The 56,510-nt window shown below is 70.1% G+C and carries 52 protein-coding genes, 2 tRNA genes, 1 other RNA gene and 1 pseudogene (1 of these 56 running past the window's edge); 23 read left to right on the forward strand and 33 right to left on the reverse strand.

Going from position 1 to position 56,510, the window contains the following annotated elements:
- A pseudogene (locus tag AB0I53_RS10645) lies at positions 1-199 on the forward strand (hypothetical protein); the annotation flags it as partial.
- A gap of 85 nt (positions 200-284) precedes the next feature.
- Here AB0I53_RS10645 and AB0I53_RS10650 read toward each other — a convergent pair.
- The 3 genes from AB0I53_RS10650 to AB0I53_RS10660 all read right to left on the reverse strand — a co-directional run bounded on the left by AB0I53_RS10650 (position 285) and on the right by AB0I53_RS10660 (position 2,831).
- Entirely contained in the window at positions 285-1,511 is a 1,227-nt protein-coding gene (locus AB0I53_RS10650; RefSeq protein ID WP_358599736.1) for a DUF6596 domain-containing protein, read from the reverse strand.
- The gene (locus AB0I53_RS10655; protein ID WP_132479026.1) at positions 1,508-1,870 is read right to left on the reverse strand and encodes a YciI family protein; all 363 of its coding nucleotides are present in this window, start codon (positions 1,868-1,870) and stop codon (positions 1,508-1,510) included. The genes AB0I53_RS10650 and AB0I53_RS10655 overlap by 4 nt, the downstream gene beginning before the upstream one ends.
- Positions 1,871-1,997: 127 nt before the next feature.
- Complete coding sequence (locus AB0I53_RS10660; RefSeq protein WP_358599739.1) at positions 1,998-2,831, reverse strand: alpha/beta hydrolase; 834 nt, start codon at positions 2,829-2,831, stop codon at positions 1,998-2,000.
- Positions 2,832-2,930: 99 nt separating this feature from the next.
- Here AB0I53_RS10660 and AB0I53_RS10665 point away from each other — a divergent pair, with 99 nt between their 5' ends.
- Positions 2,931-3,317: a helix-turn-helix domain-containing protein gene (locus tag AB0I53_RS10665; protein ID WP_358599742.1), complete on the forward strand. Its 387-nt coding sequence runs from the start codon at positions 2,931-2,933 to the stop codon at positions 3,315-3,317.
- Between the two features lie 40 nt (positions 3,318-3,357).
- On the opposite strand, the gene AB0I53_RS10670 is transcribed toward AB0I53_RS10665, so the two are convergent.
- Positions 3,358-5,055, reverse strand: coding sequence for an adenine deaminase C-terminal domain-containing protein (locus AB0I53_RS10670; protein WP_358599745.1), 1,698 nt, complete (start codon positions 5,053-5,055; stop codon positions 3,358-3,360).
- A 97-nt stretch (positions 5,056-5,152) separates the two neighbouring features.
- Positions 5,153-6,472: an NCS2 family permease gene (locus AB0I53_RS10675; RefSeq protein ID WP_358599748.1), complete on the reverse strand. Its 1,320-nt coding sequence runs from the start codon at positions 6,470-6,472 to the stop codon at positions 5,153-5,155.
- A gap of 94 nt (positions 6,473-6,566) precedes the next feature.
- Between AB0I53_RS10675 and AB0I53_RS10680 the strand changes: the two genes are divergently transcribed.
- Both AB0I53_RS10680 and AB0I53_RS10685 read left to right on the forward strand, forming a co-directional pair.
- On the forward strand, positions 6,567-7,544 hold the full coding sequence (locus AB0I53_RS10680; protein ID WP_358599751.1) for a LacI family DNA-binding transcriptional regulator: 978 nt from the start codon (positions 6,567-6,569) through the stop codon (positions 7,542-7,544).
- Between the two features lie 105 nt (positions 7,545-7,649).
- Positions 7,650-8,804 (forward strand): aminotransferase class V-fold PLP-dependent enzyme, encoded by a 1,155-nt coding sequence (locus AB0I53_RS10685; RefSeq protein ID WP_358599754.1) that lies wholly within the window; start codon positions 7,650-7,652, stop codon positions 8,802-8,804.
- A gap of 107 nt (positions 8,805-8,911) precedes the next feature.
- On the opposite strand, the gene AB0I53_RS10690 is transcribed toward AB0I53_RS10685, so the two are convergent.
- The 5 genes from AB0I53_RS10690 to AB0I53_RS10710 all read right to left on the reverse strand — a co-directional run bounded on the left by AB0I53_RS10690 (position 8,912) and on the right by AB0I53_RS10710 (position 13,329).
- Positions 8,912-9,523: a class I SAM-dependent methyltransferase gene (locus AB0I53_RS10690; protein WP_358599757.1), complete on the reverse strand. Its 612-nt coding sequence runs from the start codon at positions 9,521-9,523 to the stop codon at positions 8,912-8,914.
- A gap of 37 nt (positions 9,524-9,560) precedes the next feature.
- Positions 9,561-10,217, reverse strand: a complete 657-nt coding sequence (locus AB0I53_RS10695; protein ID WP_358599760.1) for a maleylpyruvate isomerase N-terminal domain-containing protein — start codon at positions 10,215-10,217, stop codon at positions 9,561-9,563.
- 103 nt (positions 10,218-10,320) lie between these two features.
- Positions 10,321-12,120, reverse strand: a complete 1,800-nt coding sequence (locus AB0I53_RS10700) for an FUSC family protein (protein ID WP_358599763.1) — start codon at positions 12,118-12,120, stop codon at positions 10,321-10,323.
- Between the two features lie 548 nt (positions 12,121-12,668).
- A complete protein-coding gene (locus AB0I53_RS10705; protein WP_358599765.1) occupies positions 12,669-13,019 on the reverse strand; it encodes a hypothetical protein in 351 nt (116 codons plus the stop codon).
- 28 nt (positions 13,020-13,047) lie between these two features.
- Positions 13,048-13,329, reverse strand: coding sequence for a hypothetical protein (locus AB0I53_RS10710; RefSeq protein ID WP_358599768.1), 282 nt, complete (start codon positions 13,327-13,329; stop codon positions 13,048-13,050).
- A gap of 272 nt (positions 13,330-13,601) precedes the next feature.
- Between AB0I53_RS10710 and leuA the strand changes: the two genes are divergently transcribed.
- Entirely contained in the window at positions 13,602-15,395 is a 1,794-nt protein-coding gene (gene leuA, locus AB0I53_RS10715) for a 2-isopropylmalate synthase (RefSeq protein ID WP_358599771.1), read from the forward strand.
- 86 nt (positions 15,396-15,481) lie between these two features.
- On the opposite strand, the gene AB0I53_RS10720 is transcribed toward leuA, so the two are convergent.
- Complete coding sequence (locus AB0I53_RS10720; RefSeq protein ID WP_358600104.1) at positions 15,482-16,171, reverse strand: DedA family protein; 690 nt, start codon at positions 16,169-16,171, stop codon at positions 15,482-15,484.
- A 215-nt stretch (positions 16,172-16,386) separates the two neighbouring features.
- Here AB0I53_RS10720 and AB0I53_RS10725 point away from each other — a divergent pair, with 215 nt between their 5' ends.
- From AB0I53_RS10725 to AB0I53_RS10735, 3 genes are all read left to right on the forward strand, one after another.
- Positions 16,387-17,550, forward strand: a complete 1,164-nt coding sequence (locus AB0I53_RS10725) for a mandelate racemase/muconate lactonizing enzyme family protein (protein WP_358599774.1) — start codon at positions 16,387-16,389, stop codon at positions 17,548-17,550.
- A 523-nt stretch (positions 17,551-18,073) separates the two neighbouring features.
- Positions 18,074-18,352, forward strand: coding sequence for a hypothetical protein (locus tag AB0I53_RS10730; RefSeq protein WP_358599777.1), 279 nt, complete (start codon positions 18,074-18,076; stop codon positions 18,350-18,352).
- Entirely contained in the window at positions 18,328-19,968 is a 1,641-nt protein-coding gene (locus AB0I53_RS10735; RefSeq protein WP_358599780.1) for a hypothetical protein, read from the forward strand. The genes AB0I53_RS10730 and AB0I53_RS10735 overlap by 25 nt, the downstream gene beginning before the upstream one ends.
- Positions 19,969-20,019: 51 nt before the next feature.
- On the opposite strand, the gene AB0I53_RS10740 is transcribed toward AB0I53_RS10735, so the two are convergent.
- Positions 20,020-20,919, reverse strand: a complete 900-nt coding sequence (locus tag AB0I53_RS10740; RefSeq protein WP_358599782.1) for a LysR family transcriptional regulator — start codon at positions 20,917-20,919, stop codon at positions 20,020-20,022.
- 71 nt (positions 20,920-20,990) lie between these two features.
- Between AB0I53_RS10740 and AB0I53_RS10745 the strand changes: the two genes are divergently transcribed.
- Positions 20,991-21,926 carry an EamA family transporter gene (locus AB0I53_RS10745; protein WP_358599785.1) on the forward strand — a complete coding sequence of 312 codons (936 nt, stop codon included), beginning with the start codon at positions 20,991-20,993 and terminating at the stop codon, positions 21,924-21,926.
- A gap of 98 nt (positions 21,927-22,024) precedes the next feature.
- Here the strand turns inward: AB0I53_RS10745 and AB0I53_RS10750 are convergent, their stop codons facing one another.
- From AB0I53_RS10750 to AB0I53_RS10785, 8 genes are all read right to left on the reverse strand, one after another.
- A complete protein-coding gene (locus AB0I53_RS10750; protein WP_358599788.1) occupies positions 22,025-22,204 on the reverse strand; it encodes a hypothetical protein in 180 nt (59 codons plus the stop codon).
- A 201-nt stretch (positions 22,205-22,405) separates the two neighbouring features.
- Positions 22,406-23,521 carry an ABC transporter ATP-binding protein gene (locus tag AB0I53_RS10755; RefSeq protein ID WP_358599791.1) on the reverse strand — a complete coding sequence of 372 codons (1,116 nt, stop codon included), beginning with the start codon at positions 23,519-23,521 and terminating at the stop codon, positions 22,406-22,408.
- A 103-nt stretch (positions 23,522-23,624) separates the two neighbouring features.
- On the reverse strand, positions 23,625-24,623 hold the full coding sequence (locus AB0I53_RS10760) for an ABC transporter ATP-binding protein (protein WP_358599793.1): 999 nt from the start codon (positions 24,621-24,623) through the stop codon (positions 23,625-23,627).
- A gap of 14 nt (positions 24,624-24,637) precedes the next feature.
- On the reverse strand, positions 24,638-25,570 hold the full coding sequence (locus tag AB0I53_RS10765; protein WP_358599796.1) for an ABC transporter permease: 933 nt from the start codon (positions 25,568-25,570) through the stop codon (positions 24,638-24,640).
- A gap of 4 nt (positions 25,571-25,574) precedes the next feature.
- Positions 25,575-26,585 carry an ABC transporter permease gene (locus AB0I53_RS10770; protein ID WP_358599799.1) on the reverse strand — a complete coding sequence of 337 codons (1,011 nt, stop codon included), beginning with the start codon at positions 26,583-26,585 and terminating at the stop codon, positions 25,575-25,577.
- 100 nt (positions 26,586-26,685) lie between these two features.
- Positions 26,686-28,377 (reverse strand): ABC transporter substrate-binding protein, encoded by a 1,692-nt coding sequence (locus AB0I53_RS10775; protein WP_358599801.1) that lies wholly within the window; start codon positions 28,375-28,377, stop codon positions 26,686-26,688.
- Between the two features lie 387 nt (positions 28,378-28,764).
- Entirely contained in the window at positions 28,765-29,361 is a 597-nt protein-coding gene (recR, locus tag AB0I53_RS10780; protein WP_132479088.1) for a recombination mediator RecR, read from the reverse strand.
- Between the two features lie 89 nt (positions 29,362-29,450).
- Complete coding sequence (locus AB0I53_RS10785) at positions 29,451-29,771, reverse strand: YbaB/EbfC family nucleoid-associated protein (protein ID WP_358600107.1); 321 nt, start codon at positions 29,769-29,771, stop codon at positions 29,451-29,453.
- Positions 29,772-29,929: 158 nt separating this feature from the next.
- Here AB0I53_RS10785 and AB0I53_RS10790 point away from each other — a divergent pair, with 158 nt between their 5' ends.
- Entirely contained in the window at positions 29,930-31,735 is a 1,806-nt protein-coding gene (locus tag AB0I53_RS10790) for an alpha/beta fold hydrolase (protein WP_358599804.1), read from the forward strand.
- A gap of 20 nt (positions 31,736-31,755) precedes the next feature.
- Here AB0I53_RS10790 and AB0I53_RS10795 read toward each other — a convergent pair whose 3' ends face one another.
- The gene (locus AB0I53_RS10795) at positions 31,756-34,050 is read right to left on the reverse strand and encodes a DNA polymerase III subunit gamma and tau (protein WP_358599807.1); all 2,295 of its coding nucleotides are present in this window, start codon (positions 34,048-34,050) and stop codon (positions 31,756-31,758) included.
- A gap of 66 nt (positions 34,051-34,116) precedes the next feature.
- Positions 34,117-34,211, reverse strand: an RNA gene (gene ffs / locus AB0I53_RS10800) — signal recognition particle sRNA small type.
- 359 nt (positions 34,212-34,570) lie between these two features.
- On the opposite strand from ffs, the gene AB0I53_RS10805 reads away from it, so the two are divergent.
- From AB0I53_RS10805 to AB0I53_RS10815, 3 genes are all read left to right on the forward strand, one after another.
- The gene (locus tag AB0I53_RS10805) at positions 34,571-35,107 is read left to right on the forward strand and encodes a DUF2716 domain-containing protein (protein ID WP_358599810.1); all 537 of its coding nucleotides are present in this window, start codon (positions 34,571-34,573) and stop codon (positions 35,105-35,107) included.
- A 189-nt stretch (positions 35,108-35,296) separates the two neighbouring features.
- Positions 35,297-35,382, forward strand: a tRNA-Ser gene (locus AB0I53_RS10810).
- A gap of 104 nt (positions 35,383-35,486) precedes the next feature.
- Positions 35,487-36,854, forward strand: a complete 1,368-nt coding sequence (locus AB0I53_RS10815) for an FAD-binding oxidoreductase (RefSeq protein ID WP_358599813.1) — start codon at positions 35,487-35,489, stop codon at positions 36,852-36,854.
- Positions 36,855-36,944: 90 nt separating this feature from the next.
- Here AB0I53_RS10815 and AB0I53_RS10820 read toward each other — a convergent pair whose 3' ends face one another.
- The gene (locus AB0I53_RS10820; RefSeq protein WP_358599816.1) at positions 36,945-38,738 is read right to left on the reverse strand and encodes an endonuclease/exonuclease/phosphatase family protein; all 1,794 of its coding nucleotides are present in this window, start codon (positions 38,736-38,738) and stop codon (positions 36,945-36,947) included.
- Positions 38,739-38,852: 114 nt separating this feature from the next.
- Here AB0I53_RS10820 and AB0I53_RS10825 point away from each other — a divergent pair, with 114 nt between their 5' ends.
- Positions 38,853-39,176, forward strand: coding sequence for a hypothetical protein (locus AB0I53_RS10825; protein WP_358599819.1), 324 nt, complete (start codon positions 38,853-38,855; stop codon positions 39,174-39,176).
- A gap of 168 nt (positions 39,177-39,344) precedes the next feature.
- On the opposite strand, the gene AB0I53_RS10830 is transcribed toward AB0I53_RS10825, so the two are convergent.
- The 4 genes from AB0I53_RS10830 to AB0I53_RS10845 all read right to left on the reverse strand — a co-directional run bounded on the left by AB0I53_RS10830 (position 39,345) and on the right by AB0I53_RS10845 (position 41,134).
- A tRNA-Ser gene (locus AB0I53_RS10830) sits at positions 39,345-39,430 on the reverse strand.
- A 44-nt stretch (positions 39,431-39,474) separates the two neighbouring features.
- Entirely contained in the window at positions 39,475-40,035 is a 561-nt protein-coding gene (locus AB0I53_RS10835; protein ID WP_358599822.1) for a sigma-70 family RNA polymerase sigma factor, read from the reverse strand.
- A gap of 137 nt (positions 40,036-40,172) precedes the next feature.
- Positions 40,173-40,649, reverse strand: coding sequence for a nucleoside deaminase (locus tag AB0I53_RS10840; protein ID WP_358599825.1), 477 nt, complete (start codon positions 40,647-40,649; stop codon positions 40,173-40,175).
- Positions 40,646-41,134, reverse strand: a complete 489-nt coding sequence (locus AB0I53_RS10845; RefSeq protein WP_358599828.1) for a tRNA adenosine deaminase-associated protein — start codon at positions 41,132-41,134, stop codon at positions 40,646-40,648. The genes AB0I53_RS10840 and AB0I53_RS10845 overlap by 4 nt, the downstream gene beginning before the upstream one ends.
- Before the next feature lie 122 nt (positions 41,135-41,256).
- Between AB0I53_RS10845 and AB0I53_RS10850 the strand changes: the two genes are divergently transcribed.
- Positions 41,257-42,222, forward strand: coding sequence for a prephenate dehydrogenase (locus tag AB0I53_RS10850; RefSeq protein ID WP_358599831.1), 966 nt, complete (start codon positions 41,257-41,259; stop codon positions 42,220-42,222).
- 415 nt (positions 42,223-42,637) lie between these two features.
- On the opposite strand, the gene AB0I53_RS10855 is transcribed toward AB0I53_RS10850, so the two are convergent.
- Positions 42,638-42,832, reverse strand: a complete 195-nt coding sequence (locus tag AB0I53_RS10855; RefSeq protein WP_358599834.1) for an antitoxin — start codon at positions 42,830-42,832, stop codon at positions 42,638-42,640.
- A gap of 265 nt (positions 42,833-43,097) precedes the next feature.
- On the opposite strand from AB0I53_RS10855, the gene AB0I53_RS10860 reads away from it, so the two are divergent.
- From AB0I53_RS10860 to AB0I53_RS10870, 3 genes are all read left to right on the forward strand, one after another.
- The gene (locus tag AB0I53_RS10860) at positions 43,098-43,790 is read left to right on the forward strand and encodes a TetR/AcrR family transcriptional regulator (RefSeq protein ID WP_358599837.1); all 693 of its coding nucleotides are present in this window, start codon (positions 43,098-43,100) and stop codon (positions 43,788-43,790) included.
- 34 nt (positions 43,791-43,824) lie between these two features.
- Positions 43,825-45,006: a cytochrome P450 gene (locus AB0I53_RS10865; protein WP_358599840.1), complete on the forward strand. Its 1,182-nt coding sequence runs from the start codon at positions 43,825-43,827 to the stop codon at positions 45,004-45,006.
- 88 nt (positions 45,007-45,094) lie between these two features.
- Positions 45,095-45,550, forward strand: coding sequence for a YbaK/EbsC family protein (locus AB0I53_RS10870; protein ID WP_358599843.1), 456 nt, complete (start codon positions 45,095-45,097; stop codon positions 45,548-45,550).
- A 98-nt stretch (positions 45,551-45,648) separates the two neighbouring features.
- Here the strand turns inward: AB0I53_RS10870 and AB0I53_RS10875 are convergent, their stop codons facing one another.
- Both AB0I53_RS10875 and AB0I53_RS10880 read right to left on the reverse strand, forming a co-directional pair.
- Positions 45,649-46,434, reverse strand: a complete 786-nt coding sequence (locus tag AB0I53_RS10875; protein ID WP_358599846.1) for an SDR family oxidoreductase — start codon at positions 46,432-46,434, stop codon at positions 45,649-45,651.
- Between the two features lie 151 nt (positions 46,435-46,585).
- A complete protein-coding gene (locus AB0I53_RS10880) occupies positions 46,586-47,560 on the reverse strand; it encodes a helix-turn-helix domain-containing protein (protein WP_358599848.1) in 975 nt (324 codons plus the stop codon).
- A gap of 70 nt (positions 47,561-47,630) precedes the next feature.
- Between AB0I53_RS10880 and AB0I53_RS10885 the strand changes: the two genes are divergently transcribed.
- Complete coding sequence (locus tag AB0I53_RS10885; RefSeq protein WP_358599850.1) at positions 47,631-48,896, forward strand: MFS transporter; 1,266 nt, start codon at positions 47,631-47,633, stop codon at positions 48,894-48,896.
- Here the strand turns inward: AB0I53_RS10885 and AB0I53_RS10890 are convergent.
- On the reverse strand, positions 48,865-49,479 hold the full coding sequence (locus AB0I53_RS10890) for an SRPBCC family protein (protein WP_358599853.1): 615 nt from the start codon (positions 49,477-49,479) through the stop codon (positions 48,865-48,867). The two genes, AB0I53_RS10885 and AB0I53_RS10890, sit on opposite strands and share 32 nt — an antisense overlap.
- Positions 49,480-49,604: 125 nt before the next feature.
- On the opposite strand from AB0I53_RS10890, the gene AB0I53_RS10895 reads away from it, so the two are divergent.
- Entirely contained in the window at positions 49,605-50,693 is a 1,089-nt protein-coding gene (locus tag AB0I53_RS10895) for a hypothetical protein (protein WP_358599856.1), read from the forward strand.
- 10 nt (positions 50,694-50,703) lie between these two features.
- On the opposite strand, the gene fxsT is transcribed toward AB0I53_RS10895, so the two are convergent.
- The gene (gene fxsT / locus AB0I53_RS10900; RefSeq protein ID WP_358599859.1) at positions 50,704-53,385 is read right to left on the reverse strand and encodes an FxSxx-COOH system tetratricopeptide repeat protein; all 2,682 of its coding nucleotides are present in this window, start codon (positions 53,383-53,385) and stop codon (positions 50,704-50,706) included.
- Between the two features lie 285 nt (positions 53,386-53,670).
- Between fxsT and AB0I53_RS10905 the strand changes: the two genes are divergently transcribed.
- From AB0I53_RS10905 to AB0I53_RS10915, 3 genes are all read left to right on the forward strand, one after another.
- Positions 53,671-54,285, forward strand: coding sequence for a DUF1707 domain-containing protein (locus tag AB0I53_RS10905; protein ID WP_358599862.1), 615 nt, complete (start codon positions 53,671-53,673; stop codon positions 54,283-54,285).
- A gap of 103 nt (positions 54,286-54,388) precedes the next feature.
- Positions 54,389-55,345, forward strand: coding sequence for a hypothetical protein (locus tag AB0I53_RS10910; protein ID WP_358599864.1), 957 nt, complete (start codon positions 54,389-54,391; stop codon positions 55,343-55,345).
- Positions 55,306-55,728, forward strand: coding sequence for a hypothetical protein (locus tag AB0I53_RS10915; protein WP_358599867.1), 423 nt, complete (start codon positions 55,306-55,308; stop codon positions 55,726-55,728). The genes AB0I53_RS10910 and AB0I53_RS10915 overlap by 40 nt, the downstream gene beginning before the upstream one ends.
- Before the next feature lie 121 nt (positions 55,729-55,849).
- On the opposite strand, the gene AB0I53_RS10920 is transcribed toward AB0I53_RS10915, so the two are convergent.
- Positions 55,850-56,510 carry the 3' portion of a hypothetical protein gene (locus AB0I53_RS10920; protein WP_358599870.1) on the reverse strand. 473 nt of this gene lie beyond the right edge of the window, so 661 of the gene's 1,134 nt are visible here — the last part of the coding sequence; the start codon falls outside the window, past its right edge — the gene reads right to left on this strand; it ends in the stop codon at positions 55,850-55,852.

A 56,510-nucleotide genomic window follows, 5' to 3' on the forward strand; every position in this document is an offset into this window, starting at 1 on the left:
CGACGCCTGGGACACTTTGCACCCTGCTACCGCCGATGACGGCGAGGACGAGGCCGACCTCAGCTCTGGCAGGCGGGAGGCTGACTCCATGAGCGTGTTCGAAGCCACCGGCAAGATGCCCTACGACTTCTCCCCAGCCCGCCTGCGCTGTATGGAACTGGCCGAAGAACTATCCGCCCAAGACTCACCCGCTACCTAAAACACGGCCTTAGCCGACCAGGGCGAATCGGGGCGGTGCCGGTTGGCCCGTGTGTACTTTTTGTCGCTATAGCAGCAAAAAGTACTCACGGGTCCAGGCGGTGGGCGCGAGAGGTGAGGTGTCGGCGTTCGGGTGCGCTCGTGGTTCGGCGGGCCGCTTCGCGGAACGCCTCTGCGGCCGTGGCGTGCTCGCCGAGGAGTTCCAGTAGGTGGGCTCGGGTGGCGAAAAGGCGGTGGTGGCGGGCGATCCGCTTGTCGGACTCCAGCGTCGTCAGGAGTTCGAGTCCAGCCGACGGGCCGTGGACCATTGCGACAGCGACTGCGCGGTTGAGCGTCACCATCGGGTTCGGCCCGGTTTGTTCGAGGAGTTCGTACAGGGCCAGGATTTGCGGCCAGTCCGTGCTTTCCGTGTCCTCGGCCTCGTCGTGAACCGCGGCGATGGCCGCTTGGAGCTGGTACGGGCCGACCTGACCTCGCGGCAGGGTTCGGCTGATCAGCTCGATGCCTTCCGCGATGAGCCGGTGATTCCAGCGGCCTCGATCCTGTTCCGCCAGCGGCACCAGCTCGCCGTGCGCGCCGGTGCGCGCGGGACGGCGTGCGTCGGTGAGCAGCATCAAGGCGAGAAGCCCCGCCGTTTCCGTGTCGTCCGGAACCAGGCGGTGCAGCAGCCCGGTCAGGCGGATTGCCTCGGTCGACAGCTCCGGCGCCGTCAGATCGGCTCCGTTCGTGCTGGTGTAGCCCTCGTTGAAGATCAGGTACAGCACGTGCCGGACCTCGCCCAGCCGCTCGGTGTGGCCGGCTCCCTCCGGCATCGCGAGGGCCGCGCCGGTGATGCCCTGCTTGGCGCGGCTGATGCGCTGCGCCAAGGTCGCCTCTGGCACCAGGAATGCGGCTGCGATCTGCGCTGTGGTGAGACCCCCGACCGCGCGCAACGTCAACGCGATCCGGCTCGCCGAGGACAGCGCGGGATTGCAGCACATGAACAGCAGGGCCAGGGAATCGTCCTGGTCGGCTTCCGGTGTGCTGTCGGCGGCGTTGCTGAGCAGCGCGGACTGAGGCGTGGCCAGGGTGTCCTCGCGGCGCCGACGTGCTGCGTCGCTGCGGATCTGGTCGACCAGCTTTCGCGAGGCGACGGTGACCAGCCAGCCCCGCGGATTCTCCGGCACGCCCTTGTCCGGCCACTGCAGGGCCGCCGCGATCAGTGCCTCCTGCACGGCGTCCTCGCACGAGTCGAAGACGCCGTACCGGCGGACAAGTGCGCCGAGGACCTGCGGCGCGAGTTCGCGCAGCAGGTCCTCAACACCGTGGCTCACATGTCCCCCGCGGCCTCGTGCAGCACCGGCCACAGCTCGACCGGCTCCGCGTCGGCGAACGGCATGTCGGCGGCGATCTCCTGCGCCCGCTCCAGGGATTCGCAATCGAGCAGGTAGAAGCTGGCGAGGTACTCCTTGGTCTCCAGGTACGGGCCGTCGGTGACCACCGGGGCGCCGTCCTTGCGGCGGATGAGCTGGGCGTTGGCCGCGTCGGCGAGGCCGTAGGCGCCGATCAGCTCGCCGGTCTCGCGGTACTTCTTGTTGAACGCGTCCTGCTTCGCGATCGCCTCGGGCCACTTCTCGGCCGGGTAGGAGTCCCACTTGGCCTGGTTGCCGTAGATCATCGCGACGTACTTCATCTCCGGTGTCCTTCCCGTCCCGCGCGCCCCTCCGGCGCGCTGTCACCCTCCAGTCGGAGCGCGTGACAGATCCTCGACATCCGGGCACGAACTTTCTCCAACTTTTTTGAACGGGCCGCTGACCAGCCTAAACGCGACCCAAGAAGGGGACCAGGAGCGACGCCAGGGCTTGGGGACGGTCCAGCGGGATGATGTGCCCGCAGTCCTCGACGAGATGCGCCACTAGATCATCGGCGATCGGGCGCAGCTGGCATTCGAGGGCGTTGCCGACCGGATGCGCACCGATCGCCATGGTGGGCACGGTAAGTCTCGCCGCCGCGACGGCTTCGCGGATCTGGCGCGCGCTGGTGGGCATGGCGCGGTAGATCGAAAACGCGCAGCGCAAGGCTTCGCTTCCCGTGTAGGCGGCGACGAACTCGTCCCGGATCTCCTGCGGTATGCCGTGGCCGCGAGTGCCCGTGGTGAGGAACCAGTCGACGTACTCCGCCTCGTGCCCTACCAGGACGGTTTCGGCGAGCCCGGGCACCGCGTGGAAGCCGAACCACCACGGCGGGCCGCCATCGAGGAAGTCCTCGGCGCCGGGCAGCGTGCCCAGCAACGACTCCATGACCACGAGCCGCCGAATCCGTTCGGGTCGCCGCATGGCCAGCAGGAAAGCGGGTGGCGTTCCCGCGTCGATGCCGACCACTGCCGCCGTCTGCTCCCCCAGCGCGTCGAGCAGCGCCTCGGTGTCCGCGGCGAGCGTGCCCGCGTCGTAGCCGTCGGCCGCTCTCGTGCTGGCGCCAAGCCCTCGCAGGTCCGGGGCGATGACGCGGTGGTGGCGCGCCAGCTGCGGGATCACCTCGGACCAGAGCCTCCAGGTGTGCGGAAAGCCGTGCAGCAGCAGAACAGCGGGCCCCTCGCCGGCGATCGCCACGTTGACGTCGATGCCGTTGACCCGGACCCGGGCAGCGTCGGGCACGGTACCTCCAGTTGTGGTTACCATTGGTTACTACAAAACCATAGGTAACGGCTCTGGAGGTGCCAAGACGGCACTTCCGCGACAGGTGGTGAGCTCCAGGTGACCGCCCCGAAGGGCAGGCACGGCGATCTCTTCGATCCCGACTGCCCCACCCGCAGGCTGCTGGACCGGATCGGCACGAAGTGGACGTCGATGGCGGTCAAGGTCCTCGCCGACGCGGATCCCGAAGAGGTGCGCTTCGCCGAGCTGCAGCGGCGAATGCCCGGCGTCTCGCAGAAGATGCTGTCCGCGACGCTGCAGAGCCTCACCCGCGACGGCCTGGTCGCCCGCCGCGTGGAACCGACCGTGCCGCCGAAGGTGCACTACCGGCTCACCGAGCTGGGCCGGTCGCTGGAAGTGCCGCTCGCCGCGCTCCGGGAATGGGCGGAGAAGCACATGATCGCGATCGACCGAGCCAACGCGGCGGCCCGATCCGGCGATGAGTGAAGGTCAGGCGCCTCCAGCTGCCCTTCAGCTGGAAGACGCGTCAGTGGCAGCAGTCGAGGACCTGCGGAGTCCAGTCGCGGGCCAGGACGTCGACCAAGCCCAGGTCGGTGATCTTGACGCTCGGCGAGACCGCGAGGGTCAGCGTCGAGACGCTCATGAACGGGTTCGCGTGCCGCCAACCCCAAGCCTCGAGCGCTTCGCGCACTCGGCGGCTGCCCGCCACGATCTCCGCAGTCGGCTCCGCCGACATGACGCCTCCGACGGCCAGGGGCAGTCGCGCCGCCACGCCTCCGGCGTGGGCGACCGCGACGCCGCCGTCGTCGGCCAGCACCGCTTCCGCGGTGGCTCGCATGGCTCGCCGCGTCGTTCCGAGGGTCACGAAGTTGTGGCTGTCGTGGGCATACGTGGTGGTCAGGGCTCCGTCGCCGAGGGACATGCCGATGACCGGCACGCATGAGGTGTTGGTGCGCCCGTGGCGGTTTCGCACCCGGAGCAGCGCGACGTTGCCTTCCCACTGCACTTCGCCGTCGACCACGTCGAGCCGCACTTCGGCCGCTTCGGTGTAGGTGTCGACCGGATTCACCCGCAGGGCGCGGAATTCGTGCTGCCCATCCGGCAGGTCGAGCCGCCAGCGGAACTCGTCCTGCTCGATCTCGTCGATGTGCACGGAACCGGCGAAGGGGTGGTCGGTGACGTCCGGCGCGGGGTAGGTCGCTTCGCCGCCGCGGGCCACCACCGTGCCGCCGGCGATCACCGTGTGCACCGCGAAGTCGGCCAGCTCGCCGTCGAGCAGCAGCAGGTCAGCGCGCTTCGACGGCGCGACCACGCCCCGGTCGAACTTGCGGAGGCGCTGGGCCGGGTTCCAGGTCAGCGCGCGCAGGGCGTCCAGCGGCGACAGGCCGGCCGCGACCGCCGTCCGTCCAATGTGGTCCAGATGGCCCTTCGCCGCGATGTGGTCGGCCGCCAGGTCGTCGGTCACCAGGCACAGCGGCGGCAGTTGCGGCAGCGCCGTCAACGCCGACACGACCTCCGGGAGCAGGCACTTCTCCTGCAGCATCACCGTCATGCCCAGGCGCGCCTTCTCGACCGCGACCTCGGGGCTGTTCTTGGTGTGGTCGGAGTCGATGCCGGTGGCCAGGTACTTGCTGAGCTCCTCGCCGGAGAGGTTCGGGCAGTGCCCGTCGAGGATGGTGCCGCGCTCGCGCGCGACCCGGACGATGTCGTGCATCCGCTGGTCGCCGGCCACCACGGCCCGGTAGTCCATCACCTCGGCGAGGGCGGAAACGCCGTCCCAGCCGAGGAGTTCGTCGATGTCCTCGGGATCCAGGTGCGCGCCCGAGTACTCCATGCCCGCCAGCGCGGGCACGCACGACGGCACGCCCCAGAGCTGGGTCTGCGGGCTGCGCTTGCCGTCCTCGATCATCCAGCGCATCGCGGCCTTGCCCGCGACGTTGACGATCTCGTGCGGATCGGCGAGCACCGTCGTGGTGCCGCGCGGCAGCGTCAGCCGGGCGAAGGCTGCGGGCGTCGCGAACGAGCTCTCGACGTGCATGTGGGCGTCGATGAAGCCCGGCACGATCAGCCTGCCGCCGGCTTCGATCACCTCGGCGGCGGCCGGGCCGGCGCCGGGCGGCACGACGCCGCTGATCACCTCGCCGGTCACCAGCACGTCGGCTTCGAAGATCTCGCCGGTGAACGTGGAAACCACGCGTCCACCGGTGATCCGCAGGTCGGTCACGCCAGGCTCCTCGAGTCTCGCCGGGGCCGGGACGGTCGTGAGCGCTCAATCCGGTTCTTACCGGTATTAACGCTCACGAGCCCGGCGGCCCCGTTCGCTAGTGCGCGGAAGTGATGAAGAAGAACACAAGGATCGGCAGCATGATCCACATGCCGATGTGGATGTCGCGGAACTTGCCCGCCACCACCTTGATCAGCACGTACGACGTCAGCGCGGCCGCGATGCCGTTGCCGAAGTTGCCCCAGAAGATCGTGCACGCCACCAGCAGCCCGGCCGGGATCGCCTCGGTCAGGTCGGTCATGTCGACCTTCTTGAAGCCGCGCATCATGCTCAGCCCGACCACGACCAGCACCGGTGCGGTCGCCGCCGACGGGATCATCGTCGCGAACGGCGTGAACAGCAGCAGCACCAGGAACAGGCCCGCCGTCGTCAGCGAGGTAAGCCCCGTGCGGCCGCCCGCGTCGGACCCGGCCGCGGACTCCGCGTAGGTGGTCACCGACGGGGCGCCGAACATCGAGCCGCCGGTGATCGCGACCGAGTCGACCAGGAACGTCCGGTTGATGTTCGACTTCTGGCCCTCGCGCTCGGTCAGCCCGATCCGCTCGGTCACCGCCAGGACGACGCCGGTCGCGGAGAACAGCTCCGAGGCGAAGAACGCGAACAGGTACTGCAGGTACTCCGGCCGCAGGGCGCCCCAGATGTCGATGTGGAACGCGATCGGGCCGAGGCCGGCCGGGGCCTGGAACCAGTGGTCCGGCAGCTCCGTGACGCCCAGCGGGATGCCGATCAGGGTCAGCGCCACGATGCCGATGACGAACGCGCCAGGCACCTTGCGCGCCTGCAACGCGGCGACCAGCACGATGCCGCCGAGCGCGAGCAGCGGCTCCGGCGAGCTGAGGTCGCCGAGTTCGAGCCCGCCCTTGCCCGGTTCGAGCATGCCGGAGAGCTTGAAGCCGACGTAGGCGATGAACAGCCCGATGCCGGTGCCGATGGCCAGCCGGATGTTCTGCGGGATGACCTTGGCGAGCAGCCCGCGCAGCCCGAGCAGCGACAGCGCGAGGATCACCACGCCGGACCAGAACACCATGCCCATCGCGACCGGGTACGGCACGTGCTGCTGCTGCACCAGGGTCGCCCCGACCAGCGCGGTTCCGCCGAGCCCGGGCGCCAGCACGAACGGCATGTTGGCGAAGAAGCCGACCGCGGCGGTGGCCAGCACGATCGTCAGGATCGTGCCGGTGGTGGCCGCGGCGTGCGGCACGCCGGCCTTGGCGAGCATGCCGGGGATCACCACCACGGCGTAGGCCGACGCGAAGAACATGCTCAGCCCGGCCAGCAGTTCGGTGCGCACCGAGCTGCCGCGTTCGGACAACCGGAACCAGCCGTCCAGCTTCGATCCCGATCTCACGTCGGCCATCGGCGGTAACTCCCCTGGTTAAAGATGCAAGCGCTTGCATTGCAAGCGATTGCAGGGACGATAAGCGGCGCGGTATGAAGGTGTCAAAGAAAACGTGAGGGAGGACGCGATGGCGCGGCTGGCCGACGTGGCCCGCAAGGCCGGGGTGTCGGTGGCGACCGCGTCGCGCGCGCTGGTGCGGCCGGAGATGGTCGCGGAGCGAACCCGGCAGCGGGTTCGCGACGCGGCGATCGAGCTCGGCTTCCGCTACCACCCGTCGGCCCAGGCGCTGGCCACCGGGCGCAGCAGGCTGCTGGCCATGATCGTCCCGGACCTGACGAACCCGTTCTACGCGACGATCATCGCGGGCGCGCAGCGCACCGCCGAGGAGGCCGGCAACGACCTGCTGGTCGTGGTGAGCGACGAATCGCCGGAGCGGGAACGAACGCTGATCGACCGGCTGCGCGACCGGGTCGACGGCTTCGTGGCCATCGCCCCGCGCGGCCCGGCCTCGCTGTTCAACCTCCCGGACGTGCCGATGGTGCTGGTCGACCGGCGGATGCGCGGCGTGCCGTCGGTCGTCATCGACACGCCGGGCGGGTTGCACGAGATGGGCGCGCACCTCGCCGGGCTCGGCCACCGCCGCATCGCCTACCTCGGCGGGCCGCGCGGCTCGTGGACGGACCCGCGCCGGCTGGACGGCCTGCGCAACGGCTCGGGGCACGAGATCGTCGCATTCGGCCCGCTGCCACCGACTTTCGAAGCGGGTAACCGGATCGCCGACGAGCTGGTGGCGAGCGGGTGCACCGCCGCCGTCGCCTACAACAGCGCGCTGTTCCTGGGGCTGATGTACCGGCTGGCCACGCTCGGCGTGCGGGTTCCGGAACAGCTCAGCGTTTGCTGCGCCGACGATCTCGCGGAGTTCGGCCTCGCCGTGCCGGAAGCCACGACACTGCACGTTCCGGCCGAGGACGCCGGTGCGTCGGCGGTGCGCACGCTGCTCGGCGTGGTCGACGGGCGGCCGCCGGAGCCCCGGCACCAATCTGTGCCGGTCGAGCTCGTGATCGGCAAGACCACGGCCGCAGCCGACTGAACGGCGCAGGGCGCTGCGCCGGGGGCACCACGGTTTCCACTGATGTTCGGCTGCTGAACGCTTCACCCGTTACGTACCGTGCGGTGATGCGGTAAGACTTCACTCGTGTGGACCACCACCAGGCCGACGGCACAGGCGCTCGATCGGACCGACCCACTAGCCGACCTGCGCATCCGCTACGACCTACCGCCCGGCCTGATCCACCTCGACGGCAGCAGCGGCGGCCCGCTGCCGCGCACCACACCCGCCCGGCTGCGCCGGTTCGTCGAACACCACCGGGAGCCCTACACCGGCCACAACTGCGGCGAATCCGACTGGCGCGGCGAAGCGCGGCTCGCGGCGGCGGCGCTCGCGCCGCTGATCGGCGCAGCGGCCGGCGAGATCACCGTCGTCGAGACCGCATCGATAAGCCTGTTCAAGGCGCTGCTCGCGGCGGCGCGGCTGCGCCCGGGGCGACCGATCATCGCGGTGGGCCGGGACTCCTTCCCCGCCGACTGCCTGCTGGCCCGCTCGGCAGCCGACTTCATCGGCGGCCGGCTGCACCTGGTCGGCAGCAGCGACGAACTGGCGGAGTTGCCGGCGGACCAGGTCGCGGTGGTCGCCGTGTCGCACACCGACGCGCGAACCGGAGGCGTGCGCGACGCGGCCGCCATCACGGCCGAAATCCACCGGGTGGGCGCGCTGGCGCTGTGGGAACTCAGCGGCTCTGCGGGCGCGCTGGAAGTGGATCTGCACGGCTGGGACGTGGATTTCGCCATCGGCAGCGGCGACCGATACCTCGGCGGCGGCTCGGGCGCGCCCGCCTACTGCTTCGTCGCCGACCGGCACCGCGACGAAGCCCCGAAGGCCTTCTGCACCGCGGCGGGCGCGCTGCACTCGCTGGGCGACGGGTTCGCGGGCTCCCTGTCGGTCGCCGAACTTCGATCGGGCCTGTCCATTGTGGATGGTGTGGCGCCGGCGGCGCTCGCTGCGAAGACGGCGCGACTGGTGGAATTCTTCCTGATGGGGCTGGACCGCTTCTGCGCTGATGCGCAGATCGAAGTCGTGCCGGTGCGTGAAGGGCTGTGCCGCGGCGCGCAGATCAGCCTGCGACACGACAGGGCCCAGCGAATCGCGGAAGCGCTGTACGACCGCGACGTGCTGGTGGATTACGCCGAAGGCGACCTGCTCAGGCTGAGCTTCGCCCCGTCCTGGCTCCGCTACGTGGACGTCTGGGAAGCGACGGAACAGCTCCACGCGGCCCTCCACGAAGTCGGGTAGGCCGCACCGCGGAGCAGCAACCCGGCGCGGAGCTTCCCGATTTCAGGCAAAAACGGGAAGCCTCCTCCCGCACCGAGCCCTGGTCAGCAAGGCCTGCCGCACTGGGATTACTGGTCGGCGCGTACACGCCGCGCAACGATGGCGGCGTGGGGTCGTTTGCCCGGATCGGCGCGACTTTCGGTCGCCTCCACCCGGAAACCCGCATCCACGAGACGCTGCGACATCTCCTCGATCGTCCAGAAGTAGGCGGTCGTCACGGCGTGCGGGAACGGCTCGACCTGCGTGCCTTCGAACATGCCGAGCAGCAGGCTGCCGCCGTCGCACAGGCATCGTGCGAACTCGCCGAGAATGCGGGGCACGTTCTCAGGATCGGTGTGGATGATCGAGTACCACGACAGGATCCCGGCCACCGAACGATCGGGCACGCCGAGCTCGTCCAGCTCGGCGACGCGGTATGAAGCAGCGGGAAACCGCGACCGGGCGATGTCGACGAAGCGCGGCACGAGATCCACACCCTCGACGTCGCAGCCCTGGCCGCGCAGGAAGTCGGTCCACTGCCCCGGCCCGCACCCGGCGTCGATCACGCTCCCGGATACCTCACCGGCCCACCGGGACACCAGCTTCCGGTCCAGCTCGGGCATGCCCTCCGCCGAAAAGGCCAATTCGACGTACTCCTCCGCACGCCGACCGTACGCATCCCGCACATCATCTACGGACACCGGACAACCTCATCAATCCGTGTCTACAGTGGATTTATCAGCCGATGACGAGCGGCAGCTTCGCGGCCAGCTCGCCCAGCTCGGCCCGCTCCGCGTCGGTCGGGACACGGCGCCCGGTGCCGATCAGCAGCGCGTCCTTGTCGGAGAACGACGCGGGGAACGCCGTCCCGGCGATCTTCTCCACGATCTCGCGGGTCCGGGCGAGGCCCTCGGCAGGCGGTTCCGCGGCGTCCGGGAGATGTGCGATCAGGTCGAGGTGATGCAGGGTCCACTCCAGGACGTACGCGGAGAGGTAGTCGCCCGCGGTGAGCACCATGTCCTGGGTGCTGACCCGGAGGGTCGGGTCGGCGAGTTCGGCGGCGCGCCCGGCGGCTGAGCCGATGTCGTCGAGGTGGAACTTGAGCAGCCCCGGCTCCTCGTACGCGGCGGCCAGCCGGACGATCAGCGCGTCTAGCGGATCGTCGCCGGTCGGCGGCGTATTGGAGACGGCCCAGTAGGTCACCGAGTCGCGGGTCGGTTCCGCTTCGGCGGGGGTCACGAGGGTGATCAGGACGTCCTGGGCGTCGATGACCAGGTGGCACACCAGATCCCGCACGAGCCAGCCGGCACAGCCGGACGGCTTCTCGAAGTCTTCATCCGAGAGTTCGGCGACCGCCGTGCGCAACGCCGCCCAGGAGCGGGAAAAGAGATCCACAACCGCAAGCTATCAGCGCTCGGCCCGCCCTGCGACCGAATTCGCCCACTCCACGAATGCGTTGCGGGTGAACGGGATTCGGCCACTCCGGTAACCGGAACGCTCAGGATCCGACTGCGGTGTGGATGCGCTCCAGTTCGTCGCGGAGTTCCGCCGGGGACATCGGGGTGGTGCGGAGTTGGCGGGTCGTGGTGCGCATCGTCGACACCAGGCGTTGGGCCTCTTGGAGGTCTTGGGGATCGTCGCGGACCGCCTTCTCCGTGGCCGCGTCCACCACTCGTTCCAGGACGATCACCGCCGGCCACCAGCTCTCCGCCGCCGCCGCCGTCGTCGGGTTCATCAGCTCCTGCTGGAGCGCCGCTCTGAGGTCCGCCAGCTGACGGTAGGTGCGGCGGCGGAGGGCCGGGCGGCCGTGGCGGACTCCGGCCAGCGACTGGGACACGTACTCCGAGACCGCTTCCACCGAGTCCGCGAACCTGCTCGGCAGCGCCGGTCCTCGATGCAACGGCCGCAGCAGGAAGCCGCCGGCCAGGACGATCGCGCAGCCGACGACCGTGTCCACCAGCCGGGCCGCCGGGAAGAACTGCGCGCTCTGGCTCATCTGCAGCAGGACCAGTGCCGTCATGACCGCGCTGAACAGGCCGTAGTGCCTGCTGAGCGCCTCGGGCAGCTTGGCGGCCAGCGCGACGATGAACGGCAGCAGCCACCAGCCGGTCGGCACGAGCGTGATCAACGCCAACGCGACGAGCACGCCGATCACGGTGCCGACCGCGCGCAGCACGGTGCGGGCGAAGACCGAGCCCGAGTTCGGCTTCAGCACCAGCGCGACCGTCAGCGCGATCCAGTACGGCTCGTCCATGCCCGCCGCCAGCCCGATCCCCTCCGCGAACGCCAGGCACAGCAGCATCCGGCATACCTGCGCCCAGGTGGAACGACCGAAGGTCAGCTGGAAGCGCTCGCGGTGATCGCCGGAAACCTGCGGGAGCTTCGCCCGCCGGAACGCGGCGACCAGATCCGCGATGCCCTGGTCCAGGGCGCGCACGAGCGGCGATTCGTCGGCGCCGGGCCGGTAGGGCGGCGGGAGGTCGCCGGTTCGCATGCAGCGCGCCAGCTCGCGCAGCGCTTCGCGAGCCCGCTCCGGCGGCTGCTTTCCGCTGTGCGCCAAGGAAACCGATGCTTCGACGATCGGCGTGGCGTAGGTGTAGACGAGGTAGAGGCGGTCCCGCACGCGGCTGCGCGACATCGAGCCTCCGCCCACGAGCACGTCGTGCGCGTTGTCCAGCGCCTTCGTCAGGTTCTGCCGCGCGGCGATCGGCGACTCGGCGTCGAACATGCGCAGCGTCGCGTCGAATATCGCCGCGACCGCGCCGCGCGCCGGGGCCGTGCCCCGGAACGGCCAGGTGGCGGCGATGATCGCGAGCACCAGCAGTTCACCGGCGAAGAACCACCAGACCTGCGCACCGAGCGGCAACGTCGAGCGCTGGCCGGTCGCCACCACGCAGAACGTCAGCATGTGCGCGCCGCCGGACGACCAAAGATCGCCCATCCTGCTGGAAAGCACCGACGGCACCGCGACCGCGAGCACGATCGCCGCCGCCCACCACGGGCCCGGCGCAGCGGCCCCGGCCGCGAACCCGAGCGCGCCGAGGATCGCGGCCAGGCCCACCCGGCGCAGCCGGTATCCGTAGGAGCCGGTCAGGTCGGAAAAGCTGGCGCACAGCGCGCCGACCGACGCGAGGACGGCCTCGTCGATCCGGCCGGTGAGCAGGCCGGCGACCTGCGGAGCGCCCACGCCGATGCTCGCCGCGCACGCCCGCGTCCAGTCCGCCGGAATCGGCACCGGGCGCAGCATCCGCAACAGCCACGGCGGCAACAAGGTTCTGGGGAGCGCTCGGGTCGTCACACGCACATCCCTTCGGTGACCGGGGACACGCGCTCCACGCCGAGCGGCATTGGGTTGCACCCGATTGTCACGCGCCGAGCCGCCGTCGCACCGCCGAACGCCACCGGCGTCACATCTTGGGCTCGATCACATCCGGCCTCGTGGTGCTGGATAAGACCCGTGAGTCTTTTGGGCTGCTATAGAGGCTGTTTTGGATGTGGTGACGTGCGGATGTGGTAACGCGGGCGTTTTGTCTTTGAAGCGGCGCAGCCGCTTAGCCCACCTGGCGCAACCGGCACCGCCGCGGGTTCACGGTGCCCACCCCTCCGGGGTTCTCCCAGCGAGGACAGCCCCGACGTGGTGAATTGGCATCCATGATGTCGGGGATCCCACAGCGAGAAGACCGCGGTGACTCCCGCAGGGGGCCGCCACCCACACCGCTACGCAGGACGAGTTTGGAAACAGGCTCTATAGCGACCCAAAAGACTCACGGCCCCGGAAGTGCAGGAACGCGCCCGGATTCGTTGCGGAAAGCTCAGCTCCGGGGCGCTTCAGCCCCAAGTGGACGGTCAGGCGATGGCGCGGAGGATGCGGACCGCCATCGCCGTGGCGATCAGCCAGAACACGGCCGCGATCCCGTAGTTGATCGCCACCGCGAGCTTCGGGTCGTCCGGCATGAACAGGTCCTCGAAGCCCAGCGCCAACGGCTCCGCCCAGGACGCCACGAACTTGGTGATGCCGTTGTCCGGGTTCGCGCCGCCGATGGCGAACACCGCGTGGATCGCCAGCAGCGCGGCACCCGCGTTGCCGACCCAGCGGACCACGTTGCTGAGCACGCCGAGCGCGCGAGCCCGAGCCCGCCGCAGGTCAGCGCGGCGCACGCCGCCTTCGTGCGCATCCGTGCTCACGTCTTCCGCCACGATCTCCAGTGTGGCACGGCCGGCGCGGTCAGCCGAACATCCGAGCCAGCAGCCCGCCCACCAGCACCCAGAACACCGCCGCCAGGCCGTAATCGAGCAGCACCTGCAACGCCTCGCCCGGCGCCTGCACCAAGCCGGGGAAGAACAACGCCAGCGGCTCGGCGGCCTGCGCCACGGACTGGGCCAACCCGTTCTCCGCCGGGAAGCCGGTCAGCACGAACAAGACGTGCAGCACCAGCATCGCGGCGAGCAGGAAACCCGCACCGTTGATCAGCGTCGCGACCCCGGATCGCCCCTTCTTCGCCGCCATCCGACCGCCTCTCCCCTTGATCCACCACCACTCTGCCAGGCGCGGCGGCGGAACTCGATCGCGTTAGGGCGGGAAGATCGCGACGTGGCACTTCCCACGATGTGGAAGGGGCGCTTGCATTTCGGGCCACTACTGCGGTTAGCCTAGTTCCGTGGCTCGCGTTCTCCTGCTTCGAAGCCGCGACGGGGTCTCCTAGACCGGCCCCTCGTCGCGGGGTTCGAACGCGCCGGTCGTCGGTCCAGGCCCGGTAACCGAGCAGGAGAACCATTCGCATGAGCACCAACACGCCCGATTCGCAGGTCCCCTTCGGCGGCAAGGTTCGGAAGCCGTCCCGGCCCGCCCCCGCCGACCAGCAGCCGTGGAACGCGCAGCTGGGCAGCGCGATGCCCTACCACCGCTACCGCCCCTTCCATGAGCTGGTCGAGGACGTATCCCTGCCCGACCGGACCTGGCCGGACAATCGGATCACCAAGGCCCCGCTGTGGTGCGCGGTCGACCTGCGCGACGGCAACCAGGCGCTGATCGACCCGATGTCGCCGGCCCGCAAGCGCCGCATGTTCGACCTGCTGGTGCAGATGGGCTTCAAGGAGATCGAGGTCGGCTTCCCCGCCGCCAGCCAGACCGACTTCGACTTCGTCCGCGAGATCATCGAGGACGGCGCGATCCCCGAAGACGTCCGCATCCAGGTGCTCACCCAGTGCCGCCCCGAGCTGATCGAGCGGACCTTCCAGTCGCTGGAAGGCGCGCCGCAGGCGATCGTGCACATCTACAACTCGACGTCGATCCTGCAACGCCGCGTGGTGTTCCGCGAGGAGCGCGAAGGCATCAAGAAGATCGCCACGCAGGCCGCCGAGATGACCGTCGAGCTGGCCGGCAAGTACGCCGACACCGACTTCCGCTTCCAGTACTCGCCGGAGTCCTACACCGGCACCGAGCTCTCCTACGCCGCCGAGGTGTGCGACGCGGTCACCGAGATCTGGCAGCCCACTCCGGAGCGGCCGGTGATCCTGAACCTGCCCGCCACCGTCGAGATGGCCACCCCGAACGTCTACGCCGACTCCATCGAGTGGATGCACCGGAACCTGGCCCGGCGCGACTCGGTGATCCTGTCGCTGCACCCGCACAACGACCGCGGCACCGGCATCGCCGCCGCCGAGCTGGGCTACCAGGCAGGCGCGGACCGCATCGAGGGCTGCCTGTTCGGCAACGGCGAGCGCACCGGCAACGTCGACCTGGTGGCGCTGGGCATGAACCTGTTCAGCCAGGGCATCGACCCGCAGATCGACTTCTCCGACATCGACTACGTCAAGCGCACCGTCGAGCACTGCAACCAGCTGCCCGTGCCGGAGCGGCACCCGTGGGGCGGCGAGCTGGTCTACACGGCCTTCTCCGGCAGCCACCAGGACGCCATCAACAAGGGCCTGGACGCGCTGCGCGACGCGGCGAACCAGGCCGGCACCTCGGTGGACGACTACCCGTGGGAGGTGCCGTACCTGCCGATCGACCCGAAGGACGTGGGCCGCACCTACGAGGCCGTGATCCGGGTCAACTCGCAGTCCGGCAAGGGCGGCGTCGCCTACGTGATGAAGACCGAGCACCAGCTGGACCTGCCGCGCAAGCTGCAGATCGAGTTCTCCAAGGTGGTGCAGGCGCACACCGACTCCGAGGGCGGCGAGGTCAGCCCGGCGGCGATGTGGTCGGCGTTCTCCAGCGAATACCTGGAGGCCACCGCGCCGCTGAAGCTGGTCCGGCAGCGTGCGGCCGGCGAGAACGGCAACGAGTCCATCACCGCCACCGTGGTCGTGGACGGCGAGGAGCAGGAGATCACCGGCGCCGGCAACGGCCCGGTCTCGGCCTTCGTCGACGCGCTGAGCAGCATCGGCTACGACGTGCGGGTCATGGACTACCACGAGCACGCGCTGACCGCCGGTGACGACGCCCGCGCCGCGGCCTACCTGGAGTGCGCGGTGGGCGACGAGATCTTCTGGGGCGCCGGCGTCGACACCTCGACGATCACCGCGATGCTGCGCGCGGTGGTATCCGCGGTGAACCGCGCCACCCGCTGACCGCAGAAGCAAGCGGCCCGTTCGCCCCGATCGTCGGGGCGGACGGGCCGCTTTCGTTCCAGTCGTAATCGCGCGAAATCGCCGTCTCAGCGCACCGTGGCGTCGGTCTCGGGTTCGGCGCCTTCAGCCTTCTCGGATTCGCCGGATTCTGCCGAATTCTCGGTTTCTTCCAGTTCTTCTTCGTCGTCCTTCTCCGCGCGGCGGCGCACCACGTGCACGATCAGCCAGCCGATGACGACGGTGACGAGGAGGGCCACCCACGAGAAGCGGTGGAACCACTGCCCGGCCACCACGCCGAAGATGTAGGCCAGCGTCGTCACCGTGCCCGCCCACGCGATGCCGCCCGTCGCGTTCGCGATGAGGAACTTGCGGTACGGCATGCCGAGGATGCCCGCCAGCGGACCGGCGAGGATGCGCAGCAGCGCCACGAACCGGCCGCCGAACACCGCCCACGCGCCGTAGCGGTCGAACGCGCGCTCCGCTTGGCGCACCGGTTTCGGCCCGAAGTGCTTCGGCAGCTTGCGACCGAGCCAGCCCAGCAGCGTGCGCCCGTAGCGCTTGCCGACCGCGTAGCCGACCGAGTCACCGATGATCGCGCCGCTCGCGGCGACGATGCCGAGCACGAGCGGATTGACCACGCCCTGCGACGCCGCGACTCCGGCGCTGACGAGCATGATCTCGCCGGGCAGCGGGATCCCCACGCTTTCCAGCCCGATGATCAGTCCGACCACCAGGTAGATCACCCCGGGTGGGATCGTGTCCAGCCACTCGATCATGAACGTCCATTCCGGTTCGAGAACGCGTCGCGCGGTCGCCGAAACGACCGGCGCCATCGGCCAGGGTACGTACCGGGGCCGGATTGGTGTCGTCGACGACCGCGGAAGGCGCACGCATCTTTGGCGGAGCGCAGCGGTTGATGTGACGGTAACCACATAGCAGTCGCGAGCGGCCGCGGTCGGTGCCGCTCGCGAAGCCCTGGGGGGAGGGCGTTTTGCGCATAATCGGCATCCGCAGCATTCCGGTCGCCGTGCCGTTCGACACCGCCGAGAGGTGGGCCTCCGGCAGCCGCCGCGGCCTGGTCAGCGTGCTAATCGAGATCGACACCGACGAAGGCATCACCGGCCTCGGCGAGGCCCCGGCGTACCCGTCGGCCGAGATCGTGCTCGCCGCGCTGCACTCGGCCGAGCGGTTCGCCATCGGCGAGGACCCGTTCCGCACCGAACGCATCGCGAAGCTGATCGACATCATCGGCACCTGGCACCACGCGGGCACCACCGGCCCCGCGACGGCCGCCATCGACATGGCCTGCTGGGACATCGTCGGCAAGGCCTGCGACCAACCGCTGGTCAACCTCTTCGGCGGCCCGCTGCGCGAGGAGGTCGAATACCTGCACTACGTCCCGGCGGGCCCGCCGGAGTGGATGCGGGAGCAGGCCATGCGGGGCGCGGCGGCGGGCTTCGAGAGCTTCTACATCAAGGTCGGCGCCGCGGACCAGGCCACCGACGTCGCACGGGTCGCCGCGGTCCGCGACGGCATCGGCGCGGGCGCCGCGCTGCGGATCGACGCCGACGAGGCGTGGTCGCCCGCCGCGGCTCTCCGCGCCCTGCACGCGCTGGAGCCCTACGACATCGAGTTCGCCGAACAGCCGGTCTCCGGCCGGAACCTGCCCGAGATGGCCCGGCTGCGCGCCCGCGCGGGCGTGCCGCTGCTCGCCGACGAGGCGTCGCGGACGCGGTACGACCAGCTGAACGTGATCAGCCAGGGCGCGGCGGACGCGATCTCGGCCGACAACGTGCTGGACGGCGGCCTGCTGAACATGAAGCGCTCGGCCGGGATCTGCGAGGCCGCGGGCATCCCGATCGTCAAGCAGAGCCTCGGCGAACTCGGCGTCGCGACGTGCGCAGCGGCCCACCTGATCGCCGCCACGCCGGGATTCCGCTGCGCCAACCAGTCCTACGGCCGGCTGCTCGCCGACGACGTGGTCGAGGACGGGCCGCTGCGCTATCCGGGTGGTCGGCTGCGCCTACCGGACCGGCCGGGCATCGGCGTCCGGCTGGATCGCGACCGGCTGGCCCGCTACGCGGAGTTGTACCAGGTCGCGGGGCACGAGTACGGCTTCGCTGAGCCATCCGGCGGCACCGGACCGCTGACCTGAATACACCGGAAGTCGTATTTCGCTGATCCGAGAATCGGCGTCCGGTCCGGTGAACACACTCGACCAAAGATGGTATTGCGCATTCCTCCGAGTCGGCACCATTGATGACGTCGCGGGATGCCAGGCGACGCCCCTGGGGAACACGGGGGCAGGGGGAGACGGGCCGGAGACGGGGGAAACGTCGGGGACGCCGGCCCCTCCCCCTGTTCCTTCTTCCTGATTCCAGGCTCACCTTGCGTGGCGGTGCGGGTAGCTGAACCTCAGAGGCCTTCTCGGCTGTGGGATCCATCCTCGACACACGTATGACCCAATACGACGCGTCGGGGCTGTCCTCGCGAGAAGACCTCTGAGAACCCGCGGCGGTGCCGGTTGCGTAGGTGGGCTAAGCGGCTGCGCCGCTTCAAACACAACAACCCGCCCTGCCTCTCAACTGCCGCATCGAAGCCGCCGCTGCACGCCTCTATCACTCGATCGGTCTACCGGACTTGATGTCGGGCTGCCATCGGGGTTCAGTCAGGCACCGATGTGCAGCCGTGTTGAGGTGGACATGTGGCCGACCGAGGACCCGACCGAGCAGCTCCGCTGGCGAATCCCGTGCACCACACCGGTTGATTCGGGCAACATGACGGTGCTGGTCGTCGGAGATCGGGTCGCCGTGGTGCTGCCGCCGGGCGACACGCTCGTCTTCACTGCCGACGAAACCGACGACCTCGCAGCGCTGCTGGACGAGGCCGCCGGCTACCTGTCGCGCGGCGCCGAGGAATCGGAGGCACCGGCGTGGCCCTCATCGACACCGATCTGAGCTTCGACCCCCGCGACCCCTACTTCCCCGTTCCCGGCGCCGCCGGCGTGGAGTGGGCACTGCAGGTGTTCACCACGACCAACGGCTACGGCATCGACGTCGAGCGGGCGCACGTCCGGGAAGGCGACCGCATCCACGTGCACGCCGACCGGTACGCGCGGCTCGGGCAGCAGGTGCCCGTCGAGGCCGGTGAGGTCGACATCGAGGTGACCCGCACGGCCGGCGTGCTGGAGTGGTCGATCACGGTCCGCCACGACGAGCCGATCAAGGCGGTGAAGCTGCTGCTGCGCGGCCTGCCGCCGGAGCAGCTGCGGGCCGGTTGGTGGACGCCGAACACCGGGCGCGGCTGGGCGCACGGCGTCAACGGCCAGCGGTTCCAGCTGGAATATCCGGGCTCGGACTGGGCGACGCCGTGGGTGGCGGCCGGGGACGAACCGAACGGGCTGGTGCTCAGCGTCCGCGATCCGCTGGTGCGGCGGAAGATCCTGCACGTCCACCAGCCCCCGTACGCGCCGGGCCCGATCGCGGAGCTGGTGCACGTACCGTCGGCCACGGCGCGCTCGACGACCTGCCGGGTGCCGTCGATCCGGCTGCGGCTGGGCACCACCGGGCACGTCGCCGACGCCGACCTGGACGAACACTTGTCCTTTGTGGAGGGTGCGCAGAACCTGGTGCCGTGGTCGTCCCGGCCGGACGTGCCGGAATGGCTGCGGCAGACCGAACTGGTGGTGACGCTGCACGGGCAGCACTGGACGGGCTACGTGTTCAACACGTTCGCGCAGATGGCCGAGGCGCTGCGGTTCGTCGCGCGGCACATCGATCCGCGCCGCGTGCTGGCCTACCTGCCCGGCTGGGAAGGCCGCTACTACTACGCCTACCCGCGGTACCGGCCCGGCGAAGACCTGGGCGGCGCCGAGGGCTTCGCCGCGCTCGCGCACACCGCTCGGCAGCTGGGCGTGCGGCTGATGCCGATGTACGGCGGGCACGGCGCGAACGTGGTCGAGTACCCGGCGTGGGAGCAGGCGGTGCTGCGCAACGACACCAACCGCTACGTGGAACTGCTGAACCGGCCGGACTGGGACGGCGACCGGGTCGGCGAGGGCGACCAGGTCTTCCTCAACCCCGGCGAGCCGGAGTTCCGCGCCCACCTGGTGGAGTCGATCTCGGCGATGGTGCGGGACTTCGGCGTCGACGCGGCGTTCCTGGACACCCTGGGCTACTGGTTCAACGATCCGCGCTACGAGGTGATCGACGGCTACCGCCGGCTGGCCGACGAACTGTACCGCCGCCACCCCGGGCTGGTGCTCGCCACGGAGGGCTGGTGGGACGCGCTGACGGCGATCTTCCCGCTGAGCCAGCAGTGGTACGGCGCGGACCGGGACCTGCGCAAACCCCGCGTGCTCACCCGCTACGCCCGCACCACCGGCCACCTCGCCGAAGGAACGCCTGGGCGGGGCAGCACGGGCGTGCACGAGAAGGGTTTCCTGCACCGCCCGCCCGATGTGGCCCGCGAAGCCCACATCCCCGTCGTCGGCATCGTCGACGACACCCTCCCGGCCCACGCCGAGGACGTCGCGGCGATCTGCCGCTGGGCTCAGGAACACGCCCCGAAGTAGCCGGGGATCTCGCGTTCCTGCAGGCACGTGCCGCACTGAGGCGTCGTTGCGCTAGGCGCCCGTGACCGTGGCCGCCTCGGCGAGGAGCGCGTCGAGCACGGCGCGGACCGCCGGGCGTTCCATCGCTCCCTTCCGGGACACCACCTCTATGTTCCGGCCCGCGCGGACTCCGGCCAGCGGGCGCATCACCAGGCGCGGAGTGTCCACTGTGTACCTCGGGAGCAGCGCGACGCCGTGGCCGTCGGCGACCAGCGCCTCCGTCACGCGGAAGTCGTTGATCCGCTGCACCACCACCGGCCGGACGCCCGTGCGGACCGCCAGCGAGCGCAGCACGTCGTCGACCGGGAAGCCGACGTCCACGCTCAGCCATGGCTCGCCGACCAGCTCCGCCGGCTCGATGCGCTCCCGGTCGGCGAGCGGGTGGCCCGGCGGCAGCGCGACGTCCAGGGGCTCCCGCAGCAGCGGGGTGATCTCCATGCGCGTGCTCTCGAACGGCGGCGCCTGGTCGTCCCGGTGCGCCACCACCAGGTCGAAGTCGGCGGTCAGGCTCAGCACCTCCGGCGGCGTCATGTCGACGTCCCGGCACTCCAACCGCACCTTGGGATGCGCCGCCATCCGCCGGAGCAAGCCGGGCAGCAACAACAACGCGCCGGACGGGAAGAACGCGACTCGCACCACGCCGCGCGGCGTCGACCGGTAGCTGTCCAGCTCGGCCTCGGCGCGGTCCAGCGCGGCCAGCACCTCGTCGGCGCGGGCCGCGAGCGCCCGGCCGGCGTCGGTGAGGCGCAGCCCGCGCCCGGCCGGTTCCGTCAGCGGCACGCCGACCTGCGCCTGCAACGCGCGGATCTGCTGCGACACCGCCGACGGGGTGTAGGACAGGGCCTTCGCGACGGCGGTGACCGTCCCGCGATCAGCGAGTTCGCGCAGGAGTCTCAGCCTGCGGACATCCATGAAGGAATAGTACACATTAGCTGTAAATAGTATTGCTTGTTCTTCACAGAGCCGGGCCGCAGGCTGGCATGGTGAATTCGCGAGACCGCTTCCTGGCCGTGGTGGTCGTCGTGCTCTGGGGTGCCAACTTCATCGCGCTCGACTACGGGCTCGGCCACTTCCCTCCGTTCTTCTTCGCCGGACTCCGCTTCGCCGTGCTGCTGCCGGTGCTGCTGTTCGTGCCGCGCCCGCGAGTGCCTTGGCGCTGGCTGATCGGGTACGGGCTGTTCTTCGGCGCCCTGCAGTTCGCGTTCCTGTTCACGGCGATGAACATCGGGATGCCGACCGGGCTGGCATCGCTGGTGCAGCAGGCGTCCGCGCCGTTCACCGTGGTGCTCGGCGCGCTGCTGCTGCGGGAGCGGATCACGCCGGTGCAGATCATCGGCATCCTCATCGCGGTGCTCGGCATGGTGGTGATCGGCTGGCACCGCGCCCAGAGCGCCACTCTGCTGCCGCTGCTGATCACGCTCTGCGGCGCGTTCTCGTGGGCGCTGGGCAACCTGTGCGCCCGGAAGGCGAACGCGCCGAACCCGCTGCACCTGACGCTGTGGATCGCCATCGTGCCGCCGCTGCCGATGTTCGCGCTGTCGGCGGCGGTCGAAGGCCCAGCGGCGGGCTGGCACGCGGTGGCGACGGTGTTCGACTCGCCGACCGGCTGGTACGCCCTCGCCGGGCTCGCCTACACGTCGCTGCTGGCGACGATCATCGGATCGGGCCTGTGGACGACGCTGATGGGGCGCTACCCGGCCAGCCTGGTCGCGCCGTTCTCGCTGCTGGTGCCGGTGGTCGGCTTCACGACGGCATGGCTGATCCTGGGCGAGCAGCCGCACCCGATCGAGCTCGCGGCAGGAGCCGTGGTGGTGGGCGGAGTGCTCATGGGAAGCATCAAGCTAGCCCGCCGAAAGCCACCGGCCCCCGAGGCGCCACCCGAACCCGTCGAAACGAGCGCCCCGCTCCGCGCGACCTGACGCAACGACACCGCCCGGCTACCGGCGACGCGGCCAAGCTCGGACAGGCTCCCAATCTTGCCTGGAATTGGGAGCCTCCGGCGCCGGGCCCTGGCTGGTCAGCGGACCGCTTCGCCTCGCTCGAAGTCCGGGTTGCAGAGGTGCACCCCGTTTCCCTCCGGGCAGTCGTAGGTCACCAGGATCTCGCCCGACTCCGCCACCAGGCGATCCGCGGTCGCCCGCTCCAGGATCGCTCGGTGCTCGCACGCGGAGCATCGCGGCGCGCTGCTGTACCTCACTCACTGCCTCCGTTCCACCGGCCTCCGACGATCTTGTGAACCTAAGGGCTCCGGCCCCGGGCGCGGTGGACAACGCGCGAAATCAGCGCGCCGGTTTCCGGTGTCGTTAGCGGCGATGGTCGCTCCAGCGGCCATTACCGCTCACGACCGCGCCACCGCACCGGAAGCCGGCGGGCTCATCGGAATCGCCGATGGGCGTGCTCAGGCCGGGGCCGAGGTGATGTCCAGGTCGCCGAAGTCCGCCGGGTTCACCGCCTCCGCCGTCACCTCGTGGGGCTTCAGCCGGCCGTCGCGGATCTCCTCCGCGTAGTGGCACGCCACCCGGTGGCCCGGCTTGAGCTCGCGCAGTTCCGGCCGCTCCGTGTCGCAACGGGTCGCCTGCCTCCACGGGCACCGGGTGTGGAACCGGCAGCCGGACGGCGGCGCGGCCGGCGAGGGCAGGTCGCCGGAGAGCAGGATCTGCTCCCGGTCGTCCTCCACCGTCGGGTCCGGCACCGGCACCGCCGAGAGCAGCGCCTTCGAGTACGGGTGCAGCGGCTCCTCGTACAGATCGTCCGATGTGGACTCCTCCACGATGCCGCCCAGGTACATCACCCCGACCCGGTCGGCGATGTGCCGCACCACCGCCAGGTCGTGCGCGATCACCAGGTACGTCAGCCCGAACTCGGTCTGCAGGTCCTCCAGCAGGTTCAGCACCTGGGCCTGCACCGAGACGTCCAGCGCCGACACCGGCTCGTCGGCCACCACCAGGTCCGGCCCCACCGACAGCGCCCGGGCGATGCCGATGCGCTGCCGCTGGCCGCCGGAGAACTCGTGCGGGTACTTGCGCAGCGACGTCGTCGGCAGGCCAACGGCCGACAGCAGCTCGCGCAGCCGCTTGTCCGTGCCCGCCCGGTCGCTGTCCATCCCGTGCGCCCGCATGCCCTCGACCAGCAGCGATTGCACCGACTGCCGAGGGTCCAAAGAGGACAGCGGGTCCTGGAAGACCATCTGCATCCGGCGGCGCATCCGGCGCAACGGCTCGCCCTTCATGCCGGACAGGTCGACGCCGTCGAACACCACCTTGCCCCCGGTGGGCTTCTCCAGCCGCAGCACCGCGCGCCCCAGCGTCGACTTGCCGCAACCGGATTCCCCGACCAGGCCGTAGGTTTCGCCGCGTCGGATGCTCAGTGACACCCCGTCCACGGCGTACACGTAGCCGACCGTGCGGTCCAGCACCACGCCGCGCTTGATCGGGAAGTGCACCTTGATCTGGTCGATGTCGATGAGCGCGTCCCCGGCCGCCGAGGTCGCCCCGCTCTCCGGCGTTTCCGTCATGACAACTCCACGATTTCGTGCGATCGGCTTGCGCGGCGCCCTGCGGGTCGTGAGCGATGGCTCCGGTAAGAACCGGAACGAGCGCTCACGAGCGAAGTGCCGCTCATGACGCCTCCACCGGGCTCGACATCGTCTCGCGCACCGGGTTGTGGCAGCGCAGCAGCCGCGCGCCCACGTCGATGCTCACGTCCGGCGTCTGCTGCTCGCAAACGTCCTGCGCGTTCGGGCAGCGCGGGCAGAACGCGCACCCGGCGTCCCACGGGATGTTGTCGCTGATCGAGCCCTTGATCGGCGACAGCCGCTGGCCGCGCGGCGAATCAAGCCGCGGGATCGAGGCCAGCAGGCCCGCCGTGTAGGGGTGCCGCGGCCGGGCGAACAGCTCGTGCCGCGCGGCCCGCTCCACCACCCGGCCCGCGTAGAGCACGTTCACCTCGTCGCAGAGCCCGGCCACCACGCCCAGGTCGTGCGTGATCATGATCAGCGCGGTGTCGGTCTCGGCGACCAGTTCCGCCAGCAGGCTCAGGATCTGCGCCTGGATCGTCACGTCCAGCGCGGTGGTCGGCTCGTCGGCGATGAGCAGCCGCGGCTTGCAGGCCAGCGCCATCGCGATCAGCGCGCGCTGTCGCATGCCGCCGGAGAGCTGGTGCGGGTACTCCTTCAACCGCCGCCGCGGGTCCGGGATGCCCACCCGCTTCAGCAGGTCCTCGGCCTCCGGCATCGCCTCCTTGCGGGGCAGCCCGCGGTGCCGCTCGATGACCTCGGACACCTGCAGGCCGATCGGCACCACCGGATTCAGCGAGGTCAGCGGGTCCTGGAACACCATGCTCAGGTCGCTGCCGCGGCGCTGGTCCAGCTCGCGCCCGGACAGCTGCAGCAGGTCGGTGCCGTCGAAGTTGATCGTCCCGGACACCTCGGCGCCGGTGCTCGGCAGCAGCCCCATGATCGCCAGCGAGGTGACCGACTTGCCGCAACCGGACTCGCCGACCAGGCCGACGGTGCGGCCCGGTTCGACGTCGAAGGAGATGCCGTCCACGGCGGTCATCGGCGGCTCGCCCTTGCGGGCGAACACCACCGAGAGGTCGCGGACTTCCAGCAGTGCCATTCGTTACCCCACCTCTAGCGCCGGCGCTTCGGGTCAAGCGCGTCCCGCAGGGATTCGCCGACCAGCGTGAACCCGAGCGCGACCAGGATGATGCAGCCCGCAGGCCAGAACGCCAGCTGCGGATGCGAATCGATGATGTTCTGCGCGCCGCCGAGCATCTGGCCCCACTCCGGCACCGAGTCGTCGGCCGCGCCCAGCCCCAGGAAGGACAGCGCCGCCGCGTCGATGATCGCCACCGCCAGCACCAGGGTGGCCTGCACGATGACCGGGCCGAGCGCGTTCGGCAGCATGTGCCGGAACACGATCGCGCTCTCCTTCACGCCGAGCGCCCGCGCCGCGAGCACGTGATCGCTGGCGCGTTGCGCCAGCATCGTGCCGCGCAGCAGCCGGCCGAAGATCGGCACCTGCACGATCGCCACCGCCAGGATCACGGTGAACTGCGTCTGCTGCGCGAACAACGCGCCGATCGACACCGCCAGCAGCAGCGACGGCACCGACAGCATCACGTCCGCGACGCGCATGACCACCGAGTCCACCCAGCCGCCGAACGCGCCGGCGAGCAGGCCGAGCACCAGGCCGCCGCCGAGGCCGATCACGGTGGCCAGCACGGCGACCAGCAGCGTCTGCTGGGAGCCCAGCAGCAGCCGGGAGAACAGGTCGCGGCCGTACTGGTCGCCACCCAGCGGGAAACCCGCCTGCGGCGGCGGAATCGTGTTCTCCGCGCGGGAAACCTGGTGCTCCAGCAGGCGTTGCGCCGGATCGTGCGGGGCCAACAGCGGCGCGAGCAGCGCCAGCAGCACGAACGCGGCGATGATCACCGCGCCGACCACGAACACCGGGTTGCGCCTCAGCCGCCGCCACGCCGACGCGGCCAGGCTCACCCCGGCGTCCGACGCCGTCTCCGCCAGCGCGTCGAGCCGTTCCTTGCGCTGCGTTTTCAGCACCATGACCTCACCGTGTCCGCAGTCGTGGGTCGATCACCGCATATGAGAGGTCGACTATCAGGTTCACCAGCACGTACACCATCGCGGACGCCAGGATCACCACTTGCAGCACCGGGAAGTCCTTGCGCTGGAACCCGATCGCCACCGCCTGGCCGACCCCGGCGATGTTGAACACCCGCTCGGTCAGCACCGCCCCTGCCAGCAGCGCGCCGGTCTGCAGGCCGATCGTGGTCACCACCGGCAGCATCGCGTTGTGCAGGATGTGCCTGCGCCGGATCACCATGCCCGCCAGGCCCTTCGCCCGCGCGGTGCGCACGTAGTCCTCGTCCATCACGTCCAGCACCGCTGCCCGGGTTATCCGGAAGATCACCGCGAACGGGATGGTGGACAGCGCGATGGCCGGCAGGATCAGGTGCACGAACGAGTTCCACGCGGCGTCGAACTCGCGGGTCAGCAGCCCGTCCAGGATGTAGAAGCCGGTCACCCGCGTCCCGTTCAGCCCGACGTCCTGGCGGCCGGAGGCGGGCAGCGCGCCGAGCTGGATGGCGAACACGAACTTCAGCAGGAAAGCCAGGAAGAACACCGGCACGGCAACACCGATCAGCGACCAGGTGATGCTCAGGTTGTCCAGCCAGCTGCCGCGCTTGCGGGCCGCCAGGTAGCCCAGCGGGATGCCGATCGCGACCGCCAGCAGCAGTGCCAGGATCGACAGCTCCAGCGTGGCCGGGAAGCGGGTCAGGAACACCTCCAGCGCCGGCGAACCGCGCTGCACGCCGGTCGACGTGCCGAAGTCGCCGGTGACGGCGCGCCCCAGGAAACGCCAGTACTGCACGAAGATCGGCTGGTCCAGGCCGAGATCGGCCTCCAGCTTGGCCCGCGCCTCGGGAGTGGCGCGGTCCCCCAGCAACGCCGACACCGGCCCGCCGGGCAGCATCCGCAGCCAGGCGAACAAGAGCATCGACAGCACGACGACGACCAGCGCCAGCTGCGCGAGTCGTCGGATGGTGAAGCGGAGCACGAAACCCCCGTTTGGTCAGTCCGGCAGCGAGCACGCGATTTCGCGCGAAACCGACGGTCCCCGTGCGGGAGCCGCGCCGGTTTCGCGCGAAATCGTCAACTCACTTCTCCGAGACGCTCACCGACGCGAACTCCTCGGCGGTCAGCGGCGAGGTCTGCAGACCCTGCACCCGCGGGCTGGTCACGATCGCCGCGGGCGAGTGCGACAGCGGGACTGCGGGCAGGTACTCGGACATCAGCTTCCGGTTGATGTCCTGGTACATCTGGTTGCGCTTGGCCTCGTCCGGCTCGCCGTCGGCGGCCTTCAGCTGCGTCGCCAGCTCCTCGCCCCACGGCGCACCGGCGGTGTAGAAGCGGTTGGTGGGCGTGCCGAAGAAGGTGCCGGTGAAGTTGTCGGCGGTGTTGTAGTCGCCGGTCCAGCCGAGCAGGAAGATGTCGGCCTTGGCGTTGTCCACGTCGTCGATGTAGCCGCCGTTCCACGGCTTGCTCACCGGGTTGACGGTGAAGCCCGCCTCGCGCAGGTCCTCGGCGAGGGCGTTGTAGATGCCCGCCGGGTCCGGCATGTAGGGCCGGGTGACCTCGGTCGGCCAGTAGAAGTTGACCGCCAGGTTCGGCACGCCGGCCTCGGCGAGCAGCTGCTTGGCCTTCGCCGGGTCGTGCGGGTACTGCTGGACGTCCGGGGCGTAGCCTTCCACCGTATTCGGGTAGAACTGGGTGGCCACCTCGGCGCCTTCCGGCATGTTGGCCTTGACCAGCGTCTCCCGGTCCACCGCGTAGGCCAGCGCCTGGCGCACCTTCAGGTTCTGCAGCGCCGGGTTGTTCTTCTGGGTGATGCCCAGGTACATGATGTTGAACGGGTCGCGGACCTGGACGTTGTTCCCGGCGTCGCGCAGGCCCTTGAGGTCGGCGGCGTTGGGGTAGTCGTAGCCGTCGATGGCGCCCGATTCGAGCTCCTGCTTGCGGACCGTCTCGTCCGGGATGATGCGGAAGATCAGCTCGTTGACCTTCGCCTTCTCACCCCAGTACTGGTCGTTGCGGGCCAGCTTGATGGTGCCGTTGCTCTCGTCGTAGGAGACGAACTTGAACGGGCCGGTGCCGGTGGGGTGCGACCTGGAGTACTCCGAGAACACGAAGCTGTCGCCCTGCGCCTGCACGTTGTTGGCCTGGAACTGGTCCATCGCGGTCGGCGACTGCATGCTGAACGCCGACAGCCCGAGGATGTCCGGGAACTTCGAGGTGGCGCGGGTCAGGTGCACTACGGCCGTGGTCGCGTCGGGCGCGTCGCACGACTGGTACAGCGACGGCGTCTTGCCGTCGGAGAACCCGCCGAAGTTCTCGATCCAGTAGTAGGACAGCGCGTTATTCTGGCCGGCGCCGGTCTGGCTGTACATGCGCTGGAAGTTCTTGCACACCGCGTCGGCGTTGAAGTCGGTGCCGTCGTGGAACTTCACGCCCTGGCGGAGCTTGAAGGTCCAGGACTTGCCGTCGGGGCTGTGGTCCCAGCTCTCCGCGAGCTCCGGCTCGACCTCGGACGAACCCGGCTTGAATCCGACCAGGCCCTCGTCGATCTGGCGGCTGACCCGGAAGGTCTCGCCATCGGAGGCGTAGAAGGGGTCGAACCCGTCGGGAGCGCCTGCCGCACCGAAGGTGAACGTGCCGCCTTCACCGCCGCCGGCCTCGCGCTGCGATTGCGCGCACGCGGCCAGCGATGTCGCCGCGACGATGGCGACGCCGGTGGTCACGACACGACGCCGCGCGTTCGATCCGCGGCGCGGCGATGGAGCTCTACTCATGGAAGCACCTCGGTGTGTCTCAGGTCTCAGAGTTCCGTGAGACTAACTCGCATTAGAAGGCCATTGGGGTACCTGAGGTTACGATCCCACTACTTAGGGACGCCTAAGGAAAATCCGATATATCAGGCATTCACCCAGGTGGGCGAGGGTGCTAAGCCTCTCGGCAGGCCCGGAAGAACGATCAAGAAACCCGGGAAAAGCGGTAAAAACTGCGGAAAGTCCGGCCTCGGGCGACCGATTCTGGCGACGACCGGACACGTCCGGCGGTACCGCTCGCGGCCGGTCATCAACCCGACCGGGCAGCGCCGAACAGATGAAAAAAAGCTCGTGAGTGCTTTGGACTGCTATTGCGATCCAAAGCGCTCACGAGCAATAAAACTGCGGTGACTACATCGCGCGGCGGCCGGAGAGGGCCCGGCCGAGCGTCAGCTCGTCGGCGAACTCCAGGTCGCCGCCCATCGGCAGGCCGGACGCCAGCCGCGTGACCGAAAGACCGGGGAAGTCGCGCAGCATCCGCACCAGGTAGGTCGCGGTCGCCTCGCCCTCGGTGTTCGGGTCCGTCGCGATGATCACCTCGGCGATGTCGTCCTGCCCGATCCGGGCCAGCAGCTCGCGCACCCGCAGCTGGTCCGGCCCCACGCCGGAAAGCGGATCCAGCGCGCCGCCGAGCACGTGGTAGCGCCCCTTGAACTCGCGCGTGCGCTCGATCGCCAGCACGTCCTTGGGTTCCTCGACGACGCACACCAGCGTCTTGTCGCGCCGGGCGTCCCGGCAGATGCGGCAGGTCGTCTCCTCCGAGACGTTGCCGCAGACGTCGCAGAACACCACGCCTTCCTTGACCTTCTGCAGGACCTCCTGCAGCCGGGTCACGTCCGCGGGCTCGGCCGCGAGCAGGTGGAAGGCGATGCGCTGCGCGCTCTTCGGACCGATGCCCGGCAACCTGCCGAGCTCATCGATCAAATCCTGAACGGGACCTTCGTACACTTATCGCTCGTTTCCAGGGGTTCGGTGCAGTTTCAATTGAAACCGCACTCCCCGCCGGCGACGGTGCGCAGTTCCAATTGAAACTGTGATCACATGCCCGGCAGGCTGAGACCGCCTAGGCCGCCGCCCAGCGCACCGGTGAGCGGGCCCATCTTCTCGGCCTGCAGCTCCTGCGCCGCGCGGTTGGCGTCGCGCACCGCCGCGACCACCAGGTCGGCCAGCGTCTCGGTGTCCTCCGGGTCGGCCGCCTTCGGGTCGATCGACAGCCCCTTCAGCTCGCCCGAACCACTGACGGTCGCCGTGACCAGGCCGCCACCGGCGCTCCCGGTGACCTCCGCGTCGGCGAGCTCCTGCTGCGCAGTCATCAGCTGCTGCTGCATCTTCTGCGCCTGTTCCATGATCTGCTGCATGTTCGGCTGCCCACCTGGCTGCACCGTGATCCTCCTCCGGCTGGCGCGTCCACGTACCCCGATTCGGGCTACACCACCAGCCTAGAGAATGCGCGGCCCGGTCTGCCTGGCGGTCCGCGACCCTGGGCGGCGGAGGCGAAGCGTGACAGGGTGATCGCATGGCGGTGGACATCGTGCGGTTGCTCGAGCTGACCAGCTGGCGGGCCTTCGACGTGGCCGATACCGGCCGGGTCCTGGCCGGCTCCGACGAATCCGGATCCTCCCAGCTCGTCGAACTCGCCGACGGCGAGCGCACCCCGCTGACCGCCCTGCCGGGCGCGGTCACCGGCCGCTACCTGCCCGGCGAACGCGCCGTGGTCGTGCAGCACGACACCGACGGCAACGAGCGGGGCCAGCTTTCCTTGCTGCGCCTGGACGAACCGCGCCGCCGCCCGGCGCAGCTGCGCGACCTGCAGCCGCTGGTCCGCGACCCGGCGCACGTGAATCGGCTACTAGACGTACTGCCCGGCCGGATCGTCTACGCGACCAACCGCCGCAACGACGTGGACTTCGACGTGGTGATCCGCCAGGTGGAAACCGGCGAAGAGGCGATCGCCTACGACCAGGGCGGCATGGTGCTGGAGGCGACGGTGTCGCCGGATGGCCGCCAACTGGCGCTGACCGTGCCCGCCGATCGCGCGATGTCCGACCAGCTGCTCCTGGTCGACACCGAAACACGTCATGTGCTGGCGCTGACCGGGCGCGGCGAGCAGGCCCGGCACGGCCAGATCGGCTGGCTGCCCGACGGCCTGATCGTCACCACCGACGCCGACCGCGACCGCGCCGGCATCGCGCGCATCGACCCGCGCACCGGCGCGCGGCGCTGGCTGGTGACCTCCGACGAGCACGACCTCACCGGCTGGCTCTCGCCGGACGGTTCGACGCTGCTGGTGCAGGCCAACGAGGACGGCGCGAGCCGCCTGGCGCTGCACGACGCCGTCACCGGCGACCTGCTGCGCACGATCCGATTACCCGCCGACGGCTGGTGCTCGTACCCGCTGCCGCCCCCGGCCTGGTCGCCCGACGCGCGATACGTCGCGCTGTCGTTCAGCGCCCCGGCGATCCCCGGCGACGCGCTTCTGGTGCACGCCGCGACCGGCGAATGCGAGTCGCTGACCGAATCCGCGGCGCAGCTCGATGACCTGGTCGAACCGAGTTCGCACCGGGTGCAGGCCCGCGACGGCGAACAGGTGCCGTGCTTCGTCTTCGCGCCGCGCGAGGCCGATCCGCGGCTGGCCGGCTCGGCGGTGCTGATCGTCCACGGCGGCCCGGAGAGCCAGGCGGTGCGGACGTTCAGCCCGATCGTCCAGGCCCTCGTCGCGCAGGGGCACACCGTGCTGGTGCCGAACGTCCGCGGCTCCACCGGCTACGGGAAGCGCTGGTACTCGGCCGACGACGGCCGCAACCGGCTGGAGTCGGTGGCCGACCTCGGCGACCTGCACGACTGGCTGCCGTCGATCGGACTGGACGCCGAGCGCGCGGCGCTGTGGGGCGGCTCGTACGGCGGCTACATGGTGCTCGCCGGGCTGGCGTTCCAGCCGGAGCGGTGGGCGGCCGGGGTCGACATCGTCGGGATCTCGTCGCTGGTGACGTTCCTGGAGAACACCGCCACGTACCGACGCGCGCACCGCGAGCGCGAGTACGGCTCGCTCACGGCTGATGCCGAATTCCTGCGCTCGGTGTCGCCGCTGACCAGGGTCGCGTCCATCGCGGCGCCGCTGTTCGTGCTGCACGGCGCGAACGACCCCAGGGTGCCGCTGTCGGAGGCCCAGCAGATCGCGGCGGCGGTCCGGGCGAGCGGCCTGGAGTGCGAGCTCCGGGTGTACGACGACGAGGGCCACGGCCTCGCCAAGCGCATCAACCGCCTCGACGCCTACCCGCGAGCCCTCGCCTTCCTGGCCCGCCACCTGGCGAAGCCGGACTGAACCCTCGTCTTCGCGGAAGGTCAGCCTTCGATTCGGCGGGCGCCGAGCTCTCGTTCGAAGAGCTCCACCGCCGCCATTTCCGGATCCTGGCCGACCTGGGCATTCACGTCCATCGGGGAGGACTCGGCGAGCATCTTCTCCGGGTCTTCCTCGTCATCGGAGACCGGCGGGCGCCGCGTCGGCTCCGGCGGCTCCGGAGGCGGCGGGACGTCATCCGGCGGCGGGGGCTCGTCGTCCGGCGGCTCGGGTGGCGGCGGAATGTCGTCCGGCTCCGGCGGGCGCGGCACCGAGCCTTGGCGCGCGGGCGAACCGGCCTGCGGCCGGGTCGGCGTCCGACCGTTGGTCGTCTGACCGCCGCCTGCCTGAGAATTCGCCGACTGACCGTTCGCCGCCGGGGCTCCGGAGGACTCGCTCTGCTGGGTCGACCGGCGTTGCAGCGGTTGCTTGGGCGCGGCGGCGCGGGCCGGAGGCGGCGGCGCGGCACCGGCCTCGACGCACTGGATCTCCCACTCGCCGCCGACGACCTCGCGCAGCGCGTCCCGGACGAAGTCCAGCCGCCGCTGCTGGGCGAGCTGCTTGACCAGACCGGAGGTCGGCATCGACAGCACCAGCGTGTTGTCGCCGCTGAGATCCTGAACCGTGGCGTTGAGCAGCAGCGCCTGCGTCGGACGATTCCGCGTCGCAACCGCCTGCAGCACCTTGGCCCACACCTGCCGGACCTTCGCCGCGTCGAACCCGGCCTGCGCCGGCGCGGCGGCCTCCGCCGCTGGCGCGGCAGCCGGGCGCGGCTCAGCCGCCGGAGGCGGCGCCGCAGGCGCGGGAGCGGCCGCCTTCGGCTGCGCCGGGGCCGCCTGCGGCGGTGTCGCCGGGCGCTCCGCAGGCGCGGGCGGCGCAGGCGCGGGCGGCGCAGCTGACGCGGCTGCCGGACGCGGTGTCGCCGGGGGCTCAGCAGCGGGCTCCGCGGCCGCGGGCGGCTCCGCCGACTCGGGCGGCGCAGCTGCTGCCGGACGCGGTGTTGCCTCCGCCTGCTGCGAAGCGGCTGCCTCCTGCGCTGCGCGCTCGTGCGGCCGCTGGAAAACGCGCTTCGGCCGCGCCTCGCCGTCTCCCGCTGGCGCCGCTGCGGCAGGAGCGGCCGGGGCTCCCTCGCCCGGCGCGATGGTCATGCGGCTCTCGACGCGCTCAAGTCGTTGCAGCAGCGCGACTTCCGAGTCCGATGCGGTCGGCAGGAGCATCCGCGCGCAGAGCAGTTCCAGCAGCAGCCGGGGCGCGGTGGCTCCGCGCATCTCGGAAAGTCCAGTGTGGACGATCTCGGCGAACCGGGAAAGCGTTGCCGCGCCAAGCTGTTCGGCTTGGGCCTGCATCCGGGCGAGCTCGTCGCCGGCGGCGTCCACCAGTCCGCGCTGCGCGGCGTCGGGCACCGAGTTGAGCAGCACCAGGTCGCGCAGCCGGTCGAGCAGGTCGGATCCGAACCGCCGCGGGTCGTGCCCGGCCTCGACCAGCCGGTCGACCGTGCCGTACACGGCGGCGCCGTCGCCTGCGGCGAGCGCGTCGACCATGTCGTCGATCAGCGCGACGTCGGTGACCCCGAGCAGTGCCACCGCGCGTTCGTAGGTGACGCCCTCGGCGCCCGCCCCGGCGAGCAGCTGGTCGAGCACGCTCAGCGTGTCGCGGGCGGAGCCGCCGCCCGCGCGGATCACCAGCGGGAACACCGCGGGCTCGACCTGCACGCCTTCGTCGCGGCAGATCCGCTCGACCAGTTCGCGCATCACGCCCGGCGGCATCAGCCGGAACGGGTAGTGGTGGGTCCGGGACCGGATGGTGGTGAGCACCTTGTCCGGCTCGGTGGTGGCGAAGACGAAGATCAGGTGTTCCGGCGGTTCCTCGACGATCTTCAGCAGGGCGTTGAAGCCCTGCGTGGTGACCATGTGGGCCTCGTCGATGATGAAGATCCGGTACCGCGACTGGGCGGGCGCGAAGAAGGCCCGGTCGCGCAGTTCGCGGGTGTCGTCGACGCCGCCGTGGCTGGCCGCGTCGAGCTCGACGACGTCGACGCTGCCGCCGCCTTCGGGCGCGAGCGAGACGCACGAGTCGCATTCACCGCACGGGTCGGGCGTCGGGCCCTGTGCGCAGTTCAGCGAGCGGGCGAGGATGCGGGCGCTGGAAGTCTTGCCGCAACCGCGCGGCCCGGAGAACAAGTAGGCGTGGTTGACCCGGCCGGCGGACAGCGCGGTCCGCAACGGGTCGGTGACGTGGTCCTGCCCGACGACCTCAGCGAAGGTCGCCGGCCGGTACTTGCGGTAAAGGGCGAGAGCCACGGACAAAACCCTACGCGGTGAGCCCGACAACCCGAACGCGGCCCGAGCCCGGGGCCGCCGGGAAAAATAAGGGGACCCCGTGCACCCATCAGAGCCCGCTTACCCTTGCTGCCTTCCGGCCCTGGGGGAGTTCACAGGATGGACGCCGCACGAGGTCCACGGACAGTGTAACCCGACGCCCCGAACCCCCGCGGAGGTGCCCCCTCCCTCCGCGCTGACCAGGCAGCACGGCAACGAACGAGGTTCGAGTGCCGCCCTCGTCGCTGAACCACGGCCTGCGTCAGGAACGTCCTCGCACCGAGAAGACAACCAAGGCGACGACGCCGCCGACGACCGAGAGAGCGAAGAGGATCAAGATCATTTCCCACAGCCCGGGCATGCAATGGATCTTCACACCTCTGCACCGCGCAGCAAAGCCGCACTCCGCGGTTGTAGTGCCGTTGCGTCGGCAAGACTGGGAACTCCGCGGCCAGAAACCCGCTGAAGAAATGTGACGACTCGTTGAGGACGGATTCGCTCGATGACCGTTGAACGGTTGCGCCACTTGACAGAGCCCGAACGTGCCGACGCCTGGAATCGCTTCGACGCCGAGTTCGACTTCCGGCCCAGCGTGCAGGTCTTCCCCGCGATCGCGGAGCCTTCTCCGTCGGTCACCTGGAGCCTCGACGCGTTGCACGACGACCCAGGCGATCGAGAACTCGACCGCCTGGTCGATCTGGTGCAGGACGGGCTTGCCGCATGCAGTGCGCCCGGAGAGGCACTTCTGATCCTGGACTGGCAGCACACCTGCTACGGACTCCGCCCGGATCTCCCGGCGACCGACATGTTCCTGCCTCGCGTGCTGGAAGGACGTTCGCGGGAAGGCTGGCCGTTCAGCCCGTACCCGGACGGGGACTACTACATCTTCCTCGCCAAGGATCTCCGTTTCGGCACCTTCGGGCATCCCTGGGAACACTCCCTCTGCGTGTTCGGCGCCGAGCTCCTGGATGCGATCGAGGACGGTGTGCAGGACGTGCTTCAACGAGTCCTCCGCCGCGACGGGGCAACAGTCGTCTGACTTCGTGGCACGGTGCCGCCGCGCGCTGAGACCAGCTGAAAACCACGCGACCGTCGGGTTCGGCGCCCCATGTCACAGATCCTCGAATCGTGTTGCCCCCGAGCCTGCCAAAGATCCCGACGGGCACCCGTCGCCCCAGGTCATGACCCGTATCCGCTGCTCAGGAGGTCACCTGCTAGGCTTCCGCACGGAGGATTGGCCGAGCGGCCTAAGGCGCACGATTGGAAATCGTGTTGGGTTAATAGCCCTCACGGGTTCGAATCCCGTATCCTCCGCTGGTCAGAGCCCTGGTTGCGGATTCCGCGGCCAGGGCTCTTTCGCGTTTCGCCGGGCCGTATGTCCCTGTCCGTTCGCGCGGGCTCGCCGCACCGTTGCGGCTATGGGGATGTCCGCCGAGCAGTTGCGGGAGCGGGTTCGCGGGGCCGTGATCGGCCGGCACGATCCCGATTTCGACCAGGCCCGCCGCGTGCACAACGCCATGATCGACCGCCGCCCGCAGGTCGTGGTGCGTTGCCGCAACGCCGGGGACGTCGTCGCCGGCGTCGACTACGCGCGGGAGAACGGGCTCGACCTCGCCGTGCGCGGTGGCGGGCACAGCGTGCCTGGCTTCGGGACCTGCGACGACGGGGTCGTGATCGATCTGGCGCCGATGCGCGGTGTACGCGTCGTCCCGGACGCGCGGACCGCACGGGCCGAGGGCGGCGCGACCTGGAGCGACGTCGACGCCGCTACGCATGCGTTCGGGCTGGCCACCACCGGCGGCATCATCTCCAGCACCGGCATCGGCGGGCTCACGCTCGGCGGCGGCATCGGATACCTCGCCCGCGGCCAGGGCTTGACCTGCGACAACCTGATCTCCGCCGACGTCGTGACCGCCGCCGGTGAGCTGATCGTGGCCGACGAGCAGCGGCACGCCGACCTGTTCTGGGCATTGCGCGGCGGGGGCGGGAACTTCGGCGTGGTGACCTCGTTCGAATTCCGGCTCGCCCCGGTGCGCGACATCTACGGCGGCCCGATCTTCTTCGAGCTGGACCAGGTCGCGAACGTGCTGCGGGCCTACCGCGAGATCATCGCCGACGCACCGGAGCAGCTCGGCGCGTTCCCCGCCTTCCAGATCGCCCCACCGCTGCCCTTCATCCCGCAGAACCGGCACGGCGACACGCTGATCGCGATCATCGCGTGCTGGGCCGGGCCCATGGAGGCCGGCCCGGCCGCCGTCCGGCCACTGCGCGACATCGCCCCGATCGTCGCAGAGCACGTAGGGCCGATGCCTTATCCGCTGCTCAACGGCGCTTTCGACGTGCTCGTCCCCCCGGGGCTCCAGCACTACTGGAAGGCCAACTTCGTCGTCGAGCTGACCGACGAGATGATCGCCGCGCACACCGAGCACGGCCCGCGGGTGCCGGTGGTGAACTCGACGGTGCACATCTACCCGATCAACGGCGCCTGCCACCGGGTCGCGCCGGATGCCACGGCGTTCGCCTACCGGGACGCGAACTTCGCGACCGTGATCGCCGGGATGTGGCCCGATCCGGCCGACAACGCGGCCAACATCGCCTGGGTGCGCGACTACTACGCCGCGACCTCGCCACACTCCGAGGAAGGCGGGTACGTCAACTTCATGGCCGGCGACGACCAGGGCCGGATCAAGGCGAACTACCGGGGCAACTACGACCGGCTGGTCCAGGTGAAACGAAACTACGACCCGGAAAACCTCTTCCACCTGAACCAGAACATCCGCCCCTGAACGACCTTTCCGCAGGTGGAGACCCGTGAGTGTTTTGGGTTGCTATGGCACCCCAAAACACTCACGGGGCCTGAGCAGGCGGAACCTGACTCAGAACCGCAGGCGGGCCACCTGGGGATCGTGGTCGCTGGCCTGGTCGGCGAACTCGGCGTTGATGTGGACCACGTCGTACTCGGCCGTGATCGCCGGGCTGACCAGGATGTGGTCCAGCTGCTGGGAGTTGCCCTCGTAGACGTAGCTGTAGCGCTCAGCCGGCGGCAGCGAGTCGGCCAGCGGCACCAGCGCTCCCCCGCCGGTCAGCGGCGCCAGGGCCGGGGAGAAGCCGTAGTCGTTGAGGTCGCCGAGCACCACGATCCGGGCCTCGTCATCGATGGCCCGCACCTCGTCGACGAAGCCGCGCACCGCCTGCGCCTGCCGCACCCGCTGCTCCTCCGAAACCCTCGCCGGCGGCTGGAACCGGCCGTGCAGCGGCTGGTCGCCGCCCTTGGAGGCGAAGTGGTTGGCCACCACGAACACCGGTTCGCCGCGGAACAGGAACTCGCCCACCAGCGGCTTCCGGCTGTCCCGCCACGCCTCGTTCGCCGGGTCGATGCGCCCCGGCGAGGCGCTCAGCGCGAGCCGCGAACCGTCGGCCACCGGGTGCACCGGCGTCGTCGCGTCGCCGCCCGGTCGGTCCACAAACGACACCCGGGCCGGGTTGTACAGGAAGGCGACCCGGATGTTGCCGCCGGGCTGGCCGCCGTCGGCGTTGTTCTGCGGATCGATCTGCCGCCACAGGTAGCGCGGCCCGTCCGCCGCCACGATCGCATCGGTGAACTCCCGCAGCGTCTCGTCCGCGGCGACCACGCCGTCGTCCGTCGGCCCGGAGTTGTCCTGAACCTCTTCCAGCGCAACGACGTCCGGCGCCGCGAGCCGGTCGACGACACCTTCGGCGAGCCGGGCGAACTTGGCCGGATCGTTGCCCGTGGCGAGGTTCTCGACGTTGTACGTCGCGACCGCGAGCTCGTCGCTGCCCTGCGGCCGCGTCGTCTCCGGCTGCAGGCCGCCCGGCACGTGCTCGCCCAGCCGCGCGGCCTCCAGCACGTATCCGCCGAACTGGCTGTAGTCCAGCGGTCCTTCCGTGCTGCCGCGCAGCCCGTCGCCGACGTTCGCGGCGGGGAACGGCGCGTCAGCCAGGGATTCGACCTTGAGCCGGCCCGCGTTCGCGTCGTCGTAGCCGGTGTAGGTGGTGCCACCGCGGCCGTTCGCGTTCTGCTCGGGCTTGCTGGTGATCCACAGCGCCCGGTGGGCGTCGGTCGGGCCGACCACGCGCGCGTCGTCCACGCGCAGCACCGTGCCTTCGCGCGACTCGTAGTAGTCCAGCGCGAAGCGCTGCGGTTCCAGGTCGAGCTTGTCGATGTTGGCGTCCTGCGGCGCGTACTCCGCCGGGACCGTCTCCGGCCCGACCGCCTCGGCCGGGACGCCGCCCTTGCCGGTGACCTGCCAGGTCGCCTCGGTGAGTTCGGTGACCGACTGGTTCGGCGTGGTCTCCGGCGTCTCGCCCGAAGCCACCGGGTAGTACTCCACGACCCGCCCGCCGACCGCGACCACGTCGCCGACCGCCACCGGCGGCGTCTGGTCGCCGGTGAACACGAACAGCCCCTCGCTGGTGCGGGGATCCGCGTCGAGCTCGGCGTCCTGGAGCCAGAAACCGCGGGCCTGACCGAAGCCGCGCACCCCGGTGACCACGCCCGGCACCCCGGTCACCTGCTGGCCGGCCAGCGGCGAAACCCGCGTGATGCCTTGGATGTCGTGGATCCGGACCTGCTGCTGCGCTACCGCGGTCGCCGCGGGTGCGATGGACAGCAGCACCCCGGTGGCGGCAAGCAGTGACGTGACGCGCACTTCGGCTTCCCCTCGCCAAGCGACATGATCGACGAGAAGTTACCCGCCCGAAGCGACGCGCGACACACGATCACGTGAACAAAGCAGCGCCGATCGTGGTGGAGCGGGCTGGAGGTGGTGGTCATCGTGGACGACTACGACCTGGTGTCGACGACCTCCGGAAATCCGCTCGCGCCGTTGGCGGAGTTCGCCCCGCAGGGCCGCGACCTCGGCCTGCACCTCGTGCTGGCGCGGCGGACCGGCGGCTCGTCCCGCTTCCTGTTCGAGCCGTTGACCCAGGTCATGGGCGACATGGGCAGCCCAGGAGTGCTGTTCTCCGGCGACCGGATGGAAGGCCGCCTGGTGAACGCGACGGCGTCGCGGAACCTACCGGTGGGCCGGGCGCTGCTCGCCCGCCGCGGCATGCCACCCGCGCAGGTCCAGACGGCGGTGCCGTAACCCCGACCGCCGATCGGAACCCGCACGGCCTCGCCTACCTACCGCTGAACGAGCGCTCACCGAACTGCTGCGGGACCTGAAGTCGCCGGCCGACTCAACGCCGGACCAACCGCCTGAGCGAAGCGAAAGGCCGGTCACCGCAGGTCGCGGGACCGGCCCTTCGTCGAGCGGTAGCGGTGGGATTCGAACCCACGGAGGCTGTTAACCTCACACGCTTTCGAGGCGTGCTCCTTCGGCCGCTCGGACACGCTACCGCCAGCTAGGCTACCGGTCGCCCGATACCGCTCGACACAGGGGGTCACCGCCAGGCCCGCAGCATGTCGGCCAGGCTGGCCCGGGCCCGCGACAGGCGGCCGCGCACGGCCTGCTCACCAGCGCCGACGCGCTGGCCGATCTCGCCGTACGACAGGCCGTCGACCTCCGCGAGAACCCAGACGTCGCGCTGCTTGGTCGGCAGGCCCGCGAGCGCGTGCCGCAGCGCCAGCACGCCCGCTCCCGCCTCCGCGGCTCGCTGCGGATCGGCGATCAACGTGGCGGCTCCCACGGCGGCTCGGTGCTCGGGTAGCGCGTCGACGGGATCGGTGCGGCGCATCCGTCGGCGGCGCAACACGATCAGGCAGTGCCGGCGCGCGACCTGGAACAGCCAGGTTCGCAGGGCCGCCGGTTCGACGAGCTCGCCGGCCCGCCGCCACGCCGTGATGAACACGTCCTGCACTACGTCCTCGGCCTCGGCCCGGTCTCCGAGCATCCGCAGCGACATGCCGAAGATCCCGTCCGAGTACCGGCGCACAACCAGTTCGAACGCGTCGACATCGCCCGCCGCGATGCGCTTGGCCAAGACTGCATCGGTCGGTTCCACGTTACTTCCCCCTGCAACGCGATTAGTCCGCCCTCGTGGAAGCGGATCAACCAATCGTCACAGGCCGGGATGTCGATCACGGCGCAGACAGGCCACCCGAACCGGTGGAATATGACGAAATCCGTAACGCCCGAGCGCTACTCTCGGTGTCCGGCGAAGAACTCCTCCAGCACCGCGGCGCACTCGTCGGCCAGCACGCCGCCGACGACTTCCGGCCGGTGGTTGAGCCGGCGATCCCGCACCACGTCCCACAGCGAGCCCACCGCGCCGGTCCGCGGTTCCCACACCCCGAACACCACCCTGGCCACCCTGGCCAGCACCAATGCGCCGGCGCACATCGTGCACGGCTCCACGGTGACCGCCAGCGTGCAGCCCTCCAGCCGCCAGCCGTCGCCGTGCACGGCGGCAGCGGCGCGCAGCGCGAGGATCTCCGCGTGCGCCGTGGGATCCTGCAGCGCTTCGCGCTGGTTGTGCGCCCGGGCGAGGACGCGCCCGTCCTGGTCGACCACGACCGCGCCGATCGGAACGTCCCCTGTGGATGGTGCTTCGGCGGCGATCCGCAACGCGTCCCGCACCAGCTCGGCGTCGCCCGCGCGGACACCGGATGTGCTCACTGCTCCAGCTTCTCCAGCACCTTCGCGAAGTCGTCCCCGAACCCGCAGCGCTGGGCGATCATCTCCAGCTGCTCGTCCGGGTAGAGGTCGACCTCTTCGATGATCACCAGCAGCTCGCCCTCGGGCAGCCCGAGATCGGACAGGATCGCGAGGTTGCCCTCCGGCCACACCTCTTCGTCGTCCTCATCGGGCGGATCGATGCGCAGCAGGTCGAGGACGTCCGCCGCGATGTCGTAGTCCAGCGCCGCGGCGGCATCCGACAGCAGCAGGTCCACGCCGCCGGGCACCGGCCTGATCAGCACGAAGAACTCGTCGTCCACATTGCACATTCCGAACACCGCGCCGGTGGAACGCAGCTCGCGCAACGCCGTGATCGAGGCGTCGAGGCCGGCCAGCACCGATTGGTCCATCGTGCTGCACCGCCACCGCCCGTCCTCCCGGACCACGGCGACGGCGAAGCCAGAGACCGGCTCCTGCACCGTCATGAGGACACCGTAGAGCGTACGAACGCCACCCGAAAGCACTATTGCGCGCTCGTAACCTTCCGGGCATTGTTTGCCGCTCAACCGGGTACGTGGTCGGCGGAGAGTTCAGGCAGGATGGACCGATGCGTGCCGTGTGCGTGATCGGACTGGGACTCATCGGCGGCTCGGTGCTGCGAGCCGCCAAAACCGCCGGACGCCCCGTCTGGGGCACCACCGCTTCGGAAGCCGACGCCGCCGGTGCGCGGGCCGAGGGCTTCGAAGTTCTCGACATCGAACCGGCCCTGCGCCGAGCCGCCGAGGCGGAGGCACTCGTGGTCGTCGCGACGCCGTTGACCGCCGTGCGCGCGGTGCTGCGGCAGGTCGCCGAGCACGCTCCCGACGCCTGGCTGACCGACGTGGTGAGCGTCAAGGATCCGGTCGACGCCGAGGTCCGCAGCCTCCTGCCCGCCGGCCGCTACGCCGGCGGCCACCCGATGGCCGGCGTGTCGAGTTCAGGCTGGTCGGCGGGTTCCGGCGAGCTGTTCGCCGGGGCCGCCTGGGCGGTGACCATCGAGGACGGCACCACGCTCGCGGCGTGGCGCGAGGCCGCCCGGCTCGCGCTCGACTGCGGCGCCCAGGTGGTGCCGACGTCGGCGGCCTCGCACGACTTCGCGGTCGCGCGCATCTCGCACCTGCCGCACGTGTTCGCCGCGGTGCTCGCGGCGGTCGGAGCCGACGGCGGGCCGCTGGCGCTGTCGCTGGCCGCCGGCTCGTTCCGCGACGGCACCCGGGTCGCGGGCAGCGAGCCGGAGCTGGTGCGGGCCATGACGGAAGGCAACCGGATCGCGCTGCTCGACGCCGTGGACGACGCCCTCGGCCGGCTCGGCGCGGCCCGCGGCTCGCTCGCCTCCACCGGCGGCCTGAAGTCCACAGTGGACGCTGGTCACGAGGCGCGGCGAACGCTCGACGAACTCGCGATCAACGAGCGGGTGAGCGCGACGGTGCAGCTCAACGACACCGCGCTGGAGCGCCTGCGGGAGCTCGGCGAGCGCGGCGGGCGAGTCGTCGCGCTGTCGGAGAACGCCGCCGAGGTGGAAATCCCGGTGTGACACCGGCCGCGAGCCTCTCGAGTTGCCATAAAGGCTGCCTTGGATGTGGCGGCGTGCAGTAGGGCGGGTTGTCGTCTTTGAAGCGACGCAGCCGCTTAGCCCACCCTCGCAACTCGCACCGCCGCGAGTTCTCAGGCTGTGCCCACCCCGCCGGGGTTCTCGGCGAGGACAGCCCGACGTGGTGAATTGGCCATTCATGATGTCGGGGATCCCACAGCGAGAAGGCGACGGCAATTCCCGCAGGGGGCCGCCACCCGCACCCCTACGCAAAACGAGCCGGGAAACAGGCTCCGCGCATGAAGAGAGGCCGCCCTGTGCGTTGGGCGGCCTCTCCATGATCCGCTCCGACCACTGGCGAGCAGGATGGCCCTCACCTCGTCCCGCTCGTCAGCTTGGGTCGGGCGGCGATGTCCCGTTAGCGCTGTTCGCCGGCGCCCGGCTCGTTGCCGTCGAGGAACTCCTTGCCCTTCTCGGCGGCCTTGTCGATCTGGTCCTCGTGACCGAACTTCTCCTTCGCCGCTTCGGCCGCCTTGTCCAAGCCCTGCTCGATCTTGTCGCCGTGCTCCTTGCCCAGATCCCGCAGGCGGTCCTTGAACTCTCCGAATCCCATGGTGCTCCCTTCGGGGCGGGCCGGAAAAGGCCTTTCGGCATGCGTGCTGCCTGCCGAACCTAAGCCCGCCCGGGCGACCGCGCGCGGCGGAGTTCGCCCGGCGGAGGCACGGGTTGGTGCTTCCGGGTGACGCATCAAGACGGCGTCAAAGCCGACCCGAGATCCATTGCCCGATCATCCCGGCCGGGTCTACCGTGACACTCATGACCGGTTGACCAGATTTCAAATCTGGTCAACGGATCGAACCGAAGGCAGGAGAAGCACCATGACGCAGCCCACCGAACGTGCCGACCGCATCCTCGACGCGGCCGGCGAACTGATGATTCGGCTGGGCTACCGGAAGGTGACCATCGAGGACATCGCCAGGCAGGCCGGCATCGGCAAGGGCACCGTCTACCTGCACTGGCGCACCAAGGAGCGGCTGTTCGAGTCGCTGTTCCTGCGCGAATCCGCGGACCTGACCGCCGAGCTCATCGACCGCGTGCGCCGCGATCCCGAAGAGGTCCGGCCGCACCGGTTCATGCAGACCTCGTTCCTGGCCACCCAGCGCAGGCCGCTGATGCGGGCGCTGGTCACCGGGGACGCGGAACTGCTCGGCAACCTCAAGCAGGGCGATGCGCAGAGCCGCGGTCAGGAGTTCACCGCCCGCTACGTCGAGCTGATCAACAAGTACGGCCTGGTGCGCGACGACGTGCCGCACCTGGTCTTCTCGCTGTACGCCACGGTCACCGGGTTCTTCCTGCTGGAAAGCATCAACCCGCACCTGGAGGGCCTGGACGACCAGGCCAAGGCGGAAGCGCTGGCGCAGACCATCCACCGGGCCTTCGAGCCCGACGAGGGGCCCGATCACTCTTCGCTGACCGCGGCGGCGGCCGAGATCAGCGCACTCTTCGACGAGATCAACGCGAACTACCGGAAGTGGATCTACACCTCCGGGATAACCAGCGAGCGCGCCTGACCGGCGGCGCTCGTCCATCAGGAAGGGGCAACAAATGACGACCCTCGCCGACACCTGGGGGATCAACGAAGCGCAGTTCTGGCTGCGCGGCGTGCGACCGGAGCAGCCGGTCGAACACGATTCGGCGGCCGGGATCTGGAACGTCTACGGGTACCCCGAAATCCTGGAAGCCCTCAGCAACCCCGGCACCTTCTCGTCGAACACCCGGCGGCTGGTGCCCGAGATGCCCGGGAACGACGAGGGCAACCTCGTCCAGATGGACCCGCCTGAACACCACAAGCTCCGCAAGCTGGTCAGCCACGCCTTCACGCCCAAGGTCGTCGCCGACCTGGAACCGCGGATCGCCGGACTGACCAACGAACTCCTCGACGCCGTGTCCGACCGGACCGAGCTGGTCCGGGACCTGGCCTACCCGCTGCCGGTCATCGTGATCGCGGAGCTGCTGGGCGTGCCGAGCAGCGACCGGGGCCTGTTCAAGAAGTGGGTCGACGCGATGTTCAACAGCTCCAACCAGTTCTCCATCAAGGACCGCTCGAAGGAGCAGGAGGAGTACATGGCGAAAGCCATGGAGCAGATCCAGCAGCTGTCCGACTACCTGCTCGAGCACGTCAAGGAGCGGCGGCGCGCGCCGCGCGAGGACCTGCTGGGCAAGCTCGTCGAGGCCGAAGTGGACGGTGTGCGGCTCACCGACACCGAGGTGGTCAACTTCGGGATGGTGCTGCTGATCGCCGGGCACATCACCACGACCATGCTGCTGGGCAACACCGTGCTGTGCCTGGACGCGCACCCCGAGCAGCTCGCGAAGGTGCGGGCGGACCGGTCGCTGGTGCCCTCGGCGATCGAGGAGTCGCTGCGCTACTTCAGCCCGTTCGCCGCGGTGTCCCGGGCGACCGACCGGGAGGTCGAGCTCGGCGGCACGGTGATCCCGGCCGACCAGCTGCTGCTGTTGTGGATCGCGGCCGCCAACCGCGACCCCCGGCAGTTCACCGCCCCGGACGTCTTCGACGTCTGCCGGGACCCGAACCCGCAGATCGGCTTCGGCCGCGGCATCCACTTCTGCCTGGGAGCACCGCTGGCCCGCCTGGAGGGCCGGGTCGCGCTGAACATCCTGCTGGACCGGTTCCCGAACCTGCGCACCGATCCGGCCGAGGGCCCGGAGTTCATCCCCAGCCCCAACCTGACCGGCGTCAGCAAGCTCCTGCTGCTGCTGAGCTGACGGACGTCCGGAGGGTGGCGACAGCGCCGGCACTCTCCCGGGCAAAACAACTTGTTCCGGCGGGGCGGCCTGCGGAATTCTGCGCGGCATGAGCAATGCCACGGACACCTTCACCGCCTGCCTGCGTGATCTCGACGTCGCGGGTTCCGTCGTCGAGTTCGACGCGGAGCTGCCGACCGCGGCGGCGGCCGCGGAGCGACTGGGCTGCGAGCTCGGCGCGATCGCGAACAGCCTGATCTTCACCGCCGACGACGAGCCGCTGCTGATCGTCGCCAGCGGCGCGCACCGGGTCGACACCAAGCACGTCGCGCGGTTGCTCGGGGTGCGCAAGATCCGGCGCGCGACTCCGGAGTTCGTGCTGGAGGTGACCGGGCAGCCGGTCGGCGGCGTCGGCCCGGTCGGGCATCCGCGGCCGATCCGGACCGTGGTGGACCGGATGCTGGCCGACTTCCCCGAGGTCTGGGCGGGCGCGGGCGCGAAGCACGCGATGTTCCCGACGTCGTTCGACGAACTGGTGCGGATCACCGGCGGCCTGGCCGCCTAGGTCGAAAAGCCCTGAGCAGGGCGCCGGCCGCTGGGTCGTGAGCGATGATTCCGGCTCTTACCGGATGTTTCGCTCACGACCCCCGGGGCGCCGGCGGATCAGACGCTGGGCTCGAAGCGGCCGTCGATCGCCGTCCAGCCGCCCTCCACCAGCTGGAGGCTGCCCGTGACGTACGACGCGGCGTCCGAGGCCAGGTACACCACGGCACCGGCGATCTCGTCGGCGGCGGCCCACCGCTTCAGCGCGGTCTTGTCCGCATAGGCGCCATACCAGGACTGATCGGACTTGATCTGCGCGGTCAGCGGTGTCTCGAACGGGCCGGGCGCGATCGCGTTGACCCGCACGCCCTTCGGCCCCAGCTCCGCGGCCAGCGCGCGGGAGAGCTGCACGACGCCGGCCTTGGTCGCGGCGTAGATGCCCTGGCCGGGTTCGACCACCTCGGCGCGGAAGCTGGCGAAGGTGATGATGCTGCCGCGGCCGCGCTCGGCCATCCGGGCGCCGAAGTCCCGCACCAGCCGGTAGGTGCCCTTGAGGTTGACGTCCACGACGCGGTCGAACTCCTCGTCGACCGTGTCGACCAGGCGCTTGCGGACGTTGATGCCGGGCGTCACGACCAGTACCTCGGTGTCCGCCTGGGCCTCCGCGAGCCGCCCGATCTGCGCGCCGTCGCGCACGTCCAGCTCGCGCCGACTCGCCTCGTGGCCGAGCTGCCGGATCGCCTCGACGGTCTCCTCGGCGCCGACCGGATCCACGTCGGCGACGATCACCTGCGCGCCGAACTCGGCCAGTGCCACCGCGCTGGAGCGGCCCAGGCCGCTGCCACCGCCGACGACGACCGCCTTGCGCCCGTCGAGCCGGAAGAGGTTGGCGAGCCGATTCGTCATGATCTTTCCTCCCGGAAGGTGGACAACCAGACCCGGTGGTCTGACCATCAGATCCTCAACCAGGCGGGAGGACTACGGCAAGGGTTCCGCTACCGACGGGGCCGTGAGTGTTTTGGGCTGCCATGGCAACCCAAAAGACTCACGGCAGGCATCAGCTCACCGCGGCGCTGCCCCGGAAGGTGCCGCGATAGGCGCTGGGTGACACGCCGAGCGACGCCTGCAGGTGCTGCCGGAGCGAGGCCGCGGTGCCGAAGCCCGCGTCTGCCGCGATCCGGTCGACGGACAGGTCGGTCTCCTCCAGCAGCTGCCGGGCGCGCTCGATGCGCTGCTGGGTGAGCCACTGCAGCGGCGAGATGCCGACCTCGTCGCGGAACCGGCGGGTGAACGTCCGCACGCTCATCGAATCCCGCGCGGCCAGCTCGCGCAGGGTCAGCGGCCGGTCCAGGTGCTCCAGCGCCCACGCCCGGGCCTGCGCGGTCGACGAGAACTGCGGTTCGGGCATCGGCCGCCGGATGTACTGGGCCTGGCCGCCGTCGCGATGCGGCGGCACCACGGTCGTCCGCGCCACCTCGTTGGCGACCGCCGCGCCGTGGTCGCACCGGATCATGTGCAGGCACAGGTCGATCCCGGACGCCTCGCCCGCCGAGGTCAGCACATCGCCGTCGTCGGTGTAGAGGACGTCGGGATCCAGCCGGACCGCCGGGTAGAGCCGCCGGAACTGGTCGCAGGACCTCCAGTGCGTCGTCGCCCGGCGGCCGTCGAGCAGCCCGGCCGCGGCCAGCACGAACACCCCGGTGCAGATCGAGGCGATGCGGGCGCCCGGCCGGATCCGCGCGAACGCCGCGGCGAGCTCCGCGCCGAGCCGGCCTTCGGTCTCGGTCTCGTCGGGCTCGTGCGACGCCAGGATGATCACGGTTCCGGCGTCGGCCAGCGCCTCGGGGCCGTGCGCGACGTGGATCGGGAAGTCCGCGTCGGTGCGCACCACGCCGGGGACGAGTGCGCAGGTCACGATCTCGTACAGGGGTTCTCCGGCTGGCGAGCAGGCCCGCCCGAACAGTTGGTGCACCAGGCCCAGCTCCATCGGCATCACGCCGTGGCGGACCAGTACCGCGACTCGATCGGCCATGGCCCGATTCTTGCACATGTTGGCCAACGGGCCACTCGTTCCGCGGCGGCCGGCGGCGCAGGGTCGGGGCATGACGATCGAAACAGCCGCCCGGGCGGGCCTCCACCGCGCGTGGTGGGTCGCCGCAGTCACCGCGCTGGTGGTCATCGGCGCGGGCGCCTGCGCCACCACTGCCGGTTTGCTCATCACCCCGCTGCACCACGAATTCGGCTGGTCTCGGGCCGCCATCGGCGTCGCAGTCTCGGTCAACATGGCGCTCTACGGGCTGACCGCGCCGTTCTCCGCGGCGTTGATGGACCGCTTCGGCATCCGGCGGGTGGCGGTGAGCGCGCTGCTGCTGATCGCCTCCGGCGCCGGGTTGACCACGATCGTTTCCGAATCCTGGCAGCTGGTCTTGGGGTGGGGGGTGCTCGTCGGGATCGGCTGCGGCGCGCTGGCGATGGCGTTCGCGGCGACCGTGACGCACCGCTGGTTCGTGGCCCGCCGTGGCCTGGTGACCGGCTTGCTGACCGCGGCGAGCGTCTTCGGCCAGTTCGCGTTCCTGCCGGTGATGTCCTGGGTCATCGACCACTTCGCGTGGCGTTCGGCGACCGTGGGCCTCGCGCTGATCGCGCTGGTCACTGCGCCGCTGGCCTGGTCGGTGCTGCGCGACCACCCCGCCGACCTCGGCCTGCGCCCGTACGGCGCAACGGTTTTCGAGGCGAAGCCGGAGCCGGTGCCGGGCGCGGCCCGGCGCGCGGTGCGACTGCTGTTCGACGCGGCGCGAACCGGCCCGTTCTGGTTGCTGGCGGGCACTTTCGCGATCTGCGGGGCATCCACCAACGGGATCATGTGGACCCACTTCGCCCCTGCCGCGCACGACCACGGCATGCCGACGACGATGGCGGCCTCGCTGCTCGCGGTCATCGGCGTGGTGAACGTGGCCGGCACGATCGGTTCCGGCTGGCTCACCGACCGGTTCAGCCCGCAGCTGCTCCTGGCGGGCTACTACGCGCTGCGCGGCGTCTCCCTGCTGACACTGCCCGCGCTGTTCGGGCCTACGGTGCGGCCCGAGATGATCGGCTTCGCCGTCCTGTTCGGGCTGCTCGACGTCGCCACCGTCCCGCCGACGATCGCCCTGTGCCGCCAGGTCTTCGGGGCGGGCGGGGCGATCGTCTTCGGCTGGGTGAGCGCAGCGCACCAGTTGGGCGCCGGGCTGATCGCCTACTCCGGTGCCGTCGCGCGCGACCTGCTGGGCTCCTACGACGCGGTCTGGATCAGCGCCGCCGCGCTGTGCGCAGCGGCCGCCCTGATGGCGGTCGCGATCAGGCGGTCGTCTGGTCGAGATCGGGCGTGAACCGGGCGGTCGCCGCGGCCACCCCGTCGGCGATCTGGTCGCCGTCGGCCGTGCCGGAATCCTCGGTGGCGGCGGCCCACGCCTTGATGGTCTGCCGGGAGAACTCCTGCGCCGCAGCGGAGTTCTCCCATCCCGGCACGTACTCGCCCCGCAGGTACCGGTCCAGCCCGAGCAGGCCGACGTCCCAGCCGGGGCCGACGAACAGCGCGCCCGCGCCGCTGCTGATCGGCTTCATCGGGACCGAGTGCATCATCTCGAGCCCGGTGCCGCCGTCGGTCTCGGAGAGCCGCAGCTCCAAAACGCTGTCGCCGAACGTCGTCTTCAGCAGGCGCGGCGCCGCGCAGCGCAGGATCTGGCCGCCGTCGTTGCCCTCGAACTGGTAGCGGCCGCCTTCCCGGAGCTCGCCGGTGATCGGCAGGAACCAGCGCCGCAACCGGTCCGGTTCGGTGAGGGCGCGCCAGAGTTCCTCGATCGGGGCGGCGTAGTTGCGGCGCAGCAGCACGCTGACCTGCGCGCCACCGCCGACCGAGTGCTGGCTGACCACGCGCTGCACGGAGGTGACCTGCCTGGTGATGTCGAACATGTGGTGCCTCCCAGTCCGGACTCCCGCGGGCCATCATCCGGCCTCAACCCGCGGCCCGCTCGCTCCCGACTCGACCGGGTCCCCGTTCCCCACGCCGCCGGGTGGGCGCCGCTTAGGATGTGATCATGAGTGCCCAGGAGGCGGAATTACGCCTGTTCACAGGCGATGCGAGCGCGCCGGAACTCGGCGTGTCGGCGAAGGTCCGCTACGAGCACACCGAAGAGCACGGCTTCCCGGACGAAGAAGACGCCTTCCACCAGGCGGGCACGTCCGCCTACCGCGCGGCTCCCCTGCTGCGGCTCATCGGCGAACGCGGATCGCGCAAGCTGATCACCGGCCGGGTGCGCATCGCGGTGCACCCGGACGCCGCACCGGAGGTCACGATCCTGGTGACGGCGCTGTGGTCGGAGCGCGAGCGCTGGACGCAGGTGCAGGACGTGCGGTCGCAGCTTGACGACGCGTTGGGCGCCTCGCTGGCCGAGCCGGCGCATCCGGTGCGAGGCGACGCGCAAGACGTGGCCGCCACCCTCGCCAAGGCGGTGGCCGAGTCCTCGCACAACGAGGTCACGAAGGTCCGGGCGCTGCGCTACGAGCTGGAACGGCGACTGGCCGACCAGCTGGCCAACCGCCGCCAGGAGCCGCTGCGACGACTGCTGGCGGAGGTCATCGAGCTGTCGATCGCGTTCAACCGAGCCCGGGACGAGTCGCGCGCGGCGATCCGCGACGACCTCTGGCGACGCGACGAAACGGCGCACCAGCAGGGCGGAGCCGCCGAGCCGCCGGGCCCGGAAACCCCGATCCCGGACCGGATGCACTACAACGCGATCCGGCACTGCCGGTCGATGAGCAACCTCCTGGAGGAGGAAACCGCGCGGCTGCACTCGTTGCAGGACAGCATGTCGACGATCTCGGTGGCGCAGGACGCCGAAGCGCAGCAGAACTTCAACCTGTTCGCCGCCGCGGCGGCCGCGGGCCTGGGGCTCCCGGCGCTGATCCTGTCGTTCTACGGAGCCCAGACGTACCTGCCGCTCACGTCGTTCGACCGCGCGGCGAGAGCGCTTCTCCCGGTCGGCCTGACGGCCCTGGTGGCGGTGATGATCGTGCTCCGCCAGATGCCGTGGCGGGCGCGATTCCGCCACTACGCAGGAGGTTTCACCCTCGTCGTGTGCGTCCTCGCCGTCCTCTGGATAGCGGGAGCGCTGGCGCCTCACTGATCGCTGATGTTCAACGCCGCTTCGAAGGGCGAGGGGTGGTCCGGAGAATCGGTTTCAGCCGCTCCTCGGCCTGCCTCACCTGGTACGTCCCCTCGCCGAACCTGCGCCGGGATGCGGCCATGACGCTGTCAGCCACATGCCGGGCCCGAGCGACCTTTCCCACCTTGTAGAGCGCAATGGCCACAAAGGAGTAGGTCTCCAGCACAACCGGGTGATCGGAACCGAAAATCTTCCGCTGTCGCTCATGCACATCGGCCAACAACGGTCGGGCCTGCGCTGTCCGATTCACCCTTATCAAGATCCGGCCGAAGTTGGACGCGGCGACCAGAGTTTCAGGATGATTTTCGCCCAACACCTGGCGCAACCGCTGCCACGCCTCCCGCCTCAACCGGCACGCCTTCTCGTTCTCCCCGAGCTTCGCGTACACGAACGCTGCGGTTCCCATCGAATTTAGGACGTCTGGATGTTCCTCACCGAGCACCTCCCGGCGCTTCTCCCAAGCTTCCTCGCAGAGCTCTCGAGCTCGCCGAACCTCACCTGCACGAGCCAGCATCGTCGCCAAGCTGGTTTTTGCCCGCAGAACATACGGATGATCATCATCCAGTGCCTGTCGAAACTGCCTAAATGCCGACTCGTGCAGTTCACGTGCGCGCGATTCCAAGCCGACACGGATCAAAGCGTTTGCCAAGTTCGTCATCGCGAACGTGGTTTCCGGATCATCCTCGCCTAGAAGATGACGACGCTTCCCCCATACAGCCTCGTACGTTTCGCAAGACAGCCCATATTCGCCAAGTTCGCCGCGGATCACGCCGAGGTCGTTCATGGAGCGCAGCGTTCCGACATGGTCGCCCCCGAAATTCTCCTGCCACCTGGGCAAGGTGTCCTCAATCAGCACGTGTGCCTTGTGGAACTCTCCGAGCTGGTAGTGACTGTGGGCGACCTCGTTCGCCGCGGTCAACGTGTGGATGTCATCCGGACCGATCCGTTCTCGCCACTGTTCGTAGAGGCGGCGGACGAATGGCATGGCCGACGCAACATCCCCGCGCCTCAGCAAGTACAGGGCGGCGTCGCAGGCGAGCGAACGCAGCCGTTCGTTGCCCGTGGTCGCCGGGTCCGCCTCGACCAGGTGTGGCAGCAACCGCGCCCACTCCGGCCACGCCATCGGATCATCCGTGCTGCCTGGTTCGACCTCGGCGAGCAGGGCTTCTGCGCTGGTGCGCAACGCATTTCGCCGGTCGGCCGACAGCTGGTCGCGGATGACCGACCGCACCAGGCGGTGGATGCGGATGGTCGCGTTGCCGACCCGGGCCAATCCGATGCGGCCGATCCGCCCGACCAGCTTGCCGAACGCGAGCGGATCCCCGGCGACCGCCGCCAGCTCATCCGGCAACGCCTCGGGTTTGTTCAGCCAGCCGGTCGGAATCGGCTCCGGCGCGAACATCGCGCACACCTGGAGCAACGCAACTGCGGCGGGCTCATCCGCCGCCAACCGCTCCATCGACACGCGCACCGCAGCCGCCAGCGACGTCGAGTACGAACTCGGCGGCTTCTCGTTGAGCACGTCGTTCGTGCGGCTCGCCAGCAGCCGGAGGTATTCCGGCACCGACAGGCCGGTTTCGGCCAGCGTGCCGCCTGCCTGCGCCAGCGCGAGCGGCAGGTCGCCGAGCTCGTCGGCGAGCCGGTCGGCTTCGGCGTCCGCGAGGTCGGGTTGGCGGGAGCGCAGCAGCGCGATCGACTCCTGCCGCTGGAACTCCTGCACCTCGGTGCGCGTCCCGACCTCGTTCCAGGCGGGATTCCGCGAGGTGATCAGCACATGCCCGGCGGCCCCGGAAAGCCAGGGCCGCACGGCGGCCGGTTCCTCGGCGTTGTCGAAGACGAGCAACCACCGGGAGTTCTCCCGGAAGTACTTGCGCACCGCGAGTTCCGCCGCGGTGTGGTCGGTGTTCGTGCCGACCAGGCCCGCCGCGACGGCCAGCGCCGCGAACTGCTCGCTGATCAGGCCGGTCCGCTCGGAGTCGATCCACCACACCAGGTCGTACCCGGCGGCGAAGCCGTGCGCGTACTCGATCGCCAGCTGCGTCTTGCCGACACCGCCGATCCCGTGCAGGACCTGCGTGTTCTTGCCGGAGAGCAACCGCTCCCGCAGCGGCACCAGCACACCGTCGCGGCCGGTGAAGTCCGAGTTCCGCCCGGGCACGTTCCAAACCGCGGGCGGACGCCCGGGAACGCGCGGCCGGGAACCGGCCTCCTGACGACCGGTTTGCGCGCTGGGCGGGAACTCCGGCCTTCCGTCCGGGCGCTGCGGGCCGCGAGCCGCATCCAGCAACGCCTTGCGGGCCTGATCCTCGTCCAGCCCGAAGAGTTTCTGCGCGATCAGCGGGCGCAGCAGCTGCGGCGGCTCGCACTCTTCCACCACCAGCGGGAGCAACCTGGAACGCTGCTGCTCGTCGTGCACGAACGCGGCGGCCCACTCGTCGGTGGTGTAGCGCTGCGGTTCGAAGTAGGCGGGCGAGAACAGGGCCACGACGCGTTCCGAGCCGTCGAGCGCGGCGGCCATCTTGGTGACGAAGTTGTCCCCGGCGGCCCAGTCCCAGGTGTCGAGCTCGACGGTGTAGCCGGCGTCGACCAGGTGCCAGGCCACCCACTCCGCCCACGCCCGGTCCCGGCCCGCATGGCTGATGAAGAAGTCCACCCCAGGTAACCCCCAGCTGCCCGGTCGAACACTGCGAAACGCGCCGGTATTGCCGAACCAGCAGAGTACCGCGCCGTGATCGCCGACCGGTCGCAGCTCGCAGCCGATCAGGTCAGCGCAACAGACCCACCCGCTTCTGCAGGTTCCCCGCCATCTCCCCGACCTTATGTGTCCATATAGGACATTTGCTTCGGATTCATCGGCACCGCGCTCCACCGCGCAGCCGCACGCCGAAATGTCCGGTATCCGGCCGTGGCGGAACCGTCCACGCCCTAGACTGCTGACATGAGCAGCCCAGACGGGAGCGACGACCGGTCCCTCCGCGCATCAGACGACGAACGCGCCGAGACCGCGCAGCGCCTCACCGAGGCGGTCGGCGCCGGGCGGTTGACCCTGGTCGAGTTCACCGACCGCGTCGACGCTGCCTACCAGGCCGTCACGCGAAGCGAGCTCGACGAGCTGGTGGCCGACCTGCCGGCCGCGCCGGCGAACCTGCCCGCCGAACCCGCCGACGAGTCCAAGCGCCGGTGGAAGGTCGCGATCATGGGCGGCTCCGACTACAAGGGCCGCTGGCGGGTGCCCCGCAAGTCCGGGTACTTCGCGCTGATGGGCGGTTCCACGATCGACCTGCGCGACGCGATGCTGCCCGGCCAGGAGATCGAGATCGTGCTTGTGTCGATCATGGGCGGCAGCGACGTGATCGTGCCGCGCGGGGTGCGCGTGGTGGTCGACTCCACGGACTTCATGGGCGGCAACACGGTCAAGGTCGACGAGGACGCGGAAATGCCGAACGCGCCGGTCGTCCGCATCCGCACCTACTCGTTCATGGGCGGCAACGACATCAAGCACCCCAAGCCCAAGAAGAACTGGCTCGCCCACTGGCGGCGCGATCCACAGTAGACACTGCGGGCGGAGTGGCGAAAGCCATGACTCGCCGCCCCTGGGCGTCATAGACTCCGGCGGCACGATGAGGCCGGATGTTCGACGCAGGAGCTGATCACCGATGTCCACCGATGTCTTCGGGGCCCGCGTCCTCGACGTCGACCTGGACCGCCGCGAAGTGCGGTTCCGCGTGTTCGTCGTGTACTACGAGACGAGCGGCCGGAGCTACCTGGCGCCGCCGGTGCGGGACCCGGGGTTCTTCCTGGGGCTGCTGTGGGAATCCGGCCGCTGGGAACACCCGATCGGCGAGGTCATCGAATCCGCCCAGATCCTCGACCGGGCCTGGGTCGCCGAGCACGCCCGCTGGTTCGTCGCGCACGTCGAGCGCACCGCCGTCGCCAACCAACCGCCGTCCGAGGAAGGCTGGGGGCACCTCAAGGACTTCTACTACGAGCGCGACGGGCAGTGGGCCGACGAGGAATGGCTGGTGCAAGCCGACTACGCCGTCCGCGTCACCGATCCGGCCTGGATCCAGCACTTGAGGCCCGGCGTGGCGTGGGGCTCCACCCAGCTCCCGATCAACGCCGACAGCCTGCGGCCCGAGGACGTGCCACTCGTGCCGAACGTGCACAACCCGCTCGTGCTCCGGCCCTTCGGCTCCGATACCTCGACACAACTGGCGTTCTCCGATGACAGCCGCTTCCTCGCCGTGGTCGGGTGGGACGCCGAGGTCGTGGTGTACGACTGCGCAGACTGGTCGGAGCACCGGCGCTTCACCTTGGAGCACGGGCGTTTGACGTGGGTTCCCGGGCGGCATGTCGTCGTGCGCACGAATTGGCTTCCGTCGACGCCCACGCAGAGCGCGTACGACGTGGACACCGGCGTCGTGGTCGAAGTCCCGATGGAACGAGGAGAGGTTCGCTCGCGCACCGGCGCCCACCGGATCGACTTCGGCTTGGCTCCCGGCGTGGACTTCTTGATCGACGGAGGCGAGCGGGCGCGGGTGCTCGTCGGTGAGAAGGTGGCGATCGCCGACGCGTGTTGTTCGCCGGTGCGTTCGGGCCGGACGTGCACGTGATCGACCCGTCCTCGAGGACCGTCGTCGACGCCATCCCGGACGTCGCGCCTTCCGTCTTGCAACTGGCGCTGAGCCCGCCCACCGCTTACCTGGTCACCGCTGCGGACACCGGAGGAGACATCTGGGGCGCGAACGGCCACGAGTTGTGCGTCCGCAGGATCAGCGACCGCGAGGTCATCATGAGCCACTGGCCGGGCGGCAACGTCTACGACCTGGCGTGGTCGCCCGACAACCGCTGGCTCGCGCTCCACACCGAAGACGAGGAAGGCGCCGGGGAAACCCGGATCATGCGCATCGGCCTGCCGGAGGAACCGCCCGCTGACCTGCGCCCACCGGAGAGCACCGGCTCGGCTGAGACCGCACCGCGCGAGATCGTGCCGTGAGTGCTCAGCTCTCGCGGGCGGTTTGGAGCGAACGGACCGTTCACCTCGATAGCGGAGACGAACAGGCCGTTCGCTCCGCCAGACCCGAAAAGCACTGGAACTCGCAGGTTCCGGCGAATGATCAGCGCGGATCGGGTTCTGGGAGCAGGGATTCGAGGGCGGGGCTCAGCATGTCGAGCAGCGCGGCGGAGGTCTCCTGAGGAGACTGGCCCGTGGTGTCGAGGACCATCCGGTACGCCCCGGAACTCCGCAGCCGATCCGCCTCCGCCACCGCTCGGGCAGCCACCCTGCTCTGCACTTCAAGCGGCGCACCACGGAGTTCGTCGCCCGCGAGCAGCGCCGACTCGCCATCGGCTCGGCGTCGGATGCGGTCTTCCAGCGTCGCGGCGTCGGCGTCCAGCCGGACGACGGCGAGAAGCTCCTCCGCCAACGCTCCCAGGACGGCTGCGCCTGGCTCGCGGGTCACGAGGAGCAGCGCCTGCGCCCCGGCCTGCCGGTAGCCGCGCCACAGCGCCGCGAGATTCGCGGCCTGGAGAAGGTGATCCGGCCCGGGGTGGACGAAGCCGAGCTGGTCGAGGTCGATGTACGCGGTCGGCACGCCGCTCTGCCAGAGGTCGCGCAGCACGCTCCACGCAGCGGTCGACTTCCCCACCGCAGTCGCCCCGACCACGACGATCACCGGCCTCGGCGGCATCGCGTCCTCGACGGGGACCAGCGGCTGGACCGGACCGCGCCGCACGACGCAATGCTCCATCAGAGCGTCCACGGTGTCGTCGAGGTGC

It is taken from the genome of Saccharopolyspora sp. NPDC050389 (assembly GCF_040655595.1).
Classification (GTDB): Bacteria; Actinomycetota; Actinomycetes; order Mycobacteriales; family Pseudonocardiaceae; genus Saccharopolyspora.

Bases quoted from the DNA above. Each gene is read 5' to 3' on its own strand.
- AB0I53_RS10655 (WP_132479026.1), bottom strand. From the start codon at position 1,870: ATGAAGTACGTCGCGATGATCTACGGCAACCAGGCCAAGTGGGACTCC.
- AB0I53_RS10675 (WP_358599748.1), bottom strand. From the start codon at position 6,472: ATGGCCGACGTGAGATCGGGATCGAAGCTGGACGGCTGGTTCCGGTTG.
- AB0I53_RS10710 (WP_358599768.1), bottom strand. From the start codon at position 13,329: ATGGCGGCGAAGAAGGGGCGATCCGGGGTCGCGACGCTGATCAACGGT.
- leuA (WP_358599771.1), top strand. From the start codon at position 13,602: ATGAGCACCAACACGCCCGATTCGCAGGTCCCCTTCGGCGGCAAGGTT.
- AB0I53_RS10720 (WP_358600104.1), bottom strand. From the start codon at position 16,171: ATGATCGAGTGGCTGGACACGATCCCACCCGGGGTGATCTACCTGGTG.
- AB0I53_RS10730 (WP_358599777.1), top strand. From the start codon at position 18,074: ATGTGCAGCCGTGTTGAGGTGGACATGTGGCCGACCGAGGACCCGACC.
- AB0I53_RS10740 (WP_358599782.1), bottom strand. From the start codon at position 20,919: ATGGATGTCCGCAGGCTGAGACTCCTGCGCGAACTCGCTGATCGCGGG.
- AB0I53_RS10755 (WP_358599791.1), bottom strand. From the start codon at position 23,521: ATGACGGAAACGCCGGAGAGCGGGGCGACCTCGGCGGCCGGGGACGCG.
- AB0I53_RS10760 (WP_358599793.1), bottom strand. From the start codon at position 24,623: ATGGCACTGCTGGAAGTCCGCGACCTCTCGGTGGTGTTCGCCCGCAAG.
- AB0I53_RS10765 (WP_358599796.1), bottom strand. From the start codon at position 25,570: ATGGTGCTGAAAACGCAGCGCAAGGAACGGCTCGACGCGCTGGCGGAG.
- AB0I53_RS10775 (WP_358599801.1), bottom strand. From the start codon at position 28,377: ATGAGTAGAGCTCCATCGCCGCGCCGCGGATCGAACGCGCGGCGTCGT.
- AB0I53_RS10785 (WP_358600107.1), bottom strand. From the start codon at position 29,771: ATGCAGCAGATCATGGAACAGGCGCAGAAGATGCAGCAGCAGCTGATG.
- AB0I53_RS10790 (WP_358599804.1), top strand. From the start codon at position 29,930: ATGGCGGTGGACATCGTGCGGTTGCTCGAGCTGACCAGCTGGCGGGCC.
- AB0I53_RS10805 (WP_358599810.1), top strand. From the start codon at position 34,571: ATGACCGTTGAACGGTTGCGCCACTTGACAGAGCCCGAACGTGCCGAC.
- AB0I53_RS10815 (WP_358599813.1), top strand. From the start codon at position 35,487: ATGGGGATGTCCGCCGAGCAGTTGCGGGAGCGGGTTCGCGGGGCCGTG.
- AB0I53_RS10845 (WP_358599828.1), bottom strand. From the start codon at position 41,134: ATGACGGTGCAGGAGCCGGTCTCTGGCTTCGCCGTCGCCGTGGTCCGG.
- AB0I53_RS10850 (WP_358599831.1), top strand. From the start codon at position 41,257: ATGCGTGCCGTGTGCGTGATCGGACTGGGACTCATCGGCGGCTCGGTG.
- AB0I53_RS10855 (WP_358599834.1), bottom strand. From the start codon at position 42,832: ATGGGATTCGGAGAGTTCAAGGACCGCCTGCGGGATCTGGGCAAGGAG.
- AB0I53_RS10860 (WP_358599837.1), top strand. From the start codon at position 43,098: ATGACGCAGCCCACCGAACGTGCCGACCGCATCCTCGACGCGGCCGGC.
- AB0I53_RS10865 (WP_358599840.1), top strand. From the start codon at position 43,825: ATGACGACCCTCGCCGACACCTGGGGGATCAACGAAGCGCAGTTCTGG.
- AB0I53_RS10870 (WP_358599843.1), top strand. From the start codon at position 45,095: ATGAGCAATGCCACGGACACCTTCACCGCCTGCCTGCGTGATCTCGAC.
- AB0I53_RS10875 (WP_358599846.1), bottom strand. From the start codon at position 46,434: ATGACGAATCGGCTCGCCAACCTCTTCCGGCTCGACGGGCGCAAGGCG.
- AB0I53_RS10880 (WP_358599848.1), bottom strand. From the start codon at position 47,560: ATGGCCGATCGAGTCGCGGTACTGGTCCGCCACGGCGTGATGCCGATG.
- AB0I53_RS10885 (WP_358599850.1), top strand. From the start codon at position 47,631: ATGACGATCGAAACAGCCGCCCGGGCGGGCCTCCACCGCGCGTGGTGG.
- AB0I53_RS10890 (WP_358599853.1), bottom strand. From the start codon at position 49,479: ATGTTCGACATCACCAGGCAGGTCACCTCCGTGCAGCGCGTGGTCAGC.
- AB0I53_RS10895 (WP_358599856.1), top strand. From the start codon at position 49,605: ATGAGTGCCCAGGAGGCGGAATTACGCCTGTTCACAGGCGATGCGAGC.
- AB0I53_RS10905 (WP_358599862.1), top strand. From the start codon at position 53,671: ATGAGCAGCCCAGACGGGAGCGACGACCGGTCCCTCCGCGCATCAGAC.
- AB0I53_RS10910 (WP_358599864.1), top strand. From the start codon at position 54,389: ATGTCCACCGATGTCTTCGGGGCCCGCGTCCTCGACGTCGACCTGGAC.